The 57,671-nt window shown below is 45.9% G+C and carries 48 protein-coding genes (1 of these 48 cut by a window edge); 44 read left to right on the forward strand and 4 right to left on the reverse strand.

What is annotated here, in order from left to right:
* Positions 1-357: 357 nt before the first annotated feature.
* From GQF01_RS01495 to GQF01_RS01510, 4 genes are all read left to right on the forward strand, one after another.
* A complete protein-coding gene (locus tag GQF01_RS01495; protein ID WP_161405062.1) occupies positions 358-822 on the forward strand; it encodes a hypothetical protein in 465 nt (154 codons plus the stop codon).
* Positions 823-962: 140 nt separating this feature from the next.
* Complete coding sequence (locus GQF01_RS01500) at positions 963-1,301, forward strand: hypothetical protein (RefSeq protein ID WP_161405063.1); 339 nt, start codon at positions 963-965, stop codon at positions 1,299-1,301.
* Between the two features lie 350 nt (positions 1,302-1,651).
* Positions 1,652-2,104 (forward strand): GlcG/HbpS family heme-binding protein, encoded by a 453-nt coding sequence (locus GQF01_RS01505; RefSeq protein ID WP_407945384.1) that lies wholly within the window; start codon positions 1,652-1,654, stop codon positions 2,102-2,104.
* A 171-nt stretch (positions 2,105-2,275) separates the two neighbouring features.
* Positions 2,276-2,596 carry a helix-turn-helix domain-containing protein gene (locus tag GQF01_RS01510; RefSeq protein WP_161405065.1) on the forward strand — a complete coding sequence of 107 codons (321 nt, stop codon included), beginning with the start codon at positions 2,276-2,278 and terminating at the stop codon, positions 2,594-2,596.
* Between the two features lie 246 nt (positions 2,597-2,842).
* On the opposite strand, the gene msrA is transcribed toward GQF01_RS01510, so the two are convergent.
* Both msrA and GQF01_RS37040 read right to left on the reverse strand, forming a co-directional pair.
* On the reverse strand, positions 2,843-3,370 hold the full coding sequence (gene msrA / locus GQF01_RS01515) for a peptide-methionine (S)-S-oxide reductase MsrA (RefSeq protein ID WP_161405192.1): 528 nt from the start codon (positions 3,368-3,370) through the stop codon (positions 2,843-2,845).
* Positions 3,316-3,558: a peptide-methionine (R)-S-oxide reductase gene (locus GQF01_RS37040; RefSeq protein WP_407945385.1), complete on the reverse strand. Its 243-nt coding sequence runs from the start codon at positions 3,556-3,558 to the stop codon at positions 3,316-3,318. Before GQF01_RS37040 ends, msrA begins: the two co-directional genes overlap by 55 nt.
* A gap of 799 nt (positions 3,559-4,357) precedes the next feature.
* Between GQF01_RS37040 and GQF01_RS01525 the strand changes: the two genes are divergently transcribed.
* Together GQF01_RS01525 and GQF01_RS01530 are read left to right on the forward strand one after the other, a co-directional pair.
* Complete coding sequence (locus GQF01_RS01525; protein ID WP_161405067.1) at positions 4,358-4,528, forward strand: hypothetical protein; 171 nt, start codon at positions 4,358-4,360, stop codon at positions 4,526-4,528.
* A gap of 75 nt (positions 4,529-4,603) precedes the next feature.
* Positions 4,604-6,379 (forward strand): stalk domain-containing protein, encoded by a 1,776-nt coding sequence (locus tag GQF01_RS01530; protein WP_161405069.1) that lies wholly within the window; start codon positions 4,604-4,606, stop codon positions 6,377-6,379.
* Between the two features lie 450 nt (positions 6,380-6,829).
* Here the strand turns inward: GQF01_RS01530 and GQF01_RS01535 are convergent, their stop codons facing one another.
* Entirely contained in the window at positions 6,830-7,390 is a 561-nt protein-coding gene (locus GQF01_RS01535; RefSeq protein WP_161405071.1) for a hypothetical protein, read from the reverse strand.
* Between the two features lie 201 nt (positions 7,391-7,591).
* On the opposite strand from GQF01_RS01535, the gene GQF01_RS01540 reads away from it, so the two are divergent.
* The 19 genes from GQF01_RS01540 (at position 7,592) to GQF01_RS01630 (ending at position 30,752) form a co-directional block, all read left to right on the forward strand.
* A complete protein-coding gene (locus GQF01_RS01540; RefSeq protein WP_161405073.1) occupies positions 7,592-9,742 on the forward strand; it encodes a sensor histidine kinase in 2,151 nt (716 codons plus the stop codon).
* On the forward strand, positions 9,739-10,392 hold the full coding sequence (locus GQF01_RS01545) for a response regulator transcription factor (RefSeq protein ID WP_328803377.1): 654 nt from the start codon (positions 9,739-9,741) through the stop codon (positions 10,390-10,392). Before GQF01_RS01540 ends, GQF01_RS01545 begins: the two co-directional genes overlap by 4 nt.
* A gap of 576 nt (positions 10,393-10,968) precedes the next feature.
* The gene (locus GQF01_RS01550; RefSeq protein WP_161405075.1) at positions 10,969-11,508 is read left to right on the forward strand and encodes a hypothetical protein; all 540 of its coding nucleotides are present in this window, start codon (positions 10,969-10,971) and stop codon (positions 11,506-11,508) included.
* A gap of 129 nt (positions 11,509-11,637) precedes the next feature.
* Complete coding sequence (locus tag GQF01_RS01555) at positions 11,638-12,450, forward strand: tetratricopeptide repeat protein (protein WP_161405077.1); 813 nt, start codon at positions 11,638-11,640, stop codon at positions 12,448-12,450.
* Positions 12,451-12,618: 168 nt separating this feature from the next.
* Positions 12,619-13,566 (forward strand): ABC transporter permease, encoded by a 948-nt coding sequence (locus GQF01_RS01560; protein ID WP_161405079.1) that lies wholly within the window; start codon positions 12,619-12,621, stop codon positions 13,564-13,566.
* A gap of 12 nt (positions 13,567-13,578) precedes the next feature.
* Positions 13,579-14,448, forward strand: coding sequence for a carbohydrate ABC transporter permease (locus GQF01_RS01565; RefSeq protein ID WP_161405081.1), 870 nt, complete (start codon positions 13,579-13,581; stop codon positions 14,446-14,448).
* 77 nt (positions 14,449-14,525) lie between these two features.
* On the forward strand, positions 14,526-16,112 hold the full coding sequence (locus GQF01_RS01570; protein ID WP_161405083.1) for an extracellular solute-binding protein: 1,587 nt from the start codon (positions 14,526-14,528) through the stop codon (positions 16,110-16,112).
* Positions 16,113-16,200: 88 nt separating this feature from the next.
* Entirely contained in the window at positions 16,201-17,940 is a 1,740-nt protein-coding gene (locus GQF01_RS01575; protein ID WP_161405086.1) for a sensor histidine kinase, read from the forward strand.
* Positions 17,940-19,562 carry a response regulator gene (locus GQF01_RS01580; RefSeq protein ID WP_161405088.1) on the forward strand — a complete coding sequence of 541 codons (1,623 nt, stop codon included), beginning with the start codon at positions 17,940-17,942 and terminating at the stop codon, positions 19,560-19,562. The genes GQF01_RS01575 and GQF01_RS01580 overlap by 1 nt, the downstream gene beginning before the upstream one ends.
* Before the next feature lie 99 nt (positions 19,563-19,661).
* The gene (locus GQF01_RS01585; protein WP_161405090.1) at positions 19,662-21,899 is read left to right on the forward strand and encodes an FAD-dependent oxidoreductase; all 2,238 of its coding nucleotides are present in this window, start codon (positions 19,662-19,664) and stop codon (positions 21,897-21,899) included.
* Complete coding sequence (locus GQF01_RS01590; RefSeq protein WP_161405092.1) at positions 21,896-23,107, forward strand: SGNH/GDSL hydrolase family protein; 1,212 nt, start codon at positions 21,896-21,898, stop codon at positions 23,105-23,107. The genes GQF01_RS01585 and GQF01_RS01590 overlap by 4 nt, the downstream gene beginning before the upstream one ends.
* 107 nt (positions 23,108-23,214) lie before the next feature.
* On the forward strand, positions 23,215-23,634 hold the full coding sequence (locus GQF01_RS01595; RefSeq protein WP_161405094.1) for an HIT family protein: 420 nt from the start codon (positions 23,215-23,217) through the stop codon (positions 23,632-23,634).
* Positions 23,635-23,749: 115 nt separating this feature from the next.
* Positions 23,750-24,829 carry an acyl-CoA dehydrogenase family protein gene (locus tag GQF01_RS01600; RefSeq protein WP_161405096.1) on the forward strand — a complete coding sequence of 360 codons (1,080 nt, stop codon included), beginning with the start codon at positions 23,750-23,752 and terminating at the stop codon, positions 24,827-24,829.
* Positions 24,830-24,954: 125 nt separating this feature from the next.
* Complete coding sequence (poxB, locus tag GQF01_RS01605) at positions 24,955-26,676, forward strand: ubiquinone-dependent pyruvate dehydrogenase (protein WP_161405098.1); 1,722 nt, start codon at positions 24,955-24,957, stop codon at positions 26,674-26,676.
* Between the two features lie 180 nt (positions 26,677-26,856).
* A complete protein-coding gene (locus GQF01_RS01610; protein ID WP_161405100.1) occupies positions 26,857-27,678 on the forward strand; it encodes an oxidoreductase in 822 nt (273 codons plus the stop codon).
* Positions 27,679-27,827: 149 nt separating this feature from the next.
* Positions 27,828-28,484, forward strand: a complete 657-nt coding sequence (locus tag GQF01_RS01615; protein WP_161405102.1) for a TetR family transcriptional regulator — start codon at positions 27,828-27,830, stop codon at positions 28,482-28,484.
* A gap of 146 nt (positions 28,485-28,630) precedes the next feature.
* Complete coding sequence (locus GQF01_RS01620; RefSeq protein ID WP_161405104.1) at positions 28,631-29,116, forward strand: DinB family protein; 486 nt, start codon at positions 28,631-28,633, stop codon at positions 29,114-29,116.
* Positions 29,117-29,167: 51 nt separating this feature from the next.
* Positions 29,168-29,773: a DUF1349 domain-containing protein gene (locus GQF01_RS01625; protein WP_161405106.1), complete on the forward strand. Its 606-nt coding sequence runs from the start codon at positions 29,168-29,170 to the stop codon at positions 29,771-29,773.
* A 226-nt stretch (positions 29,774-29,999) separates the two neighbouring features.
* The gene (locus GQF01_RS01630) at positions 30,000-30,752 is read left to right on the forward strand and encodes a nucleotidyltransferase domain-containing protein (protein WP_161405108.1); all 753 of its coding nucleotides are present in this window, start codon (positions 30,000-30,002) and stop codon (positions 30,750-30,752) included.
* Between the two features lie 156 nt (positions 30,753-30,908).
* On the opposite strand, the gene GQF01_RS01635 is transcribed toward GQF01_RS01630, so the two are convergent.
* Entirely contained in the window at positions 30,909-32,210 is a 1,302-nt protein-coding gene (locus GQF01_RS01635; RefSeq protein WP_161405110.1) for a galactokinase, read from the reverse strand.
* A 269-nt stretch (positions 32,211-32,479) separates the two neighbouring features.
* Here GQF01_RS01635 and GQF01_RS01640 point away from each other — a divergent pair, with 269 nt between their 5' ends.
* From GQF01_RS01640 to GQF01_RS01730, 19 genes are all read left to right on the forward strand, one after another.
* Positions 32,480-33,766 (forward strand): Gfo/Idh/MocA family protein, encoded by a 1,287-nt coding sequence (locus GQF01_RS01640; protein ID WP_202555974.1) that lies wholly within the window; start codon positions 32,480-32,482, stop codon positions 33,764-33,766.
* A gap of 129 nt (positions 33,767-33,895) precedes the next feature.
* Positions 33,896-34,753: an ABC transporter permease gene (locus tag GQF01_RS01645; RefSeq protein WP_161405195.1), complete on the forward strand. Its 858-nt coding sequence runs from the start codon at positions 33,896-33,898 to the stop codon at positions 34,751-34,753.
* Positions 34,754-34,774: 21 nt separating this feature from the next.
* A complete protein-coding gene (locus GQF01_RS01650; RefSeq protein WP_161405111.1) occupies positions 34,775-35,653 on the forward strand; it encodes a carbohydrate ABC transporter permease in 879 nt (292 codons plus the stop codon).
* Positions 35,654-35,711: 58 nt separating this feature from the next.
* Positions 35,712-36,800, forward strand: coding sequence for a mandelate racemase/muconate lactonizing enzyme family protein (locus tag GQF01_RS01655; RefSeq protein WP_161405113.1), 1,089 nt, complete (start codon positions 35,712-35,714; stop codon positions 36,798-36,800).
* A gap of 54 nt (positions 36,801-36,854) precedes the next feature.
* Positions 36,855-38,357 (forward strand): extracellular solute-binding protein, encoded by a 1,503-nt coding sequence (locus GQF01_RS01660; protein WP_161405115.1) that lies wholly within the window; start codon positions 36,855-36,857, stop codon positions 38,355-38,357.
* A 30-nt stretch (positions 38,358-38,387) separates the two neighbouring features.
* On the forward strand, positions 38,388-40,730 hold the full coding sequence (locus GQF01_RS01665; protein WP_161405117.1) for a helix-turn-helix domain-containing protein: 2,343 nt from the start codon (positions 38,388-38,390) through the stop codon (positions 40,728-40,730).
* 481 nt (positions 40,731-41,211) lie between these two features.
* Positions 41,212-41,559: a hypothetical protein gene (locus GQF01_RS01670; protein WP_161405119.1), complete on the forward strand. Its 348-nt coding sequence runs from the start codon at positions 41,212-41,214 to the stop codon at positions 41,557-41,559.
* Between the two features lie 59 nt (positions 41,560-41,618).
* Positions 41,619-42,431, forward strand: a complete 813-nt coding sequence (locus tag GQF01_RS01675; RefSeq protein ID WP_161405121.1) for a hypothetical protein — start codon at positions 41,619-41,621, stop codon at positions 42,429-42,431.
* A 265-nt stretch (positions 42,432-42,696) separates the two neighbouring features.
* Positions 42,697-43,674, forward strand: coding sequence for an ABC transporter permease (locus GQF01_RS01680; protein ID WP_161405123.1), 978 nt, complete (start codon positions 42,697-42,699; stop codon positions 43,672-43,674).
* The gene (locus GQF01_RS01685; RefSeq protein WP_161405125.1) at positions 43,674-44,570 is read left to right on the forward strand and encodes a carbohydrate ABC transporter permease; all 897 of its coding nucleotides are present in this window, start codon (positions 43,674-43,676) and stop codon (positions 44,568-44,570) included. Before GQF01_RS01680 ends, GQF01_RS01685 begins: the two co-directional genes overlap by 1 nt.
* Positions 44,571-44,602: 32 nt before the next feature.
* Positions 44,603-46,150 (forward strand): type 2 periplasmic-binding domain-containing protein, encoded by a 1,548-nt coding sequence (locus GQF01_RS01690; RefSeq protein ID WP_161405127.1) that lies wholly within the window; start codon positions 44,603-44,605, stop codon positions 46,148-46,150.
* A gap of 169 nt (positions 46,151-46,319) precedes the next feature.
* Entirely contained in the window at positions 46,320-48,557 is a 2,238-nt protein-coding gene (locus GQF01_RS01695; RefSeq protein WP_161405129.1) for a cache domain-containing protein, read from the forward strand.
* A 16-nt stretch (positions 48,558-48,573) separates the two neighbouring features.
* Entirely contained in the window at positions 48,574-50,289 is a 1,716-nt protein-coding gene (locus GQF01_RS01700) for a glycoside hydrolase family 2 protein (RefSeq protein WP_161405131.1), read from the forward strand.
* A 231-nt stretch (positions 50,290-50,520) separates the two neighbouring features.
* On the forward strand, positions 50,521-51,936 hold the full coding sequence (locus GQF01_RS01705) for an ABC transporter substrate-binding protein (protein ID WP_161405133.1): 1,416 nt from the start codon (positions 50,521-50,523) through the stop codon (positions 51,934-51,936).
* 89 nt (positions 51,937-52,025) lie between these two features.
* A complete protein-coding gene (locus GQF01_RS01710; RefSeq protein ID WP_161405135.1) occupies positions 52,026-52,976 on the forward strand; it encodes a carbohydrate ABC transporter permease in 951 nt (316 codons plus the stop codon).
* Complete coding sequence (locus GQF01_RS01715; protein ID WP_161405137.1) at positions 52,973-53,803, forward strand: carbohydrate ABC transporter permease; 831 nt, start codon at positions 52,973-52,975, stop codon at positions 53,801-53,803. The genes GQF01_RS01710 and GQF01_RS01715 overlap by 4 nt, the downstream gene beginning before the upstream one ends.
* A gap of 64 nt (positions 53,804-53,867) precedes the next feature.
* The gene (locus GQF01_RS01720; protein WP_161405139.1) at positions 53,868-54,794 is read left to right on the forward strand and encodes a glycoside hydrolase family 43 protein; all 927 of its coding nucleotides are present in this window, start codon (positions 53,868-53,870) and stop codon (positions 54,792-54,794) included.
* Between the two features lie 208 nt (positions 54,795-55,002).
* Positions 55,003-56,625 (forward strand): response regulator transcription factor, encoded by a 1,623-nt coding sequence (locus GQF01_RS01725; RefSeq protein ID WP_161405141.1) that lies wholly within the window; start codon positions 55,003-55,005, stop codon positions 56,623-56,625.
* On the forward strand, positions 56,622-57,671 hold the 5' portion of the coding sequence (locus tag GQF01_RS01730; protein ID WP_161405143.1) for a sensor histidine kinase. 717 nt of this gene lie beyond the right edge of the window; only the first 1,050 of its 1,767 coding nucleotides appear in the window; the start codon lies at positions 56,622-56,624; the stop codon falls past the right edge of the window. Before GQF01_RS01725 ends, GQF01_RS01730 begins: the two co-directional genes overlap by 4 nt.

A 57,671-nucleotide genomic window follows, 5' to 3' on the forward strand; every position in this document is an offset into this window, starting at 1 on the left:
GCTGAATAAATTTGGAAGCAAGGAGCACGATGGGGCTGAGGAACATGAAAATTAGATGGGTAAGGGTCCATGAGAACAAAAAATATGAAAAAATTCTCGAATATACTCGTTGGCTTGCGGCGTCAACAACTGTTGGGCTGCCGGGAATAGGCAAAGAGCCCACGGGCGGGGGAGGCCACTGAAAAACGTTAAATAGAAAAGGGTGTAGCAAACTCAAAAAAATTGAGGATGTTGCACCTTTTTTCGATATGAACAACGGGTCCGTTGGTCGTTCTCAGCTAACGGGCAGGTTACTTCCAATATGTGTTAAAATTAAAATAGTGTGTAGGAGAACGAATAAAGAGGGAGGTGACTGCTATGTTACTTCTCAATGGCATCACTGGATTTAATGTCGATGCTTTGCCAGAGGTTGATTCTTTACAATTCAAAAGGCTTTGTTACTCGTTGGCAAACTATTCTAACGGGAAGATCCTGTCCTTTGAAGAACCACATGCATCGCAAAATTTCTATAAAACAGAGCTTAATTTACATAACGAAAGCATTTTCATTTTGTTAAACAGTTCATACCCCATGGTAGCGTTCGCTTCTTCAGTGCAATACTTCGAGATTGAGTTTATTGATCATACACTTTCAAATATGGTTAGTGTTTTAAATGACAGATTTAGGGTACTGTCTGCTATCGAAACAAATCAACAATTAGAACTTGATGACAGAACTAATTCCTTATTAACTGAAAACAGCCTAAACGAGGCCGAATTAAGCCAGATTTTTCATTGGAAACCTAAAACCGTTGGAGATGTCATTTTTAATTTTTGGGACTAAAAGATAAGCAAAGTATTCCGCTAACGAATAACGTTAGTTCAATAAGCTGGAGCAGATGCTCGGCTGTTGACCCAATATAAAATAATAAAGTGTTTAACTGTTGTTGAAAAAAGTGGAGGAAGTGAGGAGTGTGCAGGTCTTTGATACGTCAAATTAATAATTTATTGACGGGGATTGGACTAGCTTGTGAACTTGAGGCTAACTCTGAAATGAATCGTGCTTTTCTAAAAGTACAAGTTATAAATAAACAGAAATTCTTAACTAAGATAGAGCTTAACTCGACTAGATTCTATTTGAGAAAATATGAGGTGCCTTCAGAATATCTAGATAATGATTGGGATGTTACCGATGACGAACTATTCGACTCTGTTCATGAGGTAAACATTATCGGAATTAAAAATCTTGAGATACAACTCAGTAAGTATTTAGATGATTTCAGAAGATTGGTAAGCGAGTGGAGATATGACAATCCATTTTAAATCAGAAACGGCGTTACGCTAACGGTGAACAATATTTGAATCAATCCATGAACAGTTCAACAGCGCTATAATGTATCATAGAATTTCGCAGTACGGAGATCATGTAGGAAATGTGGAAAACCACTAAGAACACCACAAGCCCAAATGTGTGTTGCATGTGGAGAAAAGATTTAAGTTAACTACTGGAGCTTCTTCAGGGATTTGGTAAATGCCAGCTTGGCACTCACGTAGCTGGCATCCTGAACCCAAGGCTTGGGTCAAAGAAGCCGCGATTTGAAAAATAATAACGAGGGATTCGTTCCCAATTTGGGTGATGACCCATACAATATGGAAGCATCGAAACCCAAGGAGTGATTGAGTTGCTTACATTGGAAATTGCCAAACAATTGCTCGCGGTTGCGGAACAGAAAGCCCGTCAAATGGGACTCTCCTTCGATATCGCAATCGTCGACGCCGAGGCGAACTTGGTCGCCTTCCACCGGATGAACCATGCCCGGATCGCAGGGATTGAAATCTCTCAGGGGAAGGCCTGGACGAGTGTAGCCATGCAAATGCCCACGGCTAACTTAGCCCAGTCAGCGCTTCCTGGCGGTCAACACTATGGGGTCAACACAACGAACCAAGGGAGGGTCACCATCTTGGGAGGCGGCATCCCACTCGTCCGCGAAGGCATGATCGTCGGCGGTATCGGCGTCGCAGGAGGCACCATAGTGCAAGACATGGAAGTGGCCAATGCCGCCGCTCAAGCGTTCACCGCTAGTCATTACGGAACTCCCAAAATAATGGTCTCACCATTAAACTAACGAAAAACGTTAGTTCAACGCATCAAGTGGTAGTTTGCCAGTGACAGCTGCTCCATTTTTCGTTACGCTAGCAGGCAGCATTCGTAATACAATATTTAAATAATAACTACCTTGTAAAAGGAGTTTATTAGTACGTGGACGAATAAGAAAAAAATATATTGCAGGAGGAAAATGAAAAATTCTGTAAATGCATTGTCCATTGTATTTTTAGGTGTTTGTTTAATAATTGGGTGCTGGCTCATTTCAAATTCATTTAACATAAATAACGTTGAGGTTCCATCTTCTAATCGTCAGAATCAGCTTTTAACCCGTTCTGAATTAGCCCAATACCTAGGTATTAGTGAAACTGCTGTAGACAAACTGGGACCGCAATCCATGGGGGCTACAACTACAAGTCAAATCCCTTATGTGAAAATTGGGAATACAATATATTTCCCATTGAAAGCTATTGACAGTTGGCTTACAAAAACTGAAGCTGTAATTATCCAATAACAAAATGTAAGGCAAGTCCTATCTTTTGGACTTGCTGTATGGAGCTCCCTCGGAGACGTTAGTTCAACGTGTCACTGTTTTTATTAATTTGTCATCCAACAGTGTGTTGGTGGTTATGTTGGGGGACAGTTCATCAATGAGGTCCACCGGTACATTCACTTTTACAACCACAAGCGGTTTTAGAGAAGAAAGTAAACAGCCTTAGTTCGGTGGAGTACCGAACTAAGGCTGCTTAGTGCTCATATTTCATTGTTGCCTACTTGACGGAGCGCCACCGGCCTCCCGCCTGGGAAGGACCCAGTTAGGACGCGGGAAGTGGCAGGTGTAGCCGCTCGGGTAGCGATCCAGATAGTCCTGGTGCTCCGGCTCTGCTTCCCAGAAGTCGCCGACAGGCGTCACTTCGGTGACGACCTTGCCCGGCCACAGATCTGACGCGTTCACGTCGGCGATCGTTTCCTCCGCTATCTTTCTCTGCTCGTCGCTCGCATAGTAGATCGCCGAACGGTAGCTTGTGCCGATATCGTTGCCCTGGCGGTTCCGCGTCGTAGGATCGTGGATTTGAAAGAAATACTCCAGAATGCGCCGGTAGCTCGTCTCCGCTGTATCGAAGACGATTTCGATCCCCTCCGCATGAGTGCCGTGGTTGCGATAAGTCGCATTCGAAGTGTCACCGCCAGTATAGCCGACGCGAGTTGAGACGACGCCGGGAAGCTTGCGGATCAAGTCCTGCATTCCCCAGAAGCATCCTCCAGCGAGTACAGCGCGCTGATGCATGTTAAAAACCTCCTCAATCTGATCGAGATATTTGCCGTAGTCCTCGCTCTCCGTGTCGCCGCGATGGATGAATCGGAGCACGCGGAATTGATGCAGTAGCGTAGGCTATCGCGATTAGCCCAACCATCCGGAAAGACGTGACCGAGATAGCTATCGCCGTGAGTGGATCTAACCTCGGTCCTTATCATCTCATGGGACTCGAAGCTCCGTGTCTAGGATGTCTCATAACCGCATTGGAAAGGCAATGTTTTTCTAACTAACTTAGAGCTTCGTTAGATCCTCAACCATTATACCCGCGGTATGAGTGACTCAAACCTGTTGTTTTTTACTGTTGAAGAACTATCTTACCATAAAAAGGAAAACGTGTACTCTGAATTCTGAATATAAAAGATGACTTTGCATTCCCCTTAAAAAAGCGGGGATTTTTTTCTCACTCCTTATTCTAGTGATAGTATCTGACAGACATTCTACGTTGAATATCTCTCTATTATTGAATCTATATCATTTCCATCGCATTGATAAGACTGAAGATAATAGTTTGTAAGAAGTACTTCGAAACTTATTTGTAATTCAGGTTTTTTGCCCAAAAGCACCACTTCAAAACTTAATTTGTAAATCGATTTTATAAGAAAAGCTAGCAAACCCTTGAGTTTTCTGGCTTCTAGCACTTCAAAACTTATTTGTCACCCAACAGTGTGTTGGTGGCGTGCGTGCTGTGTGCGCGCGTGCTTTGATATGCATGTCATTGTGCGTGTGGTGTTACCAGTATTGCTTTACAAATAAGTCTTGAAGTGACAAATATAATTTCGATGTAATTAGGCGTTCACTTAACCGGGTGAACGCTTTTTTAGTCTATACTCCCATAAACCCTCCCAGTTATTTCCCGAGTTTTTCCCAAGCATTTCCCAGCTGTGTCTCAAGAAAAGTGAATTGCTCGTGTTGTATGATAAATCCAGAAAGCAAACTCAAAGGTTGGAGGTTATAGCGATGATTAGAGGTAACAAAGCATTGAAATGGGTTTTAGGGATTGCATTGCTTGCGTCAATTGCGGTTCCCGCAACGGTTAGTGCTAAGCCTGAAGCGAAGCCAGAGGCAATGAAAATCACAAAACCGGGACTGATTCTAGCAGCCAAACCAGAAGCCAGACCGGAAGCGTAAGTGTAAGTGTAAGTAGCAGTTAACTGGACTTATTTGAATAAAGACATTGTATTTTAAAAGGAGAGAATTGAACCTATGGCATTGAAATTCAGAAAACGAAAACAAGCTTCAGCAGTCACTCTTTTGTTGGCAGGCAGTTTGGCGTTCGGCAGCATCGCCAGCGCTTTTGGCGAGACGCCTCCTGCAGGTGTGCAGATCAAGGAGTTCGGCCTTCTTGATACGTCATCCGATATTATAGGTGCAGCTGATTTTACGCCTGAAGGAAACAAGGACGGTCACTTCAAGCTGCGGCTGAGCCTAGCTCATCATACGGTTATCAATTCCGTCGTACTACGTTCCACGGATGCTTATGGTAAGGATAATTACCAAGGGGTATGGAGAACGAACCATATAACAACCGGGTGGCTGCTTGGCATTGTACAAGATAAAACTGTTACATCGTCAAACGGTACAACACATGAGAGCATCATTATCAACCCAGGATTTCGTAAGGATATTAAAGAACCTGTCGGTGAATTCGAGGGTGAGCTTAACTTAGACCTGTACGCTAGCGATAACGGTACGATCAAGGAAACGCAATATTATGTTTTAGAAATTTCGACTCCGCAAGGTACAGTTGCGTCCAAACCGATAAAATACAAAAGCCCAATGACCACAGGGGATACTACTGGCTCGTCAAGCCCGACACCATCACCAACACCAACACCTACACCGATTCCGCAACCTGTGCCAACACCCCAGACACCAACCCCAGCTCCATCTTCAGAAAGTCCGATGATTCATGTGCTTTTCAATGGCCAAGAGCTTCAGTTTGACCAAGTAAGACCGATACTGAAAGATGGCTCAACACTCGTCCCGTTCCGTAAATTATTTGAAACGCTTGGCTTCGAGGTTCAGTGGAAGGAAACTGAATGGTCCCAAAAGGCGATTGGAATCAAGGAAGGTCTCACGATTGAATTGACAATTAATAGCACCACCGCAATCGTGAATGGAAAGAATGTGAGCTTGGATGTCCCAGCCCAAATCCTGAATGGCAGCACTTTAGTACCGCTGCGCTTTGTAGCGGAAAACAGCGGGTATCAGGTGTCTTACTCCATGAGTGGCAACGAGGCGACAGTTCGGATTGATGAAGCAGAAGTGACGCCAATACCATCACCGGTTCCTTCTCCTGCTCAAATTCCCGATTCTGTCAAAGAGGTGGCTGAACCATATGTCGTCAAAGGTTATGTGCGAGATGCAAAAGGTTACCCCATCCCTGATATTGTCGTTTTTGCCGATAACACAATGCTTTATGACAGCAATATCCTTGGCGTTACTGATGAATCGGGACACTATCGGATTGAGCTACCTCCCTTAGCTACTTCATGGCATATTGGCGCTGATATAACTAAATCATTTAACGGAATGAATTACACGTTTCATTTAGACGCTGACAAAGATCTTCCACTCTCGGGAAGCACTGGAGCCGTCCGTAATTTTACATGGAGTAAATTTAATGGACAGATTTATATTTATCCGCATTTTACATCATCGGATGATTCGCTGCCGGAGTTTGATATGAGTGATCTGGAAGTAACGCTGACACCGGTTGGTCTGCTGCTCGATGGCAGTGTAGGTCATACGATAACGAAGCGCGGAGGTCCGATTTTAGATGGAGCAGGCGTTGACCAAATACCGATTGGCCGCTACAAGGCTACTGCCAGATGGGTGCCTGAAGGGCATGCACCAATTTCCTTGCAGATAAGTGACTCTTCCGATAAATATGCAGAGTCTGTAGAGTTCGAATTCGGACCTCCTAAAGGAGTGTCCACAACCAATTATCTCAGTGAACTCCTCGTTAAGATACCTTAAAAAGAGGTGCATTCAAGCGCAAGGGCTGCCGAAAGGCGGCCTTTTTGCATGCTTGCGTGCGCATAGGCATACAGTGTCTAGACGTAAAATTACTTCGACAATAGTACTTGTGATGAGTCTCGCCTAGAAAGACGTAGGCAATAGAAGCTGTGCAGAAATGGAACAGCAGCCAAGAATTCTTTGATGTAGAGGGAGCGATATGGTGAACTTTGATTAAGACATGAAACGACTTCCCTAGGACAGCCGTTGTTATACTAATTTAAATGATAGTTCCATCGTTAATGGGTATTGTGGTGCGGAAGTGGATACTGGAGACTCCGGGAGGAGAATTAAGAATTTTCACGCTTTGCGGGGCGTAGCTTCTTCTCAAATATGAGTGGTCATATATTACATTGAGCTGAAAAAGAAAAAAAACTCTGACCACACACGGCCAGAGTTCCTTGTTTGTAATTAAGCGGTTAATTCCTTCGTATTCACCTTTGGGAAATAATTTCCTGTCCATATCATAAAGCCCATTCCTACATACACTAAGCCCCAGAAAAAGGCAAACCATTTCTCAAGCCCCGGCATTCCGAACGATATGAGCATCAGTATAAATAGGACAATCGTCCAACGAGGAAATACTTTTGCTCTGAAAGTAACAATCATCAGAATGATAGTTCCGAGCAGCATGCCCATACCGGAGACAGCACCAGTAAGATCAACGAATAACTGTCCCTTCTCGGCATATTTGCCGTATGCGAACAGACCGTAAAAGTTAGATGCAACAAGCAAATTGCCGACCATGATAAGGAATGTGGAAATAAAACCCAATACGCCAGTCTCTTTAGACTGTGCCATATACAGTGCAATGGAACTGACGGCCATGAGGATACAAGCGATAAACCCGCAGATCACTTCCGGCGCGCTGTCGTCTCCCCAGATGAGCGAGGAGGGTGTCATTCCGATTCGTACGATTCCAGCTAAAAAACAGATAAATCCGAGCAATTTCACTACTTTTTCTACAGTCATTTTGACCAACCTCCAACTGTTTATTGACTTCCTTGTAACGAATTGTACCAAATGAGCGTTCCCGTCAACGAGAGTACCTCTTACCTAGCGGAGACAGGAAGATTTATGGGTAGATTCGGGAAGTAAACCGCAAGTCATATACAGATATTGGGTCAGGGGTTATAATTTCCATATAGCAAACTTGCCCGATTAGGAGGAAATATGAGGCAGATAAGCAAGAAACTCAGCGGTCAAATGGAATGGCTATTGCAGGCGCTTATGGTTGCAATTAGCGCCATAATCGTTGTTTTTTTCATTAGCAGTATTTCTGACTATTATGAAAAGCTGCGAAATACTTGCATCCTGCAGTCGTGCGGTTCATTGGCTCCCCCGCTAACTACAACGGAGGTGCTGAATCAGAGCAGCCTAACGGTCGATTCGTATGCAGCGATTATCGTAGCGATGGACTGTGGGCTTGCTTTCCTTTTTTATACGGGTTCGGGCATCATCCTTTGGAAGAGCGGGCGAGAGAGGATGGGGAAGCTCGCCGTGCTCGCCCTCGTAGCGTATGGTACTACTTTTCCCTCGCTCGTCTATCTTGCTTCAGAAGGAAGTCAGGTGCTGCTGAGGTGGCCAGATGGCATCAGCACAGTTGGCTGGATATCGTTGTTTTTGTTTTTCTTATTGTTTCCGAGCGGAAAGCTAGCACCTTCCTGGACACTCTACGTTTGGGTTCCATTTAGCGTGGTTCAGCTTGCCAGCTTCCTATTCCCAGACACAGGTATCAATTTGCACCAATGGTCCGGTACAGAGAGGATCCTGTACTATTTGACCGCCATCGGCAGTATCATTTATTCGCAATTTTATCGATTTAGGAAAGTTTCCAATGCCGAGCAGCGGCAGCAGACGAAATGGGTCGTGTACGGCGTCACAATTTCGTTTCTTGGTTTTTTTGGAGTAGGAGCCTTTTTTGTTTCAGATGCGATGTTCAGCCCGGTTTCCTACATTTATTTAACCATCGCTTTGCATATATTTGTTGCCATTATTCCATTGACACTTGCATTTGCTATCCTTCGTCATCGCCTATGGGATATAGATCCCCTCTTCAGTCGGACAATTGTCTACGGTGTCTTGTCCCTTGCCATCGTACTCGTCTACTCCGCATCTGTCCTATATTTAAGCAGCGTGTTTCGGACGGAGAAGAGTTATATCATCTCCCTTATCGCAACCTCTATCGTCGCTATTCTCTTTGCACCGTTGAAGCAGTGGCTTCAGCGTATCGTGAATCGGTTGATGAAAGGCAGGCATGATGACCCGTTTGCCGTGCTAGTCGAATTAGGAGACAGCCTGATAAAACCGATGGCGCCCGAACGGGTGCTAGGTGCTGTCGCTCAAACGATTCAAGATGCGCTTCGGCTTCCGCATGTTGGCATCTCGATCGGAATGAACGGTCAGGAGACGATGGCGGTATCCATCGGAGAAAAGAAATATGATATGCACGTTTTCCCTCTTATCCACAGTGGTGAAGAGCTAGGAACTCTATGGCTGTCGAGTCGTTCACCAGGAGAGTCCTTCAGCACGGAAGACAACAAGTTGCTGGATATTTTGCTTCGCCAGGCAGTGCCAATCGCCAAAAATATAAATATGACAGCTGGTATGAAACTATTGGCCAAAGATTTGCAGGAATCGCGCGAACGATTGGTACTTGCTCGTGAGGAAGAGAGACGGCAAATCCGAAGAAATCTTCACGACGATCTTGCACCGCGTCTGATGTCGCTCGCGTTTAATGTAGCGGCAGCAGAACAATATATTCGAAAAAGTCCGGATACGGCGATCGAGCTACTAGGGGAACTGAGGCAGGTCATTCGAACGACAGTCAACGAAATCCGTACAATGGTACACGATTTGCGCCCGCCGACGCTGGATGAGTTTGGGCTGTTGGGCTCTATCGAGGCAAGAATTGATGAGATCTTGAAGACGTCCGGTCAAATGGCTGCTACACTGCATAATGAACCAACATGTGTGAAATTACATGTGTTGGAGGCGCTCCCAGTTTTGCCGGCAGCGGTGGAGGTAGCGGTGTATCGGATCGTAACAGAGTCATTAGTTAATGTCATAAGACATGCTGAAGCAACGGCTTGTGATGTATATATAAGGTTAACCCCGGCGCAGGAGCTGCAAGTCGAAGTCATTGATAACGGGAAAGGCATTCCTGTTCCTTTGAAGTCGTCAGGAAATGGGGGCATTGGACTGACGTCAATCCGCGAAAGAGTGGGAGAGCTTGGCGGCCAATGTATATTTGAAAGATTGGAAACAGGCGGTACGCGTGTAATGGCGCTGCTGCCGCTACTGCGTGGGGAGGAAATAAAGTGAGAATTTTGCTCGCAGACGATCATCCGCTATTTCGCGGAGGTGTGCGCAACCTAATTGGAACTACAGAAGATTTAGAGGTAGTAGGAGAAGCCTCAAACGGGGAAGAAGCGGTGCAGTTGGCCCTTTACCTGCAGCCTGATGTCATTGTCATGGACATTCGGATGCCGGGCATTAACGGTCTCGAAGCGACAAGAATGATTAGGGAAAAGCAATCTGAGCAAAAAATACTCATCGTAACGATGCTAAAAGACGACAAGTCTGTTTTTATGGCCATGCAAATGGGAGCACGAGGTTATGTACTTAAAGATGCTGGGGAGATGGAGCTGCTGCAGTCCATTCGAATAGTTGGGGGCGGTGGTGCAGTTTTCAGCTCCGATATCGCAGCACGCATGATGCATTATTTCACGATGCCTAAGCAGCCACAGCCGTTAAATCCGGCGCTCTCCGAACTAACTGGCCGAGAGACAGAGGTTCTTGAGTTGATCGCGGATGGATACTCGAACGGACAAATTGCATCCCGTCTTCAGTTAAGCGCGAAAACGATTGCCAACCATGTCACGAATATATTAAATAAGCTTCAAGTTCAAGACCGTCACGAAGCCAAAAAGGTGCTGAGGAATTTTCATGAAGCAGCAGATCTCGAAAAGTAATGTCACTGCTACAACATAAGTGCAGAAGAGCCTGAATCACTACGAGTTGAACAAGGTTTATTTTTGAAAAGAAGATCGTCAGCTCTCAGCTCTTCCTAATTGCAATTGATGTTATCCATCGTCTACAGGACGATCTCAATCGATTGAATCGGACCGATGACTTTATCGCATACAGCTGTCCCTTACTCAAGAGTATTTGAAGAACAAACTCATGCCTGATACCAAACTCATCCTTGAAAAAGTGTTGAAAGATGTGAGGGAGCATTTCTAATAGCATTAATACTAGACCTAAATACAGGTGTCGTTCGAAATTTCTTTCCTTTCTAAGAACAAACAAAGGTAATACGGATGCTTTAGAATGACCGGTTTATCAAAAAGTGAAAAGATTTTGTTCGTGGTTGCTGTTAAGCTAACGGGTAACTATATTTGAATGACGAAGATGCCGACACGAGCGGCATCTTCATTACGTTAAAGGGCAGATTTATTTAACTATACCTCGGCTTACTTATATTAACTTATGTTATTATTTAGGTTGAACGCGAGAATTAATCAAAGATACTACAAAGGAGAGTTTTTTTGGAAACAAAATTGTATTCCTATATGCAGGAGTTAATGGAGAAATACGAAGAGTTGAAAATACCATATAAATATTCCTTACAGGAAGTTGATCATATATTAAAGAAAAAGTATATGGCAATTGAACTTGATAAAAAGGATTTTGAGGATTTAAAAGGTGACATACATGTTCAATACGAAAAAATAAGTAAGTGTTATACAATTCAAAATGAAGAAGTTCTCAATAGCTTATATAGTGCTAAAGAAAAGGTAGACCACTTTATTATGATTGAATTTTTAAAAAAGCATAATTTTAATGATGATGATACAGATAGTAAAAGAATAGAAATGTCGATGGAAATGAATCAAGGAAAAAGAATAAACGTAATTCTTGAAAGCGAAAATCAGTATATAAGCGGTTTTACACTTCAAGGAAGAAGCAATAAATTATTAAATGAGCTTGTTGTATTTAAAGGAATTGATTCAGATAAATGTAATCTGGAAAATCACGAATTTCTATATTATGTCCAGGCTCTGTTAGAGTCAGGCTATATTAATTAATAAATAGTTTACTCTGCCATGCTCCGAAATCATATAGCATCAGCAATAACCTATGTAATTTTTTTAGACTACCTTTGGCTAGATCTCCGCTTACAGCTATTATAGAAAATACGAAAAGGGGATGGTTTAATGAAGCCACTTATCAAATTGGCGCTTACTGGCGCCGTACTTGTACTGATTCTGATTATCGCATTTCGCTTACATACGTTGCTCGGGTGGGGAGTAATTATCGTTATGGTTGGAGGAATGGTGTACGCCTCCAGAGCGAGCTACTATACCATTCGCGGCAGTTCGGCATTCATGGCCGACCAGTTCGAGCAAGCACTTGCTTGGTACCGGAAAGCATATGCAAGCAAGCCGTGCCCGGAGAAGCATCAGATCGGCTACGCCTATTTGCTAATGAGGACAGGCGACTCGGAGCAAGCGGAGGCTGTGCTGCAGAAGCTGCTTGGCCGCACCTCGAATCATGAGATTAAGATGCAGGCTCGCTGCAATTTGGCTACCGCATACTGGCTGCAAGGAAAGCGGAACGAAAGCGTCAAGGAACTGGAGGGCGTGTTCGAACAATACAAAAACACGCTGGTATACGGCAATCTGGGCTATTTCAAGCTGATGCACGTCGACTTGAACGAATCGCTAGAGTTCAATCTCGATGCATATGCATTCAACAACGATGACCAGACGATTCTGGACAACTGCGCATTGAACTATTACATGCTTGGCAAAATGACGGAGGCAGAGGCGATGTTCGAGAAACTGATGTCCAAATCACCGAAACGCGCCGAGCCTTACTATTACTATGCGCTGACCCTTAAAAAACTCGGGAAGAAAGAAGAGGCCGCAGAGCAAATTAAGCAGGCGCTTGGTAAAGAGTTATCTTTTCTTACAACAGTGACACGTATCGAAATTACCGAAGCAGCTAAAGAGATGAGCGTAGAATAGCTTAGTATGAACACAAAAAGGCAGCCAAATGGCTGCCTTTTCCGCGTGCGTCAATCCATTCCCAAGGCCCCATTTACTTAATATCTTATAAGAAATTCTTGAAATCACAGAAATTTATCCGATAGGGGGATGCTATGATACAAATAGAAATAAAGACGAGGTGATGATATGCAAGCGAAATTAGCAGAGGACGGCATTCTCTTCCCCAATAAGCGGAACTCATGGATAAGAACGATACAAAGGCATAAAGTGATGTATGCTCTCTTATTCCCGGCATTAGTTTACTTTGCTGTATTCAAATACATTCCTATGGCGGGAATCATGATTGCTTTCAAAAATTATAACCTGGCTTTGGGGCTATGGGATAGCCCATGGGTGGGATTGAAAAACTTTAAAGATTTTATTAACGGCGTTTATTTCTGGGACATCATGAGAAATACGATTCTCATATCGCTGTATAAGTTGTTGTTCGGTTTCTCCGCTCCCATCGTACTCGCTTTGCTGCTCAATGAAGTATATACCCAATGGTTTAAGAAGATCGTACAAACAATCACTTATTTGCCCCATTTTCTGTCATGGGTCATTGTTTATGGACTGATGGTGGCCTTATTAGCCCCTGGAGATGGTCTTTTTAATATGATTTTGAAGGAAAACGGTGCTCAGCCGATCTCCTTTCTAACGGAACCTGCCTGGGGCAGACTGCTGATCATCTTATCTGAAATATGGAAAGATATTGGATGGGGAGCGATATTGTATCTTGCCGCATTAGCAGGAATCGATCCAAGCTTATATGAAGCGGCTCGAATTGATGGCGCTTCCAAATGGAGGCAGCTATGGCATGTCACATTACCCGGCATTCGAGGTGTCATTATCCTGATGCTGATTCTTAAATTAAGTCATATTCTGGACGCTGGCTTTGACCAAATATTCATGTTTGCCAACAGCTTTAACCAAGAGAAGATCGACATTATTGACACATGGGTTTACCGTGAAGGGTTGGAACGTCTTAAGATTGGCTTGGCTACGGCTGTGGGATTGTTTAAAGCTGTCATCGGATTTATTTTAGTTGTGGCTGCAAACAAGCTCGCCAAAAAATTCGATGGTCAAATTTGGTGAGGTGGTTTTCGTATGATTAATCTGACAATCGGGGAAAAAGTATGGCAAACAGTCGTGTACATTATTCTTATTGTGCTATCCCTACTTTGCTTGCTTCCCTTTCTATATGTGGTTGCTGTTTCCGTGACGCCAGAATCGGAAGTGTTAAGAAGAGGAATTGTTATTATACCAGAAACCTTTACTTTTACAGCTTATAAAGAAGTATTCATTTCTCATGGTATCGGGCAGGCCTATAAAATTACGTTGTTTCGAACGGTCGTAGGCACTGCGCTTAATGTGTTTTTTACAATCATAGCCGCTTATCCATTATCCAAAAAATATTTACCAGGACGCAGCTCATTTTTAATCTTCATTGTGTTTACGATGATGTTTAGCGGAGGGCTGATTCCGACTTATTTGTTAATTCGCTCGCTGGGACTATTGGATAGCCCGTGGGTATTGATTATTCCGCATCTCATTAGTGCTTTTAATTTAGTGATTATTAAAGGCTTTTTCGAGCAGTTGCCTGCTGAAATCGAGGAATCAGCGAGGGTTGACGGCGCAAGTGAACTTCAGTCGCTATGGCGGATTATTTTACCCCTGTCCTTGCCCGTTCTTGCCACCGTTTCCTTATTTTACGCAGTAGGGCATTGGAACAGTTATTTCGATGCGATTGTGTACTTGAATGATTCGAACCTAATGCCGCTTCAAGTCGTCTTGCGCAACATTCTGCTTAACGTCGCAACACAAAGCGCTGATTCGATTGCCAATTCCGGGACGGTCAGCAAGTTCGCTGTGCAAATGGCGGCTGTTGTTGTGACGACGGTTCCAATTCTGATCGTTTATCCTTTCATGCAGAAGCATTTTACGAAGGGGGTGCTCATGGGATCGATTAAAGGCTAAAGGCTAAAGGCTATTCCTACCTAGGTTGTTACGGGGACACCATGATACTATATATACGAGCAAAAGGAGAGGTCAATATGCAACGTAAAAAGCTTTCATTTACTGTTCTGGCGGCTATCGTTGGGCTAGGAACGCTATTGTCAGGATGTGGGGACCAAGCAGTCGTGAAGCCGGCAGCTTCCGGCAGCCCGCAATCCGAGGGAAACAAATTTGCGAACAAAATGAAAATTTCGATGTTTAACCAAGGTACTTTCAATGCTGCCGCTCCCATACCTCCGCGGGATGAAGATATTCAGCGCCAAATGTTGGAAAAGGCGGTGAATATCGACTTGGATATGATGATTCCTCAAGCTGGGCAAGCAACGACCAAACTGAATACGCTCATTGCAGGCGGGGATATTCCAGATTTGATTTTCTTGAAGAGTCGGTCCGATCTCGCGCAATATTATGACCAAGGCGTTCTTGCGGATTTGACTCCATACCTGGATCAATTTCCCGAATTGCAGAAGCGTTTCGGTAAAGACTCCTGGGATGCGACGTCATATCTGGGGAAAACCATTGGCGTTCCAGGTTATGATAATGTAAACGGCATCAGTCGAAGCTTCTTCATCCGCAACGATTGGCTGCAAAAGCTGAACATGAAAGTGCCGACAACCCCTGACGAGCTGTTCGAAGTGATGAAAGCCTTTACAGAGAAAGATCCAGACGGAAACGGCAAAAACGATACATATGGATTCATCGGTGGTATGAATAAAGAAGGCAATTTGCAAACCTACGGCTTCGATAGCTTAATGTGGATGTTTGGCGTCAATCCGCCCTCAGCCATTGAAGTGATAGACAACAAACCGGTGTTCCTGTTTATCGATCCCAAAATGAAGGAAGCGCTTGCTTACATCAATAAAATGATGGTTGCCAAAGTTGTAGACCCCGACTGGGTGACGATGAATACGCCCGATTTGTTGGACCAAAAGTTATTTAAAGGTAAAGTTGGCTTCATGATTAGAGATGCCCGCAGACTGGAACCGGATTATCAGCAGAAAATGAAAGAAATCAGCGGAGAAGTGCCGGAATGGATCGTCATTCCTCCAATGAAAGGGCCTTATGGTGATCAAATCGTGGAGAGAAAATCGTTTCAGGGCAATTCATGGGCCATTTCTAAGAAAGCGGATAAGGATAAAATCATACGGATCTTATCTATGCTGGATTATCTCTTTACGGACAAGGAAGCCTATCCGAATTTCGCGTACGGGATCAAAGGGATTCATTGGGATATCGTGGATGGCAAGGTCAAAAACAAAACCTCTGAGTTATCGAAGGAAATGAAAGAAAAGTATCTATGGGTTGATCATTATAGAATGCCGCGCCGTGGCGATGATGCCGAGTACTTCAGCTTCCAGAATCCGAAGACGGCCGAAGCTTTCACGAACAATCAGAAATATGTGGGTCCTACCTTGCCCGGAAATCTATTGACGGCAGACCCAGGCGATACCTTGGCAACTGACCGCACACGTTTCATTAATGAGAGCTTGGTCAAGTTTATGACAGGCAAAGACCCTCTTACCAACTGGGATCATTTCCTCAATACCTTGGATACCAAGTTTGACATGCAGAAATATAAGGATACAGCCATTAAGCAGTTTAAAGAAACAGGCCTAATCAAGTAAATAAACAAAGAGAGTGGCGATGAATAGCCCTCTCTTTGTTGTCCTATGCTATTCTTAGTTTAATACAGATTTAAAAGGAAGATAACCGATGCGAAGAAGAATCAGCTTGCCTTTAAAACTATTTTTTATCGTGTTTGCATTTGTATTAAGCTGCATCATCTTGATAAGCCAACTCTCCTATCGCTATGTGCAAAAGGAAATAAGGACGAATGATATTTATTACACAAACCAAATATTAGACAAGGTTGACCAGTATTTAACGGTTAATTTTTCCTCTTTCCAGACCATCTTGTTCTCGGTCGAAACATCAGTGAAAGCAAACATTAACAATACGGAAGTGATTAAAAAGCAATTAAGAGAGCTGTATGAGCTCAATAGTAATTACGTCAGTAACATTTACTTGATCAATAGCGATTTATCCATTCTAGGCGGAAGTACGCTGACGCGAATTTTTGATGAACCCTTATCTGACAGAAAACCGTTGTTTGATGCGGCCGACAAGAACAAACGGACTACCTTTGTCAGTGATCCTTATAAATCCAAGTATTCCGGCTGGACAGTTACGATGGTGCGATATCTGAATGGCTCTTCTTCTCCTATGGCCATTGCGATCGATTTGGACCTAAATGCCATTGAAGAAACCTTGTTCAAGATTAATAAAGAGGAACAAATGAATCTGGCACTGATTACCACATCTGGCAAAATTATTGCCGGATTTTCAGAGAACAGAGGACCACTGAATATTCAAGATCATACGTTTTCAATCGGGGACATGTCGGCGGAACAAATTCTTGATACTACAGGAAAAAGCCTTCAACTGCACACCAAGGATGGCAAACCGGTCTCCATACTGAAGAAATCGACAGAGAAATTCAATTGGTCCATCATCTCGATCAACGATGAATCTCGCTTGGAAGCTGCGTTGTCCAGATTGGAGACCTATTATATGGGGCTGATGGTTGCCGGTCTTCTATTAAGCCTGTTCATTTCCTTCTTTGTTGCCAAATATATAAGGAATCCGCTTTATGCGCTCAAAATAAAAATGAAACGGGTGGAGCAAGGCGATCTGACAACGACAATGACGATGAAGCGAAATGATGAATTCGGCGACCTTTCCCGAGCCTTCGACCGTATGCTGCAACAAATAGTGGAACTGATCCGGCGAGCAGAGCTTCATAATGAACTTGAGCGGAAGCTGGAGATTCAAGTCCTGCAATCGCAAATAAATCCCCATTTTTTGTATAACACGCTTGGATCTATTAGCAATGTCATACGCCTGGGACAAATAGAGAAAGTAGATGTGGTGATTGGGTCTCTCATTTCCATATTGGAATACGGGATAGCCGACGCTTCGGAGAAGGTTTCACTACGTCAGGAATTGCAAAATGTAGCGGACTATATCGCAATCCAGAACATCCGTTATAACAGGCACTTCCAGTTGATTGAGCATATCGAAGATGGATTAATGGAGTTTCCTGTTTTTCGAATGCTGCTGCAGCCCATTGTTGAGAATAGTATCTTCCATGGTTACAACGGAGGGGAAATCGAAGGTTCGATTACGATTCACGCTTACAAGAAGGGCGACATCGTTATGTTAGAGGTTATGGATCAAGGCGAGGGAATTCCAGCGGATAAAATAAAGCATATTTTAATGGCAGAACCGACTGATCTGGAAGTAAAAAGGAAAAGAATTGGGTTAAACAATATTCATGGTCGAATAAGACTTCATTACGGCGAACAATTCGGGCTGCAAATCACTAGCATACCGAATGAAATAACCCGAGTCCGCGCAATATTCCCAGCAGGTATGCTGAAAGGAGATGCATGATGGTGAGAGACTACACCTGCTTCATCGTTGATGATGAAGATCTAATCATCCAAAGATTGGAACTGTTTTTTAGCGAGCTCTCCCATAAGGATAGGCGATTCCATTTGGTGGGTAAAGCGAATAATGGGCAGAAGGGGATCGAGGAGATCTTACGGCTTAAGCCAGATATCGTAATATCCGATATTGTTATGCCGCGAATGGATGGAATCACCATGATTGAGCAGTTAAAGCCGGAGCTGCCCCATACCCAGTATATTCTTTTGACTGCCTATTCGTCATTTGAGTACGCTCAGCGAGCTATTCATGCCAACGTATTGGAGTACATTGTTAAGGTTCCGCTGCGGGAAGCGGATTTGGAACGAGCTTTGGATAAAGCAGCCGGAATTTGGGATGAGGTTAAGAAAAAAGAAGAGGAATTTCAATCTTTAAACGTATCCGTTCTTGAAAATAAATATAGAGTTCGTAAGCAATTTTTTAACGAGCTGATTAGAGGCGAAATCCCTTCTCATCGGGCATCTGATTTCGCCCATCGTATGCAGTTCCATTTCTTTCAAGCCAACTATTGCTGCTTTATTGTTGAAATGAATCTGTACGAAAGTTTTCGCGATGAATATTCAGCGGTTGACCAGAACATCTTGAAATATGCGATTACGAATGTAATTGAAGAAACGGTAATGAATTGTGGCCGGGGTGTAGCTACGGATCTCTCCGATAATCGTTTTATTGGCTTTCTTTCCTGGGAAAATAATCGTAGTAGGATGGATACGGAATATGCTTGCCAGACACTCGGGAGTCAGATCGTCTCTCATTTGCATCAATATTTGAATCAAAGGGTATCCGTCGCTTTTGGCGGTCCGCACCGAGGCTGGGAATCCATTAAACAAGCTTATACGGAAGCTAATAATGTGAGTGAAGATTTCTATTATCATGCAGAGAAAGTAGTCAAAACACCTGCACATCGGCTTCAATACCATAATGACAAAAAGGTGGATTTTCAGCAGAAACTGGCTGATTTCCTTGCAGGGGTGCAACGAAAGGTTTCCAAGGAAGGGCTGGAGAAAGAATTTGCGAATTTAAACCAATTTGTTATGGATCATAAAATCCACAAGTCCATCATGGCACCAATGCTTCGAGACTTGTATAGAGACATTATTGCGAAATTTAAACCGGGGAACACATGGACCACAGATGTAGCAGAGTTTCCCACCCAATTCATGGCGTTTCGGGAGCAGCTGGCCTATATTGGCGATTTCACATACGAATATGTGCATGCTGGCCAACTTTTATATCGTGCAGAAATTATGAGTGCTATGCGGTTTATAGAGAAAAACCTGAAACAGCGTCTAACGTTGGAGGCTATTGCCGAGGAAGTGAATTTAGCTCCATCGTATTTTAGCAGTCTTTTCAAAAAAACAATGAACGAAGGCGTTATCAGCTACATTAACCGTAAGAAAATTCAATTGGCTCTTGAACTGTTAAACGTTCAGGATTACTCTTTATTGGCATTGTGCGAGGAAGTCGGGATTGTTAATGAAGGGTATTTTTGTAAGTTATTTAAGGAATATACAGGTGATACACCTAAACAATATCGGATAAAAATGACACGGTATGAGTCTAAATAAAGTTGCAAAAAATGTGTGAATTTTTCGCGAAATCATGTAAAAAAACAGGGTTCAAAAGGATTACCATGATAGATGTATCTAATCATGGAGGTAATCACAATGAAGCTTATTAAAGCGGATGTCACCGTGGTAGGTGGAGGTATTGCTGGGCTATGCGCCGCCATTGCTGCCGCACGTCAAGGACTGCAAGTTTCACTTATTAATGATCGACCGGTTCTTGGAGGGAATGCCAGCAGCGAGGTCAGGGTTCATATCAATGGGTCGGCTTATCTTGGAAACAGTCCATCCTATTATGCGCGTGAGGGCGGGTTGGTGGAAGAACTCAAACTAAGGATTTTTCACTATAACCCGCTATATAACAAGAAACTTATGCTTTCGCTTTCGGATACAGTCCTGTTGGATATGGTCTATGATGAGCCTAACATTTCTCTATTTCTGAATACCTGTGTGCATGAAACCGGAATGGAGAACGGAAGAATCCAATGGGTGGAAGGACTTCAATTGGCTTCCGAAAAGAAATTCCGGTTTGAAAGCCGAACCTACATCGATTGCTCTGGAGACGGGGTTGTCGGATATCAGGCAGGTGCGCTCTTCCGAAGGGGGAGAGAAGCGAGGCATGAATACAAGGAAGACTTGGCTCCCGAAGTGGCGGATCATTACACCATGGGAGATACGATCCTGTTTCAAGCCCGTGACGTCGAATATTCCGTTCCGTACAAGCGGCCTGGCTTTGCGTATGATATTACGAAGTTGGACTTTTTCGATAGTATCAGAAAAGGCTTGAACCATCGGGCTTTTCCTAGAAAAATCAACGGACTCGGCGGATTGTGGTGGCTGGAATACGGCGGACATCTGGATGTTATTGCAAACAATGAAGACATCGCATTGGAACTGCGGAAATTGGTTTATGGGATTTGGGATTATATCAAAAATAGCGGTGAGTTTGATGATGTGGACAATCTCATCTTGGATTATGTGTGCCCAATTCCAGGGAAACGGGAGTCGAGGCGTTTTATAGGTGATCACATGCTGTCTCAGAACGATCTTACCACAAAGCCGCATTTCGTAGATGCGGTATCCGTCGGGGGATGGTATATGGATTTGCATGCTGCTAAAGGCATCTATGATGAGGGGCCGGCTACAGCATGGAATTTCGTACCTGGCTTGTACAATATTCCGTTCCGCAGTCTATTTTCCCACAATATTCCTAATCTCATGTTCGCTGGCCGCAATATAAGTGCTACCCATGTTGCTTTCGGTTCTACAAGAGTAATGGCAACCTGCGGTTGTATGGGGCAGGCGGTTGGAACGGCTGCTTCGTTATGCTTGAAATATGAGATAGACCCCGCAGCCATCGTCGAATCTCATATGGGAGAGCTGCAATCGCTGCTGCTTCGAGATGGACAAACGATTGTGGGCCTACAAGAGGCATTGGATCCCTACTTCGCTGACGAATTACATATTCGTGCCTCCTCTCAACGCAGCTATGCCAATCCTCATCCAACCGAAACGATTTCCTTGGAGAAAGGGTTATGTTTGGTCTTGCCGATTCAGACATCCATGGCGGAGAGCGTACAGATCAAAATTAAAAATAGTTCCGAGCATTCGGAAACACTTCATGTGAAGCTGTTCGGTGGGGAACGAAAGGAAAATTACATACCTTCTTGCGAGTTGAAAGACTACCGACTACCTATTGCAGCTGGTCATGATGACTGGATTACGCTGATCTTGGACTGCGAGAAGCCGGCAGATGACAAAATCTACATCGTGCTGGAAGGTACGGCCAGGTTAGCCGTTTATGTCAACGAAGAGAAGATTACAGGCGCGGTTAGCTTCCATTATAAGCCGGAAGTGCCGTCCAAGCTGAGGAAATTCAATCAGAGTATTTGTTTCAAGGACCTGATGCCATCCCAGCAGATGTATAATCCCGAGAATGTCGTCAACGGCTACTCCAGACCTTACGGTCTGCCGAATGGCTGGATTTCCGAATGTACGGAAGGACGGGAATGGTTGGAATTTTCTTTTGCAAGTCCCAAAAATCTAGACGAAATCCATCTGGTTTTCAATTCGCAGCTGGACTTGGAACATTTTGATGATCCGATCGAGTCTCTTATCCAAGATTATGATGTGATCTTGACCTTAGAAGACGGAACGAAGAGAGAAATCGTAATCCGTGGCAATTACCTCACATTGAATAAACATAAGGTGGAAGCGCAATGTGTAACCCAGATTCGGATTAATTTCTACGCAACTTACGGTTCGCCTTATCATGAAGTGTTTGCTGTAAAATTGTTTGCTCCTACAACGATAAATGAGGGTCAGGTGAAGTCGCAATGAAAGAATTATTCCCTCGAAGAGGACTGCCTAATGTCATTCAGAAGTTGGAAAATGGGGAAAGCGTGACAATTGTCTATTTTGGCGGCAGCAATACGCGTTCTGAGGGATACAGGGTCATGACGGCGGATTGGCTTCGTGAGCAGTATCCCAAGGCGGATATCCGCTGTGTGAATGCAGGCATTGACGGAACGGGATCGGATTTGGGCTGCGCCCGTTTGGAGAGGGATGCGCTGCGTCATCAGCCTGATCTCGTGTTTGTTGAATTCGTGGGCAACGATGGCGGAGTGCCCGAGTCCAAGGCACGCATCGAAGGGATCGTCCGTCAAATCCGCAAGATGAGCCGGTTTACTGATATCCTGTTCGTGTATACGCTGAAGGAGCGGGATGTGGTCATATTTCAGTCTGGGGAATACCAGAAGGGAGCACTTATGCAGGAGGAAGTGGCCGATTATTACGGTATTCCTTCGATTCATTTGGGCGTAGCGGTTAGTCATTTGGTGTCGGAGGGAAAGCTCATCTTTACCTCAGGGGCAGATAAGCCCATTTCTGGTGCCATTGTTTTTACACATGATTCGATCCACCCGACAATTCCCGAAGGACACCAGATTTATACGGATACAATCACTCGGTCGTTTGAGAAAATGAGTGAGCTTCGAGATCCCTTGGGAAGCTTCGAGCATAACTTGCCGCAGGGTTCTTTGGTCCCGGCGAATCCTTGGGAGTACGCGACAATGCTGCCGTTGGATGGTCATGCCCATTTATCGGCTGGATGGTCCTACGTGACTCCCGATGATTCAGCTTTGGCCCGAGAGTACGACTGGTTGTTCGCTGGTCTATGGCGAGCGGTCGATCCGGGGGAGGCTATCACGGTGCAGTTCGAAGGCACACACATTGGACTGTTCGATATCGGGGGGCCAGATTCCGGCAGATTGAAGGTGACGGTGGATGGCGGGGATCCCTTCCTTGTGGATCGATTCACACTGTATAACGATCATAATCGGAATCAGTATGTTTTCTTGCCGGAGCTCCCGAATGGGAAACATACCGTTCGCTTCGAAATCGAAAGCGAGAAGACAGACAAAGTAGCCGTGTTCGAGGCATGTGGTAATGAACGAAGCATCGCGCATTTTCGGCAGCATCCGGATTGGTATGATCAAACAGTGATCCAGCTTGGCAAGTTGTTGTTCGTACAGCCGCCATTAGTGTAGGTTAGTGTCGTTTTGGTGTATTTCATGTCATTCGGGAGATGTTTGATATGGTATGATAGTGTAGCAATCTTCACTTATTCCATTTCAAGCGAACAGGAGTGTCAGACATGAGTACAATTTGCAATTATTGCAGTAAAAACGAAGCACTGAACAATCTCATGATCGAAATCGGCCAGTTACGTGTATCAACCTTGTATTTGTTTCGGGAGCAGACATACCGAGGGCGCTGTATTGTCGCGCTGAACGAGCATGAAACGGAGTTTTTTCATCTGTCGCAGGATAAGCAGGATGCTTATATGCGCGATGTAGCGCAAGTGGCAGCAGCCATTGAAAAAGCTTTTCAACCAGATAAAATTAACTACGGCGCATTTGGAGATACGATGCCGCATGTACATTTTCACATCGTTCCGAAATATAAAGACGGCTATACCTGGGGGAAAATGTTTGAAATGAACCCATCGGCAAATCTTCTTAGAACTGAGGAGCAATATGGGGAGCTCATTGATCAAATCAAGAGCCATCTGTAAACGTAATAAAGATCGCCTCTAAAAATATAAACTGAGACTCTTAGCCTGTTGCTAGGGGTCTCTTTTTGGCATAAACTAAATGCTAACATTAAAAAAACACGAGAGGTGTCACACAATGGAGCTTTTTCATTCTGAGTTTGTCCGATCCCTAAGAGAAGCCTCCTTTGATATGGAACAAGCTGGCGTTATTAGCGGGGAAGCATTGCAACACATATACGATCACAAACTGTTCAAGCTATTTCTGCCCGAAGAGGTCGGCGGCACAATGACGGAACTTCCGAAGGCGCTCCATATCTTCGAACAAGCCTCGTGGATCAATGGAAGCTTCGGCTGGGCCGTGACGATCGGCTCCGGCGGGAATTACTTCTATTCTTGCTTCCCCTCTTCCTTGGCAGCCGATTTATTCAAGCGGAAGGAAGCTGTAATAGCTGGAAGCGGTCACCCATCCGGTACTGCCCGAAAAGTGGAAGGGGGCTATTTGTTGAATGGTTCCTGGAAATATAACAGTGGTTCGCCATACGCAACGATCTTTACCACGACTTGTACGGTCGATGATCCTGTCAATCCAGGCGTACAAGAGATTCTTGCTTTCGTTGTTCAGCCGGAACAGGTTAGAATTAAGGAAGATTGGGATGCTTTCGGCCTACGGGCGACAGCGAGCCACACCGTAATCGTATCGGACGCTTTTGTCCCGGAGCATCTGGCTTTCAATGTGTCCTGCAGCACATTCCATGATCATCCGATCTATAGCTATCCATTCCAGTCGTTCGCCGAGGCTTCTTTCGCTGCTGTTGCAATCGGTATAGGCAGGCATTTCTTAGCTGAAACGAAGCTATTGATAGACAAGCACAAGGTAACCTGGGATCATTCGAACCCAGCACGTTCATCGTTCCTTCAAGCACAGCTAGAGGAAGCAACACGTCTCTTACAGGAGCAAAAACTGCTATTCTATCGCGCTATCGAGGATTCATGGACACGCCATGCAGCTGGCGAAAAGTTAACGGAAGAAGCGTGGAACGACATTGGAGCGCAATGCAAAGAAGCTGCAAAAACCGCATACTCGTTGGCACAGCAGCTTTTCCCTTACTTAGGCTTAGGCGCAACGATGCAGCATACGCTTATTAATCAAACATGGCGCGATTTACAGACTATTTGCCACCATGCAATCTTGGTGGATTATCCAGCAAACCTATGAGTTTGCTGGATTTTTGCATTTCAGAACCTATTGTCCTTTGGCAGAAGGGGGAAGCTCGTTCTCAAACAAGAATAGGATGCTCGTATTATGGCAAAATAAAGAAAACAAAAAAGGAGTCGATTCCCATGAGTAGAACGATAGCGGATTCCATCGTGGAATCCCTTCTGAACGCCGGCGTGAAGCGAATTTACGGTATTATCGGCGATTCGCTTAATGCCTTGCTTGATGCGATCCGTCGTTCTGGCAAAATCGAATGGATCCATGTCCGCCACGAAGAGGTTGCAGCTTTCGCGGCGGGTGCGGATGCTGCCCTGAGCGGAGGAATCGCAGTATGTGCAGGTAGCAGTGGCCCCGGTAATCTGCATCTCATTAACGGATTATACGATTGCCATCGAAACCGGGTGCCCGTACTTGCGATTGCTGCTCATATACCGAGCAGTGAAATCGGCAGCGGCTTTTTTCAAGAGACCCGTCCGGACATGTTGTTTCAGGAATGCAGCTTTTTTTGTGAAGTCGTAACAGGACCGGGGCAAATGCCGCGAGCGGTTACGATGGCCATGCAGACCGCGACGGCAAGGTCGGGTGTTTCCGTCTTAGTGCTTCCGGGTGATGTAGCTGCTTTCGAACACGACGAAAGCCCCGTACCGGAACGCACGATTCATTCCGCGCGGCCAATTGTCTGCCCTTCCGCAGACGAGTTGAAGACGCTTGCCGACTACTTAAACAAAGGCAAGAAGATCACCCTGCTGTGCGGTGCCGGTTGCGCGGGAGCACATGCTTCGCTTATGAAGCTGTGCGAGAAACTACAATCCCCGATGGTCATAGCGCTGCGAGGAAAAGAATATCTGGAATATGACAATCCGTATTCTGTTGGATTAACTGGCCTTATCGGTTTTTCTTCCGGATATCACGCCATGATGGAATGCGATGTCTTACTCATGCTGGGTACCGATTTTCCCTATCGGCAATTTTATCCACATGAAGCAACCATCCTTCAGGTTGATTTGGATTCCTCCCGTCTAGGCCGGAGAACGACGCTAGCCTATGGAGTGTGCGGGGACGTGAAGACGACGGTCGACATGTTAATCCCCTTGTTAAACGAACCACACGCTCCTGATCATCTGCAGCACTTTGCTGCACATTATGCCAAAGTCCGCAAGGAACTGGACCATCTTGCAGCTCCGGGCAGAGCACCTATTCATCCGCAATTTCTCATGAAGGCAATCAGTGATCTCGCAGATGAGGATGCCGTTTTTACATGCGATGTTGGGACGCCGACTGTTTGGGCTGCCCGATATTTGAGTATGAATGGAAAAAGAAGGCTGCTAGGCTCGTTTAACCATGGGACCATGGCGAATGCGATGCCCCAGGCGATTGGGGCGCAGGTTGCGCAGCCAGGACGTCAGGTCATATCGCTGTCGGGGGACGGGGGACTCACGATGCTGCTCGGAGATCTATTGACTCTTCGCCAGCATAAACTCCCGATCAAGATCGTTGTCTTTAATAATGGCGCGCTTGCCTTCGTAGAATTGGAGATGAAAGCGGCCGGCTTTTTAGAATTTGGCACGGAACTCGACAATCCGAATTTTGCGACCCTTGCTCAAGCGATGGGAATCGAAGGAATTCGGGTCGAGGATCCGAATGACTTGGAAAGCGCCGTTCAGCGTGCGTTCGAACACAACGGTCCGGTATTGCTGGACGTCATCGTTAATCGTCAGGAGCTGGCTATGCCGCCGAAGATCAACTTCGAGCAGGCACGCGGATTTACGATGTGGATGCTGAAAGCCGTATTGAATGGACAAGGCAACGAAATCATCGAGCTGGCGAAAACGAATCTCCTTCGGTAAAATAGCCCCCATCTGATCTGTCAGATGGGGGCTATTTTAGTGCGAGAAGCACCTGGTTTATTTCATTAGGATAAATCTCCTATTTACAATCGACTCTAAGTCATTTATTATTGACTCAAAGTCAATGACTCTAAGTCAATTAAGTTTACTTTTAAATAAATAAAGCTGGAGGAAGATGTAATGAACAAAAAAGTTATTTTAATTACAGGCGCATCATCCGGTATTGGCAAAGAAACGGCCAAGAAACTACTGTCCGAAGGTCAAATTGTATATGCTGCAGCAAGAAGGCTCGATCAGATGCGGGACCTGCAGGAAGCAGGAGCGATTATCGTGCAGTTGGATATTTCGAAAGAGGAAGAGATCCGAGCTTGTATGGACAAAATCATCCGTGAGCAGGGAAGGATTGACGTACTATTCAATAACGCCGGATTCGGCCTTTATGGGAGTGTTGAGGAAGTTAGTCTCGATGATGCGCGATACCAGTTTGAGGTAAATCTATTCGGCCTTGCTAGAATGACCCAGCTTGTCGTGCCTTATATGAGGGAGCAGCGAAACGGGAAAATTATCAATACCTCTTCTGTAGGCGGGAAAATTTATACGCCGCTTGGCGCATGGTACCATGCGAGCAAACATGCGCTGGAAGGATGGTCCGATTGCTTGAGACTCGAACTGCAGCCGTTCGGGATCGATGTCATCATCCTTGAACCGGGGATTATTGAGACCTCATTCGGCGATGTGATGAGCGAACCGATGATGAGATATTCTGGCAACGGCCCATATAGGGAACTAGCAAAAAAGATCGCGAATACAACACGGAAATCTTATCAAGCCGGAGGAGGGTCACCAGCTGACTTAGTGGCGAATATCGTCGCGGAATCCATCGCAACAAGCAATCCCAAAATTCGATATGCCGTCGGTAAAATGGCAAAACCATTGATCATGCTGAGAAAATGGATCAGTGACAGGAATTTCGATAAGCTCATTATGAGTCAGATGAAATAAAACTAGCCTTGCTTACCAACACCCTGGTTCCGGTTTGAGGAATTGCTTAACTTGAAATCAAGGTATGGGTCTGCACCCTTGACAAGCTTCCTGGTATTCCTTACGATTGACTGCAAGTCAATAAAAGGTTTATCGATGGGGGTGTTTGAATGAGAAGAGCTATGACCGATAGTGCGAAAGCAGAGAAAGCCAAGTTTATTTTAGATACTGCACGCGAAATGTATCGGAATCGCAATTTTGATGAAATCAAAATGAGCGATATCGCGAAGGCGGCGAACGTTTCAAACGGGACTTTATTTTACTATTACAAGACGAAGGAAATCCTGTTTATGGAATTGTTGTTTCAAGAATACGTGAAGCGTTTTCAAAATTTTGCGAATATCCTTCTTCCCCATGAAGCAATGACATATGATGAATTCAAAACCTTTTTTCTGGACGAAATGGCAAGCATCCTTGATCAGAATTCCTACTTGATTCGGTTGAGTGCGATTAAGAATACGATCTTGGAAAAGAATATCGATCTGGAAACTGCGGTTAAAGATAGCACTGGGTTGTACGCGATATTGGAGAATATCGTAAGCTTATTGTCTGAACGAGTAAGTGTTTTGAACGCGGAAGCCTTCTATGAGCTGCTGTTGGCACAGAATGCCTTAATTGTAGGCTATGCCAATATGGCGAGTATGCCTGATGTGCTGCTTCAAGCGATTGATCAGCATGGTCTGGAAGGTTTCCAGATTAATTTCAAGAATCATGCATTGACTGCCATGGAATATTACCTTGTTGGTTTCTATGAAAGATTTAAATGACGGAAAATAAGGCTGCCGACGATTCGGTGGCCTTTTCTCGGCGGTTGTGAGTTATACGCAACTACCATGTATTTGCAGCGTCTATTTGTAGGGGAATATTTGTCCTGATTGCTCTTATTAGACGTAAACAAGGAGGCTGTACGACCATGTTGAAACTTTTTGAATATAACTGGCTAGTACGCAAAGATTGGTTTGACTGGTGTGATTCGGTAGCGGAAATAGAATTGCTGGAGAGACGCACAGGGGGACCTGGCAGTATTCTCTATACGTTGTTTCACATCATAGATGTCGAGCACAGTTGGATAAGCGTATTGCAAGGAAAGCCGGAGCCACAAGAGCCTCCTTTCCAGGACTATGCCAATGTGAAGAAGTTAAGAGAATATTCCGCACGCTGCCATGAGGAAATCGCTCCCTTCATCTACGCTTGGAACAGCAGTATGGAGACTCGTATTTTAGAGGACGGAAACCCAACAATCCAATCAGAGGGCTTCAAATTCGGGGAGATTATGCGACATGTCCTTGCCCATGAGATCCATCACGTCGGCCAATTGTCCGTATGGTCGCGAGAAATTGGCAAGCAGCCGATTAGTGCAAACGTAATTCGAAGAGGATTGTTCGATCATCACCAATAAGGCGAGATTTCCCGATTTATACACGATATGGATGGGTGGAGATGGTTAGGTATGAATCTTTTTAATAACTGCGTGGGGAAGAGACTAAATGCTTCTCTTCAATGGATGAATGAACCAGATGAATGGGCATTTTCTGAACAAAATTCACTTAGGATTACCGCGCCGCCTCGTGCAGACTTCTTTCATAACCCAACACTGGGAAGTAGAAAAAGTTCTGCTCCATTCCTGTATACGACAACAAATACAAATTTTATTATAACCACACGGGTTAGCGTAGACATACGTGACCGGAATGACTCCGGATGCCTTATGGTAATGGCAGATGAGAATAACTGGGCCAAGTTATGTTATGAGGATTTTAGAGGTCGACCCTCCATTATTAGTGTTGTAACGAAAGATATTTCAGATGATTCTATCGGTGACGATGTCGGGAATACAAACCCTTACTTAAGAGTATCTCGCTTTGAGAATTGTATAGCTTTTCATTATTCTCTTGATGGTAATGAATGGGCGTTAGTACGGTATTTTGGATTGAATAATATCCCTAGTTTGAAAGTCGGTGTAGTTGCCCAGAGTCCAGTTGGTGATGGATGTGTAGTGCAATTCGATTTCTTACACCTAATTCCTAATACAAATGTAGATGTAAGAAATATATAATAAATTAAACTTGAAAGTCGCATGTTATGCATGCGGCTTTTTGATTCTTTTCCGATCATTCAGAACACTCCCTCGTTTCTTCGTGCCTGAGAGTGTGGGAGCATATTACGCGGCAACGGCTCCCTATTCTCATTTAAGGGCAGCATAGATTAGTAACAGTTGTTATAATTACTTTTACAAAACCGGAAGGTGCAACCCTAATCTCATGTTAAAGGAGCTATTCTTGATGTATACACATCACCAAACGGCTATTGAAATGGTTACAAACAAACTCAAGGTTAAGGAAGAAATCCTGGCAATCATTGTAGGCGGCTCTGTTGCGCATGGTTTTGCAAAAGAAGATTCGGATATAGACCTTATGTTGGTCGTTTCGGATGAGAGTTATCGTTCGGCATTAGAAAGCGGGGATATTCATTATCATGAAACGGAGTCAACGCCTTATACTGGCGGCTATGTGGATGGAAAATATACCTCAGTTTCGTACATAAAAAAAGTAGCCGAATTTGGCAGCGAACCAGCTCGGTTTGCCTTCAAGGATGCAATAGTGAGTTATAGCGAAATAGTTGGCCTAGAAGAGTTGGTACAATCGGCATCATGCTATCCTATTGAGCGGAAAAACGAAACGATGGAAAAATTTCATGCTCAATTTGAAGGTTGGAGATGGATGTTCTATGAAGGTTTAAAAAAGAACGAGCCCTATGTGATAGAATTCTCAGTGACTAATTTCGTTTTATTTGCGGGGCGGCTCATTTTGGCCTATAACGAGGTTGTCTATCCTTATCATAAATGGTTTATGAGAGTGCTGGAAGGTGTTCATGACAAACCGAATGATCTTATTCTGATTATGAATAACGTGCTGACAAATAAATCGAAGGAAAGCGTCGAAGTGTTATATGAGTGTGTCGCACAATTCCATCAATGGCCTAAGTCAGAGAAGGGATGGCATGTTAGATTTATGCTTGATAGCGAACTGAACTAGATGACGGGACATGTACCCGTAGCTGATCTCTAATACCTTCATGCTCTTATAAGTATTTTGAAAAGCGTACTTCCCGAAGCTGTTCGCCCAGGGAGTACGCGATTTGTTATTTTTGGCGGGGACAATAAGCAGGGCTGCTCCATCCGAAAGGCTAGTTTAAGGATGTTGCCGCGCTTCCCCATTTAAGCAGACTGCTCCAATTTCGCGTATGCGGATCACGAACAGTTCCGTCCCAGTCGTACGCCCGATTAGTTCCCGGTATTCCGCTACTGCCGCATGTGGCAGAACCGCGAGAATGACGCCGGCGAAACCACCCCCGTGTACTCTGCAGGCACCATCGCCCAATTGGTTGATGAAACGTTCGGTAATGGCGAGTGTAAGCGCAATCCCCTGTTCACGTGACACCGATTCTTGGTAGATGTTCTGCAGCCATTTCCACGAGGAATTACCTGAAGCGGTAATATACTTCAGCACGGTCTGCCACTCGCCCGCCTTAATCGCCTCTGCCTGCTGCTCGACGCGGTCATTTTCATCCAGATAATGGAGCGCCCGCAGCACCGCACGATCTCCGGTAGTTTCGCGGAGTTCCGCAAGCCGGCCGTAGATCATCTCTGCCGTCAAATCACGGCATACCTCTACACCAAAGGCGTGTGCCACCGCCCGCATCTCGTTCGGAATCGATGCATAATCCTTCGTCAGGTCTGCATGGTTACCGCCGGTGCTGACGATGACAAGGCTGTAACCTGCTGCTTCAAAGGTGCCTGTAATACGTTCGATTTGAGGCTCGGCTGGATCCTTAAAGTCGATTGTGATCATACCACCGTGCGAACAAGCCATCTGGTCTAGCATGCCTGATGGCTTGTTCCAATACCTATTTTCTGCATACTTCCCAATGCGCGACATCATGACCGCATCCATCTCTCCATTGTTGTAGAAAGTACTTAGCATCTGGCAGATCAGAACTTCAAAAGATGCAGAGGAGCTGAGTCCTGACGCTGGAAGCACGTTACTGCTGACGTAAGCATGGAATCCGCCGATTCGGTACCCGTGCTGCTGGAAACCGCGTGCAATACCACGGATCAAAGCAGCCGTCCCTCCCTCGCCTGATTGAGGTTCTAGATCATCTAGATGGATGACTGACATACCTGGATATCCTTCGGAAATTACGGAAATCACTCCGGTGTCCACCGCTGCTGCAGCTGCAATCGTATCTAACTGAATACTAGCCGCAAGCACCTTTCCATTGTTATGGTCCGTATGATTGCCGCCTATCTCTGTGCGACCCGGAGCACTGAAGTATTTCAACGCCTCTATATGTCCATATTGCGCAAGGTATCCTCCCATACACCTCCGGTATCTGTCGATCTGTCCTTCTCGGTCTTGGCTGCTGCCGTACATCTGGTCTAGCATCTGTTGTGTCTGAGCCGAATTGAAAAGCTGTTCGAATTGATCGTTCATCTTGAATGTTCCTCCTGGTTCTAACTGTTTGAGTAGTAGTAGTTATCATGTCCAATGTACGTCGTAAATCCGTGTATCTATAAAGATTATATAAGATGATTCTAATGATTATAAGCTGCTAAATACCGACTCCTGGCACACTGAAAGCACGCTGTTAAGCGATCTTGGAAACTGTCTCTTTAAAGATTGTATCCATTTATGCGGTTGTAAGAAATAATGAAATCAGTTTTACCGCATGATGAAAACATAATCACATAAAGAGGTGCATCATGAAACGAAGATACGCAATATGCGGCGTCAGCAATCGAAGTGTGAAAATGTATATCGGTCCGATGTTACAAACCTTTTCGAAACACGCTGAAATTGTTGGATTGCTCGATGTCGACGCAAGACGGTTTGACGTATGTAAGTCCAAATATCCAGAGCTTTCCGACGTCCTGGAATACGGTGCGGATGAATTCGATAAGATGGTTGAACAAACGAAACCTGATGTGATTATTGTAACAGGGCGTGATGATACGCACGTGACGTATATCATTAGAGCGCTGGAACATGACCTGGATGTGTTGTCGGAAAAACCGATGGCGACGACAGGGGCGGATTGCCGGAGAATTATCGAAGCAGAGAAAAAAAGCAAAGGGAAAGTAACGGTTACTTTTAATTACCGATACGCCCCCATTCACAGTCGGATTAAAGAAATGGTATTGGAAGGAAAGGTTGGCAGAGTGACTTCCGTTGATTTGAACTGGTACATTGATACCTACCACGGAGCTAGCTATTTTAAACGATGGAACCGCTTACGCAAGCATTCCGGCGGGCTTTCTATTCATAAAAGCTCTCATCACTTCGATTTAGTCAATTGGTGGACAGGTCAGAAACCCTTGGAAGTGTTTGCTTATGGTGCGCTTAATTACTACGGCCAGGAGGGAGAGATGAACCCGAAGAAGGAGGACGGACGTTATTGCGGAACCTGTGTGGATAAACAGGATTGCCGTTATTTCATGCGCTGGTCTTCACGGAGTAAGCAAGTCCATGTGAAAGATGACCATGTTGACGTGGGTTCAGCAGATGTACAGCTGCCGTATAGCGGTTACCGGGCCGATGCTTGCATATTCGATTCGGAAATCAATATCGAGGATACGTATTCCGCTACCGTTAAATATGACGGCGGTGCACTGCTCTCGTACTCCGTTAATTTTTCCCTTCCTTACGAGGGATATAGGCTTGCCATTAATGGCACAAAAGGCCGCATCGAAACGATGGAATACCATTCTGCCAGCAGAGTGCCGTTCCCGGTTCCCACACAGACGATCGACTACTTCCCACTATTCGGCTCCAAGGAAACGATACATGTTGTTCATCGAGAGGGTGGACACGGTGGCGGCGACCCCGCGCTTTTGGAAGACATTTTTCTCGGTCCGGACCCGACTCGGTCCTATGACATATTGTCTGGTTCGATGGACGGGGCTTATTCCGTTGGGACTGGCGAAGCCGTTTGGATCTCCGTTAAGGAGAACCGCCCTGTTCGTATCGAGGATGTACTTACTTCGACTTAATACATGTGCAGCAGAAAGGAGGCGTTAGGCTTGAAGACAGATGTGACACTGAGGAAGACAACGGTTGGCAGGGGTCGCAGTGCAAGTCTTTTCTGGAGAAGAATTGTTAAAAGCCGTTATTTGTATATCATGGTTACACCGGGACTCCTCTATTTTGCTCTTTTTAAATATTGGCCCATGTGGGGGGTACTGATTGCTTTTAAGGACTACCTGCCCTTTCGCGGCTTTTGGAACAGCCCTTGGGTTGGCTTCAAGCACTTTGATCGCTTTTTCCACGATCCTGTGTTTTGGCTGCTGTTTAAAAACACCTTCGTGCTGGCGATCTACAATATTGTCTTTTTCTTTCCAATCCCGATTCTAATCGCGCTGATGCTCAACGAGCTGCGTTTGGAATGGTTTAAGCGCACCATACAGACGGCCATCTATATTCCGCATTTTGTATCCTGGGTCGTCGTAGTTGGAATGGCCTACACCTTTTTCTCATTGGAGAACGGGATCTTTACGAATATGCTCGTCCAAGCAGGAATGGAAAAGACCAATTTTCTAATGTCTAACACGTGGTTCCGTCCGATGATCATTCTGGAAGTGATTTGGAAGGAATCTGGTTGGGGGACGATCATCTTTCTGGCAGCGTTGTCAGGCGTTGATCCTACGCTATACGAAGCGGCTAAAATCGATGGGGCAGGACGCTTCAGACAAATGTGGCACATCACTGTGCCAGCAATTCGCAGTACAATCGTGATTTTGTTCATATTGAGGTTGGGTAATTTTCTGGATACTGGCTTTGAGCAAATCTTTCTCATGCTCAATTCGACCAATCGTGAGGTAGGGGAAGTGTTCGATACCTATGTCTACGTTAACGGCATTCAGCAGGGACAATTCAGTTTCAGTACAGCTGTTGGCTTATTCAAATCAATAGTAGGTTTATGTTTGGTGCTTGCGGCTAACCAAATTTCGAAGAAGTTCGGTGAGCAAGGTGTTTATTAAATTGGAAAGGAAGCTGCTGTCATGATTCGTCAATCACTGGGATCACGTATATTTGATACGGTCAATGTCGTCGTGTTACTTGCAATCGCTTTAATTACTTTGATTCCGTTCGTGTTTGTATTATCAGGCTCGCTAACGGCTTCTGAAGAACTGGTGCGTCGCGGTGTCGTCTTGATTCCAACCCAATTATCTCTCGATGGTTACAAATACATTTTTTCGACGAAAACGATCTTGTGGAGCTTGGGAGTAACGGTGTTTATTACGATTGCAGGCACGTTGATCAACTTATTTTTTACAACGCTAACCGCTTATCCGCTCGCGAGAAGTGAGTTTGTTGGAAGACGTCCGATCATGCTGCTCATTTTGTTCACCATGCTGTTCAGTGGAGGGATGATTCCAACGTTTCTGGTTGTGAAATCGCTTGGACTGCTAAACAGTTACGGGTCATTGCTTATTCCAGGCGCAATCAGTGCATTTAACCTGATCATTCTAAGGAATTTCTTTCAGCAACTGCCTGATGGGCTTGAGGAAGCGGCGAAAATCGACGGATGCAACGATTTTCAAATTTTGATCCGTATCGTGCTGCCACTCTCGCTTCCCGCAATGGCCACCTTTGCATTATTCTATGCTGTGGGCCACTGGAACACGTTTTTCAATGCGATTCTTTACATCAATGATACGACGAAATGGCCGATTCAAGTATGGCTTCGTCAAATCGTCATTTTATCGCAAGGAGGGATTGGGGACTCACAACAGATGGGAAGCGATTATGTAGCGCCTCCCGGTGAAGTGATTAAGATGGCGGTTATCGTCGTATCGACCGTGCCGATCCTGCTCGTTTATCCGTTTCTGCAAAAGCATTTTGCCAAAGGGGTTTTGCTCGGTTCTGTGAAAGGTTAGGCGCACATTAGGCTGCTGATTACGGACCGTCTATCTATGTTATAACTAGGAGGCCATCATGAAAATTAAGAATATCACTTGTTACAAGCAAACGATGGGATTGTTTTATGTAAAGGTAGAAACAGATGAAGGCGTTTACGGTTTCGGAGAATCGAGCCCAATGCGTCCGGATGTGCTCATGCAGATCATGAACACGGTGATCAAGCCGCTGGTCATTGGTATGGACCCGTTTCAAACGGAGCTGATCGAAGAGGTGGTTCTGCGGAGAAATTACAAAATTTCAGGTCAACTGCTGGCCTCGGCATACAGCGGTCTCGAAATTGCCCTATGGGATCTCAAGGGTCGCTATTTGAACCAGCCCGTGTATAATTTAATCGGAGGTCTTTATCGTGACCACATTCCGCTTTATGCATCCAGTATGAGCCGCGATCTAACCCATGCGGAAGAAGCGGATAAAATTCGCGATGCGATCAACCGTCTTAAGGTCAAAGCTGTCAAAATCAAGGTAGGACCTCGTTTCGGAACAGGGCTCCCGGTTGATTTAAACGATGATGTGCTCAAGGTCAAGGCCGCTAGAGAAGCGATCGGTCCAGATTGCAAGCTGATGATCGACGGTAACAGCTCTTACACTTACATTCAGGCTGTACAGTTATTCGACCGTATTAAGGAATACAACATACATCATTTCGAAGAGCCTTGTCCATATTACGATGTGGACACTTATGTGAAGCTGGCTAATACCTTACCGGTTCCCATTCATGTTGGGGAGCAGGATTGGAATATCTTCACTTTCCGTGATTTTATTAGCAAGGGTGCTTGTCATTTGTATGCAGCCGATCCTGTCAAATGCGGGGGGATATCCAGCGCGAAGCGTGCTGCTGCTTTATGTCGCGCATTCGGTATTCACTATGTGCCGCACAATACCACCAAGGGCATCGGCTTCGCTGCAGCCATTCATTTGGCAGCCAGTTCGCCGGAATGCAGCAGCTTTTATGAATACAATATCGAATCAAACAGTACCAGAGAGCGTTATTTGAAACAGCCTTTCGAAGTGAAAGATGGACATGTTCTGGTACCGCATGGACCAGGATTAGGCATTGAATTAGATGAAGAGCTTATGGAAGCAACGCTTGAGGTTATTCGTTAATTGTTTAATAGGTTTTGGCTATTCATAGTTCGTCATTAGGGGGCTAACGTATCCATGAAAACGAATCTTTTACTTAAGCAGGGACTGCTCGTTACAGCAGCATTATCGATGATTCTCGCTTCGGCATGCTCCAATGGCCAGGAATCCAAACCAGGTACGGCGGAAACCACGAAACCCGTGGAACTTACAATGATGAACCTGTATTTGACACCAGAGCCTCCAAAAATGGACAGCGAGGCGATGAAACTACTTCAGGAGTACACGAATACGAAATTGAACATCACTTGGGTGCCCAGCGCAAGCTACAGTGAGAAGGTTACAGCCTCAATCGCTGTTGCCGGAGATCTGCCAAAGCTTCTTCTCGTGAAGGATGACCGGAACCCTGCAATTATCGAAGCTGCACGAGCAGGCCTATTCTGGGAACTGGGGCCTTATCTGAAAGACTATCCGAATCTGAAAACGATGGATGCTACACGTCTAACCAATACGTCAATTGACGGTAAAGTGTACAGCATTTTCCGATGGAGACCAATAGCGCGCAACGGTGTTATTATTCGCAAAGACTGGTTGGATAATTTGGGCCTTCAGGAACCAAAAACTCTCAACGACCTGGTGAATGTTCTCAAAGCTTTTACCTATAATGACCCAGATAAAAATGGTAAAAATGACACGTACGGCATCTCATTTGATTCCAGCAGCGCGCAAATTTTTCACCTCCTGGCTATGATGGGCGCTCCGAATACGTGGGAATACAAAGATGGTAAAATGTCGCCGGACTTCATGACGGCGCCTTATATGGATACGATGAAATTACTGCAACAGATGTTCAAGGACAAATTGTTTAACAGTGACTTCCCGGTAGTCAAAGACCGAACTGTCTTGGTGAATCAAGGCAAAGCCGGCGTATATATTGGGGCCTATGATGATTTGAACTCCCGGTTCACCGACTTGTTCAAATCGAATCCAAATGCTAAATTGGATACCGTTGCTAGTTTGAGCGGCCCCGGCGGTATGAAAGTGCAGGGAGGTACCGGCTACAACAGTGTATTTATGATCCCGAAAACTAGCGTAAAAACCGAAGCTGAACTCAAACAAGTTCTTACTTATATCGATAAACTCGGTGACGAGAAGGTACAGAACCTCATGACGTGGGGGATTGAAGGCAAGCACTACAAGGTGGAGAATGGCCAAGCGGTTCGAATTGATGAGAAAGTATTCACCGATGAAGTCTATAATAATCTATTCCAGTTATCGGTATTCGATGGAAGTAAAGCGCTTCCGGGCAAGCTGGACCCGAGCGTCGATAAGTATAACAAGCTTATTCAGAACAATGAGAAATTAGCTGTTGCGAACCCGGCCTTGCCGCTTCTGTCCAAAACCTATATGGAAAAAGGAAAACAGTTGGATCAGGTCATTACAGACGCCAGAACGAAATTCATCTTGGGTGAATTGGACGAAAAGGGCTTTCAACAAGCCGTTGTGAACTGGCAAAAGCTAGGCGGAGACCAAGTCATGTCCGAGTACAAAACCGAGTATGAAAAAACAGTAAAAAATTAAAGAGTGCGATGGTATCAACTTCATGCGATAATGTACGCAGTCGAATCTTTGAATTGGCATAAAGAAAGTGAGATTGTCATGAAGCTGAATTTGCCCCGTTATCAAATGAAACTGTTCGCATTATGTCTACTGCTTGGCGCCATACCTGTTATGGCGCTGGGCATTTTTTCGTATATGAAATCATCGAGCATCATTGAAAGCAAGGTGCTCAAAGGAAATGAGCAGCTTCTTCAGCAAACGCAAATCCAAATTGAAAACACGCTAAAAATCATCGATTTCTCTATCTTTCAACTTGGAAATTCACAGGTGGTTACTGATATTTTGCCAATACCGATAAAGGCTAATGATTTCCCGCTAGTTGACAGATTGCTGGAAACGATGCAGCGTATTCAAATTTACGAACTGGGAATACGCGATATTCGACTGATTAATATTGATCAGCAGTGGGTGATTAGTGATAAGGGTTACAGCAAACTCGAAGAATCGGAGGACCTCGAGCTGTTTCGTTCTTCTTCTCCTCTAGACAGGCAGTTCAAATGGATCACACAAACGGTGGCAGGAAAAGCAGGAAAACCTCCACAAACGAATGTGTTTTTGTTCAAGCAATTTCCGAATCTATCAGCGAACCCTAGTGCTTTTCTGGTGACCCAAATGTCAAATCTGGAGCTGTTCAAAGTACTTCCCAAAAGCAGTGATCTGGGGTCGTTGATCATTTTAGACGATAAGGGCAATATTATCGCAACCGATATGGCGTCTTCATTGGATACGAATGTTCGAAATACACCGCTGTTGAAAGAGATGACCGAAGCTTCAGATCCTACTGGATACCGTATTCAACAAATGGGTAAGGAAGAATACGGCTTCACATACCGCAAATCGTCCTATAACGGATGGACCTACCTATCTGTGGTTTCGCTAGACAGCCTCACAAGGGAATCGCAATCGATCGGTTGGGCTACGATATGGGCTTGTTTCATCATCATTGCTCTAATTTCCATACTTTCGCTGAAAGGGGCAAATAAACTGTATTTGCCTGTCCGAAGTTTATATCAAAGGTCTGCACAACCGGGCGAAGTTTCTGATTCTCAAACTCCGAAGGATGAGTTCAAGGTCATCGAAAGCCGAATGGAAAAAATGTCGCAAAATTATATGAATATGACCAACTATGTACAAAGTTTAAGGAACCAACTGAAACCGTTTATGATTTATAAATTAGTGCAGGGGGAGCTGTCGACCAAAGAGATTGAAGAGCAGATCGAGCTTTTCGGTCATACCCCTGAATTCCGATGGCTTGCTGTCGTGGTGATTCTAATTGATACACTTGAGCCTACCCGCTACCAAGAAAGCGACCGTGACCTGTTACTGTTTGCGGTCAGCAATATTGTCGAGGAGCTAGTGCCGATCAAGTACCGCATAAATCCGGTAGTCATTGAGCAATCGCAGGTAACCATCATCCGTGGTAATCACGATTCACCAGAGGCATTTAAGGAGTTTCTCTATGAAACGATCAAGCAGGTTCAGGCCAGCGTGCTAACATTTCTAGACCTTCACGTCAGCGCAGGAATTAGCCGCCCTTTCCAAATGTATAAAGATACTCCCAAGGCATATGAAGAGGGACTGGATGCGCTTAAGTATCGGATTACGAAAGATACGGAGACGATCCTCTTTATCGAAAATGAAGAGCCAGAGAAGCAAATGGTATTTTTCCCTGATCATTTGGAGAAGCAGCTAGTGGAAGCAGTGAAGTTCGCGGATGAGAAGCGGGCCAATGTGCTATTAAAGGAATTTCTACAAATATTGTCTAATCGGGAGCTAACACATAACCAGATGTATAACTGGCTGATGAAGCTTCTGCTAGATTTGCTGTACATCCCGGAGCGGCAGGATCGGGCTCTCTTCTCACTGGATACCGATGCGATTCCGTTGTATGAACAATTGAAACGATTCAACACGATTCAGGAGATTGAGCATTGGTTCATGGTGCAAATTATTGAGCCGATTATCCATACGGAGGATCAGAACAAGGAAGCGCCGCACCACAAAATATCGAATGAGGTCATCCGGATTATTCAAAGTGAATATGACCGTGAGTTAACGCTGGAGGAATGCGCCTCTCGACTTAATTATCATTCCAGCTACATCCGACGTGCGTTGAAAAAAAGCTTGAATAGTAATTTTACTGACTATTTGCTATCCTACCGGATGGAAATCGCCAAGAAGTGGCTGTCGGAAACAGAAATGAAAATAGCCGATATGTCGCAAAAGCTTCAATATAATAACTCGCAAAATTTTATACGCTATTTCAAGAAAACGACAGGTTTGACACCGGGGCAATACCGGGAAATGATTTTAAATGAAAATCGTGAGAAGTAACTTTGTTGGCAGAGGGTACAACTGGAGATTCTCCTGTTAATGATGGTGCTGAAACACGCGGATAGAATAACTGGAGTTTCTCCAGTTAAATCAGCTCCTGCGCCCGATTTTAAGTGAAACTTGAGGAATTAGCTGGAGAATTTCCATCTATTCGCCTGGAATCAACTGATTTAATACAAATTAGCTCCAGTATTTCCAGTTAAAATGGGGAGCAGGCACTGAAGCAGGACCGCATGAAGGAATCAGCGATTTGATCGCTGATTCCTTTTTTGTGTTATGGCATGTAGGTTGACTGCATACTTTCTTGGCATCAGATGTATGATCTATTCGTGGCTGGACAGTCCATGGGAGAGAACTATTCACAGGAGGCTCTGTTTGTTCCAATGCATGCACAAAATCAATCCATTCAACACGAAAACAAGAAATCGGAGTAAAGCTGATGATCGAGAGAGGGAAGGGACAGGAAAAAATAGATTGATCAATGAACGCAATCGGTAACCGCAAAGCCTTAATAAGCTTGATAAGCGAGGTAGCCAAAGAGTTGCAGCAAGCTAATGATTATGCGAGTAGTAAGAAGCTAGACCTAGCCCATCTGAAGAAATTTACCATAGACCTCTGTAAGGGAGGGGAGTACGTGAACTTTCAAGGTAATTTGGCAGAACTTCGACATGCCAACCGTGAGGCGGAGAAGTTGGATACTGAGGACTGGGATATGGATAGACTGGAGGGCAAGAAGCAAGAGGTCGACATAAATCTGATTTTCACGAGGGCGATGGGGAGATATTCATCGCTTTTTTTGTTTCATATAATTGATGATCTTGTCCCCTAGCATTCGTCCATACCAATTGAGACTATTAATCATTACCTAATAGGAGATTCATAATTCTTTTGAGAGTGGTGGTAGTGATGTCCTATACGGTTCCTGTAGTTTCAATCTTCACAGCTGGATCAGCCTCTGGCGGTACTTCGCAAGAGCGGCAAGCCCGGCAAGGAAATGACATTTCGAGCTCGAACCTCGCATGGGGTAGCGGTTTCTCCCCTGGTGTAAGGTGCGGTATGACGTTTACTGCGTTAGCTCGTTATAACACACCTACTACAATTGACAGCAGATCTGTAACTAGTTTAGATGATCCTAGACTCATCGCCTTATTCGATATGGCCAAAAGACAAACGAACAATGCCACTGCGCTCTATGTCATCTATGTAAGCGGGGAATTTCTCACCAGTTCCGGCAACGTCATTGGCATGGGTGGACCGCGCTTCAAATTTTACAACAGCACAACGGATTATGGTCTGTATGGACATATCGTCATGAGCGATGGAGCGCTAAATTCGTACGGGCTTGCACATGAAGCTGGGCACTGCTTATTCGGCAGGTTTTTGAATAGTAACCAGAACAGCTTTACGATTAACGATCCATCGAATCCTGGCAGTGATCACAGCAACAATCCACAAAATCTCATGTTTCCAACGATTCCGAACCAAAATCCAGAAATCGTAGCATCTCAGTGCAGCACCGCTAGACTAAGCAAAATCGTGTCGCAGAACGCTACGAACAGCCGTGGCAAAATTATTAAAAACAATTTGACGACGATGAAAAAGCTAAACGCCAGAATCATTGCAAAAATGAGATATATGAAGAAGGATACGTTACGTCGTCGCCCTGCAAAAGCGATAATGAGAAGAAGTAAAGTGAGATAATAGTTGAATGAACAAGCTTGCTATTAATAAAGCTGTTCCGGATCCGTCTTAGCGGACGATCCGGAACAGCTTTTTGCGTTTACAAGTATGCGGTGGTACATAATGTACATAAAACCGGCAACCGATGTCTCCTCGTCATGAATTTTCTAGTATGAACAAGCTTTTCGCAAGAATTTGTTAATGTATTCAAGAATGTTGGAGGCTATAGTAAAGCGTATGTTCGACGGAATGCAGGTAACCACCAAAGAGAAACGGAGGCAGAACAATGAAGCTTGTCAAAAACATCGATAGGAGACAAATCGGGGAGGATCGCAGCACTAAGACAGAAGTGAGTAGGACAGCCTCCATCAGGAGTGCGATCACGAAAGATTTGTTTTTATATGCGCTGATTGCCCCTGGACTGTTGTATTTTCTGATATTCAAATATGTCCCGATGTGGGGAGTGTTAATTTCGTTTCAAAACTATTCCCCTTTCTTAGGTTTCTTTAAGAGTGAATGGGTTGGATTTGAACATTTCGCTAGGCTATTCTCGAATGCAGACTTTTATATGCTGTTTCGCAATACGATGGCGATTAATGTGCTCAGTCTAGTTTTCTTCTTTCCGCTTCCAATTGCAGTGGCACTATTACTGAACGAGCTGCAGAAAGAGTGGTTTAAGAAATCGCTGCAGTCTGTCGTCTACTTGCCACACTTTCTATCATGGGTTGTTATCGTCGGGCTGAGTCTGCTGCTGTTATCGAAGGAACACGGTGTACTCAATCAGTTGCTAGAGCTAGTAGGTTGGGGACCAATCGAATTCTTAACGGAGCCGAAATACTTCTGGGCACTGCTAACAGCACAAACAATATGGAAGGAATTGGGGTGGGGAACAGTCATTTTCCTAGCTGCAATCGCAGGTGTAGACCCACAGCTGTATGAAGCTGCGAAGATGGATGGTGCTGGTCGAATTCGGATGATGTGGAACGTAACATTGCCCTCGATCCGGAATGTCATTGTCATTCTATTAATTCTGCGGATTGGCCACATGATGGATGTCGGGTTCGAGCAGGTGTTTCTGATGATGAACGGAGCTGTAGCGGATGTAGCAGAAGTATTTGATACTTACGTATTCAGAGTAGGGATTAAACAAGGCGATTTCAGTTACAGTACGGCTGTCGGTTTATTTAAATCTATTGTGGGTCTTGTGCTAGTCATCGGAGCTAACAAGCTTTCCAAAAAATTCGGGGAGGAAGGGGTGTATTAATGACATCCATCAACAATCGGATTCGAATCTCACTCTCCGATCGGGTGTTTCGGGTGAGCAATATCGCATTTTTAATCATACTGGGGCTTGTGTGTCTGTTTCCTTTCTATTATGTACTCGTCGTTTCATTCGCTACTCCGGTTGAATATCGTCAGGGAGGGTTGATGCTCTGGCCTCATGACTGGACGCTGGTTTCGTATCGATACATCTTGGCGACACCATCCTTCATCCGGGCGGCCGGAGTCTCGCTATTCCTAGCTGTTGTCGGTACGGTTGCCAGTTTGGTCGTTACATCTTCGCTCGCTTACGGTCTGTCACGCAAACGGCTTAAGGGAAGAAAGCTGGTACTCCTGCTTATTCTGATAACGACTTTATTCAATCCGGGTATCATTCCGGGCTATCTGGTGGTCAAGGAGCTTGGTATGATCAACAGCTTAACATCGCTCATTCTGCCAGTTCTTACGAGCGGTTGGTACGTGCTGCTGATGAAGGGGTTTTTCGATTCAATCCCTGCAAGCCTGGAAGAATCTGCACGAATTGACGGCTGTAACGATGTAAGCGTCTGGTTTCGTATCATTTTGCCGCTTTCACTCTCATCGTTGGCTGCTTTCGGGCTGTTTTACGCCGTTGCTTACTGGAATACTTTCTTCTCCGCTGTATTGTTCATTAATGATGCAGAGAAATGGCCACTGCAAATTTTCTTGCAGAATCTGCTCATTGATTCGTCAACGGCGCTCGGTGTCGATTCACTAGTTGATATGGACATGCAGAACATCCCTGCGGATACGAAGAAGATGGCAGCAATTGTACTGTCCACACTACCTATTCTCATGGTATATCCGTTTCTTCAGAAGCACTTTGCCAAAGGGACCATGGTTGGTTCCGTGAAGGAATGATATCATAAACAACATCAAAGGGAGGATTTACAATGAAAGGCACAAAGAGAGGGATGCTGGCGTTGATCGTGATGGTTGCGGCAACGCTGACGCTTTCCGCCTGTTCGGGCGGAGGAACCAAGGGCAATGGGAGCGGTGCTCAGCAGGCACCAGGAAATGCGGCCGAAACAAAGCCGCTTGATGTAAGCGTTCTTTCAATTTATTACCAGAAGGAACCGCCGTCCAAAGATAATACAGTGCTGAAGGAAGTCGAGAAGCGGACAAATACCAATCTGAATATTACATGGGTTGCTCCTAATAATTTCTCGGAAAAGGTCAATGTGACGCTGGCTTCCGGTGATCTTCCCGACCTGATGCTGGTTACCGACATCGCCAATGCTTCTTTCCGGACGATGGCCAAGCAAGGAGCATTCTGGGATTTGACGGAAATGATCAAGGGCTATCCGAATCTAATGAAGTTCCCCGACATTACATTCGCCAATACGAAAATTGAGGGCAAACTCTACGGTGTACCTCGGGTACGGCCGACAGAGGGCAACGCCCAGCCGCTTATCCGTGCCGATTGGCTCTCCAAGCTGAACCTGAAGATGCCGGAAACGACAGAAGATCTGTATCAGGTAATGAAGGCTTTCAAAGAGAGCGCGCCAGACGGGCAAAAGGATACGATCGGACTATCAGGTTACGTCAATCAGAATGATATGGGGCAATTCGGTTTCATTGAGAACAGCTTCATTGGTAACAGTGGCAAGTACAAAGTCGTCGACGGCAAAATCACGGATATGACGTTTAGTCCCGAAATGAGGCAGTCGCTGGAATGGTTCCGACGTGCGTATAAAGAAGGATTAATTCCTCAAGATTTCGCACTCCTTAAGCACAATCAGGCCAAAGATCTCGCCTTTGCGGGGAAAGCGGGTATCTTCCCGGATAAGCCGAATCAGGAGCCGGCGATGGTGCAGGGCGTTGCCTCGGCAGTTCCCGGTTCGAAGCCTGATTTTGCCTGGATGCCTTCTCTAACCGGGCCAACCGGTACGAAGTATGCCGCCAAGGGCAACGGCCATTTCGGCATGTTCGTCATCTCGAAGAAGGTGCCGGAGGACAAGGTGAAGAAGCTGCTGGCATTCCTGGATTACGGTGCTTCGGATGAAGGCTCGGAGTTAGCAAACTATGGGATGAAGGATGTACATTTCAATCTACAGGGCGACAATCGCGTGCTTACGGATGCGGCCAAGAATGATCCGAGCTTCCAGTTCATGCAAAATATTTTCATGATGTTCGATAAATATGCGAACGTGGCTCTAGGGATGACACCGGAACTGACAAAGAGGGACAAGGCGTATATCGATGCAGCTGAGAAAGTAAGCATCGCAAGTCCTCTTGATGGCGTTACATCGCCAACTGCTCAGAAGCTGGGCAGCGACTACGACAAGAAGATTCAAGATATGAAGACGAAGGTTATCATGGAGAAAGTTACACTCGGCGATTGGGACCAGTTCGTCGCGGGGCTTAAGACCGACACCAATTACATGAAAATGCAAGAGGAGTACAATACCGAATATCAGAAGAAGGTTGGCTCCAAATAATAGAAGTCCCTCATGGGTTCGTCTCGAACTCACGGGGGCTTGCTTAATGATCGGGTGCTATACTGGGCATACGGGGTGATGTTGTGTGATCAACTGGAGAACAAAATTCATAAGGAGACTCGGAAAGTCCGGCAAGGGTGAATACTTCCGCAGAAGCTTAATCCTTGTTTTGCTGATAACGAGTGTTCCTTCAGCCTTGATCGCGGTTAGCAATTACCTGATTGGGACCAGCCAGATCGAGAAGCAAGTCAATAAGCTGCATAAAGTTAAGATTGAGCAGTTCTCTCAGGCAATGAACGAACAGATTTCACAGATGGAATTGGTGTTGAGTCGATGGTCGACTAACCCCATGTTCGGTGATCGATTGGATCGCATTGAATTTATAGAACAGATTTCGCAAACACATGATTTGATGCAAAATATGCTGGTTGTCGGTGGATCCAATTTGTTAATCGGCGACGCTCAACTGTACCTATCCCGACAAAATGCCATGATCGGGTCGGATGGTATTCACTATCTCAACGATGCGCAAACGGCTTCGTTTCAAGCTATTTTGCGCGATCACGCCGGTCTGCTCTGGGCTTACGGTCTTCCGGACTTCGCCAGCAAGACATCCGTTTCACCGGTATCGCTGATTTTTAAGCTTCCATGGGCGTCGGATTCGCCTTTCGGAGCTTTTGTCGTCCATTTGAGCCGTACGGAAATGTTAACGATGCTCGAACATTACGTCGCCGATGGACAAGGCGCAGCTCTGCTTATTCGACCCGATGGCGAATGGGTAGTCAAGCCTGAAGAGCACAATTTGGCGTTCCAAGAACAGCTAAGAAGTGAGATTAAGCGGCATCAGGGAGAAAGCGGGGAATTCTCGTTTCATTGGCAGAAGGAGTCATTCGTTGTTACGTACGGTAAGGTTTCCAAAACGGGATGGCTATATGCCATCGCGAGTCCAGTCACGGAGTTGACTGGACCTGTCGTTCTGACTTCCAAGCTTATACTCATAACGAGCATGATTGGCATTCTCGTGTCCATTGCGCTTGGATGGTTTGCTTCCAACCAATTGTACAGACCGATTGGTAAATTGGTTGCTCTGTTCCGCTCGGGGCGAGAGGACTCTGCAGGTCCGATTCCGCGAGAAATTCAATTTATTGAAGATGAATGGATGAAGTTGTCGAGTGAGAGTGTCAGTATGCGAGATCGAATCCGGCAGTCACTTCCCTTCCTGAGGGAGGGTTTCTTTCTTCAGCTAGTACAGGGACATCTGTATGCGCTGCGGGAGCAAGAGCTGCAAACTAGGATGGGAGAGCTCGGACTAGACGCTACGAACCGCAAGATCTCTTTATTATATGTTCAATTATCAGGTCTTAGCGAGTCAAAACGCTTTCGAGAGCACGATCAACAATTGGTTACTTTCGCAGCAGCTAACATTGTGGGGGAAATCTCGGCGGCACGCGCCGATTCCACGCATATCATTAACTTTCAGGATTTATCAGTCGGCGTTCTATTACTGTATCCAGAAGATGCCGTATTGGAAGGGATTCGCAACGAATTATTCGTATGGTCACAGGAGATGGCGATAACGATCAGCAACGTACTTGGTTTGCAAGTTACCGTTGTACTGGGCAGGCTTACTCATCAAATCGGGCACATTCCTGAGATGCTGGAACAAGCACGGCAAGCTGCGAGATTCCGGGATATGCAGGAGAACTGTCAGGTTATCGATATGGAGGAAGTGACGTTAAGTTCGCGCCCAGCAGCTCCCTTTCCTTTTGCCGTCGAGAAAGAGCTGCTTCAGGTCATGCGACTCGGGATGGAGGAAGAGGCTTATAGGCTGCTCGACCGTTTCGTCGAAGAGGTGGAAGCTGCAGCAGAATGGGAGTTGACGGTATGCCAGTCTCTGATGCAGCTCGTATACGGGATGCGCCACATGTTTATTGAGACTGGATTCCAGCAGCATCCTCTCCTAATCGACAGCCATCTAATAGAGGAGCTATTCGCCGTTAAAGAGGCGGTACTGCTCAAGAAGGTCGTCAAGACGAGAATTATGGCACCTTACCTGGAGCAATTCCAAGTTCTCCAGAACGGTCGTATGCGGCATATCATCGAACAGGTGATTCGCCTCATGGAGGAGCGATATCGTGAGGACTTATCTTTGGACGAATGTGCGCGGGCTGTTGCATCGAATCCGTATACACTCAGCAGATCGTTCAAACAGGTAACCGGTTTTACTTTCGTCGATTATTTAACACGCTTGCGAATCAGGAAAGCGAAGGAGCTGCTGCTTACGACGGGGCTTAAAGTGAACGAAATCGCGGAACACGTAGGCTACCAGCACTCCTATTTTAATAAAATATTCAAAGGAAGCGAAGGCATGACGCCTACACAATTCCGGGACCAATACAAATCATAGCAAAAGGCGGGATAGCATGATCAGGCTGTTTCAGACGCATTATGTTCGACAAGTGACCGAATTGGAGGGTTTGTGGGATTTCATCCCGTTAGCTCCTGATGAGGAGATTCCTGCTCCCGGTACTGTGGGATACACGTATAGGCTTGTTGTGCCCGGCTGCTGGGAGCAGCACCCAGAGCTTGCCTCCTATCGGGGGCGAGGAGCTTATCGACGAATGATCCAGATTGACGCAATAACCTCATTGCGGTTCGAGTTTAAGGGCGTCAGCCACACAGCTAGAGTGTTCTTCGACGGTGCTTTGATAGCTGAACATTACAATGCATATACAGCCTTTACGGCGAAAGTGCACGATGTCCAGCCGGGGCTGCATGAGCTGATCGTCGAGGTGGACAATTCGTTCAGTGCAGCTTCTTCCTTGCACATCCCCAATGACTACTATACTTATGGTGGATTGATTCGACCTGTGGCTATGGAAAATATAGGGGACTGTACGATTGAAGCTATTAAGTTCATACCTCACTCGGATCAAGATGGCTGGAAGGCACATATTACTGCCATCATTCAGAACGAATTGGAACAAAAGCAAACGGTTCGGTTGATAGGGCAGCTTGCGTCCACTAAGCTTGATTTTGGCCTAATTGAAGTGCAGCCGGGGGTGGGCTCTTTGACGAGTGTGACTCAATCATTCCGCTTCCCTGATGTCCGCCCATGGTCAGCTCATGATCCTCAACTGTATGAGCTTCGACTTGATTTGTATGATGTTAAGAAGGAATTACCGGTCGATGATTTGGTAGAAAGGGTCGGATTCCGCGTCGTCGAGGTGAGAAACGGAAGCATAACGGTGAACAATGATCCTATCTACTTGAAAGGATTTAATCGCCATGAAGATCATGCTATTGCCGGCCCCTCGCTTCCGCTGTCATTGATGGTAGCTGATTTGGAGTTAATGGTCGGAACTGGAGCGAATGCTGTCCGAACGAGCCACTATCCGAATGACGAGCGGTTTCTTGATCTTTGCGATGAACGGGGCTTATTCGTCTGGGAGGAGAACCATGCGCGGGGGCTCAGCTTGGAGCAGATGAGTAATCCTCATTTTATCCGCCAATGCGAAGCGGTGAACCGGGAAATGGTGGAGCAGCACATCAACCACCCATCTATTATTTTGTGGGCCGTTCTCAACGAGTGCGCAAGCGATTCAGCGGGTGGACGCGAGCATTACCAGCGGCAAATGCAGCAAATCCGCGAGTTGGATGCAAGCCGACCACTGACTTTCGCTTCACACCATAGGGAAAAGGAGATGTGCTTCGATCTGGCAGATATGGTTTCCGTCAATTTGTATCCACAGTGGTACACCGATGAAGATCCAGGGGAGTTATGCGACCGGATCCGGGCGTTTGCCGAAGAGAATGGAGGCAGAGGAAAGCCGATGATCATAAGCGAGTTCGGGGCGGACGGATATTATGGTTTCCGGTCCCCGATTCGGGTTAAGGGTTCTGAGGAGCGCCAAGGAGACATTCTAGAACTGAATTTGGCTGCTTATGCTTCTCGACCTTATGTATCAGGCACATTTATCTGGCAGTTCTGCGACTGCAGGGTTACTGAAGCGACAGGCTGGCTGTTGACACGAGCCATGGTTAAGAATAGTAAAGGGATCGTCGATGAGTACAGACGGCCGAAACTGGCTTATGATGTTGTAAAGAAATATTATGGGTGTCCGTCGAGCCGAGTTTAATAAATAAAGTAAAAACCATTGTAAAACCAAAGATGATTCCTGTATTGTACAGGGGTCATCTTTTTTTATAGAATTCCAACCTATTATAGGCTCCACAACGTAACAAGCAATAAAAGTCCACCATTCTAGAAATGATCGGGTTTCGTAAGCGCTCTCTATCTTTTACAATGAAGGAAGTCATAGACTGCAGCTATGAGCACATGAGAAGGAAGTAGAGAGGGGCTCGAATTGATGTCAATTAATCGCTGGAAACTTATCCCTATATGTTTGGTTTTCATTCTGACGACTGTTCTCGTGTTATCTGGTTGTACGAAATCGGATAGCGGAAGTTCAAATACGAATAGCTCTACAGGCGCTGCAACTAGTACGGCTAACAATGGTGAGCGCATTACCCTTCGGTTTACGGGCTGGGGTTCTCCAGATGATCTGGCCGCATACAAGGTTGCTATTACGAAGTTCGAAAAGACGCATCCGAATATTAAAGTAGATTTCCAAGCCATCTCAGCGGATTACGATACTAAGCTGACTACAATGGTTGCCGGCAATGATGTACCGGATGTAGCGATGATGGAATCAGGGAGCATTGCTTTCCCTCTTGCCGAACAAGGCAAGTTCCTTAATTTACAGGATTTTCTAGCAAAAGATAAGGAAATTAATAAGGATGTACTGGTACCGAACATCACGTATTCGCTTGAACCCGGGAATGTGATCGGGATCGCATCGGGGCCGGAAACATTCAGTCTTTTCTACAATGAAGATGTATTTAAGGAAGCGGGAATTGAACCTCCGCCTTCGGACGCCTCCAAAGCGTGGAATTGGGATCAATTCGTAGATATTGCCAAGCGGCTGACGATTGACAGTAAAGGGAAGAACGCGACGGAGGAAGGGTTCGATCCGAAGAACATTCGGCAGTTCGGCATCAACCTTCCGACTTGGTGGGGGGCTTACAGCAACTTTATTTACTCAAACGGCGGAGACTTTCTGTCGGCAGATGGCAAGACGCTAGCGATTAATGAGCCGGCAGCAGCGGAGGCCATACAGAAATTAGCTGATCTGATCAACGTGCATCATGTTGCCCCGTCAGCGCTGCAAGCCAAAAATATTCCTGGTACAAACGTAGCACTTCAAACCAAGAAAGTAGCCATGGCTATTGACGGACAATGGGCGAGTACAGCGCTCGCGCAGTCCAAGTTCAACTTTAATGTGGGTGTTCTGCCTGTTATGAAAGAGCCGGTTACGACGGTTGTCTGCGCGATGTTCTCCATCTTCAAGACGACTAAACATCCGCAGGAATCATGGGAGCTGCTCAAGGCACTGCTTGATCCGGAAGCATCCTTGGATTTGCTGACGGCTGGCACATTGATGCCTGCTCACAAAGACTGGTATACAAATGATGAGAAGTTAGCGAAATGGACGAAAAATCTACCTTCGCGTCCGTCTGGTTACCAAGGAGCCGTTATTGATATGCTGCTTAATCATAGCCATGCTACACCAACGGCTTATGTTAAAAACTTCAGCAAAATCATGGATGATATTAATCCGGCACTGGATAAAGTTTGGCTTGGCAAGCAATCAGCCAAGGAGGCACTAGACGCGGTTGCTGTGAAAGCGCAGGAACATGTACAGGGGCGACGCGACGTTAAGTAGCAAATCGGAAATAGCAGATGACCAATTGAGGACAACGGCCCTTTCTTCCCAAAGGCGTTGTCCTCTGCCATAGATAGGAGGAATACGGCATGGAAATTTCGGCACTAGACAATCAGAAGGCCATTGTTGCGTCACGGAGCACAAGCACTAAGCGGGAACGGAAGGCACTGTTCTATGGCCTGCTGTTCACATCGCCGGCGATAGTGGGCTTCCTTATTTTTACGCTGGGACCCATGATTGCGAGTTTATATCTTAGTTTAACGGACTACAACGTCTTCAAGGATACGACAAACTTTATTGGACTGGCCAATTACATCAAGCTGTTTTCGGGTGAAGATGAACTGTTCTACCAGTCGCTTGGCACAACTTTTTATTTCGTTGTACTGCGTGTGCCGACGGTTATTATCTTTTCGTTTTTCTTGGCTATTCTGCTAAATATGAATGTGAAAGGCCGCTCCGCATTCCGGACGATCATCTACTTGCCGAGCATTGTGCCGGCGGTCGCTTCTTCGATGATTTGGTTGTGGCTGCTGAATCCGGATCTGGGCTTAGTTAATACCGTGTTGGAAAAATTGCATCTGCCTACCAGCGCTTGGTTGTTCAGCGAAAGCAGTGTAATTCCCTCCATTGTGCTTACGACTTTATGGGGGATAGGCGGAACCGTCATCATATTTTTGGCAGGATTATCTGGCATTCCTTCAAGCTATTACGAAGCTATTGATGTAGACGGTGGAGGCTGGTATCAGAAGCTGAGGCATATTACGATTCCGATGATGACGCCAACGATTTTCTTTAATACGATCATGACAATTATTGGTTCTTTCCAAGTATTCAGTGAGGCCTATATTTTGACGCAAGGGGGACCGAATAACAAAAGCTTGTTCTTCGTGTTCTACCTGTGGCGCACGGCATTCCGCGATTCGGAGATGGGTTACGCCTCAGCACTAGCGTGGGTGCTCTTCGTCATCATTATGATCTTTTCGTTTCTGATCTTCAAAACCTCGAAATCCTGGGTTCATTATGAGGGGGATCGCGCATGAGAGAGTCCAGACTTAAGCTTCTAGGAGGGTTTACGGCCCTTGTCATCGTTTCCGTCATGTTTATCGTGCCGTTCATTTGGCTGCTGCGCAGCTCGGTTATGGATTTATCCCAAATCTTCATTATGCCGCCGCAGTGGATTCCCAAGCCGTTTCATTTCGAAAATTTCAAAAATGCCCTTACGGTCGTTCCATTTGGCGCTTTTTTCAAAAATACGCTGATTATTGTTGCCGCAGTTTTACTGGGCACCGTTGTTTCCAGCACGGTTGCAGCCTTTGGCTTCTCACGCATCCGTTGGAAGGGGCGCGAGGTGGTGTTCGCCATCTTGATGTCCGCCATGATGCTGCCGGGAGCAGTTACCCTTATTCCAAGCTTTATCGGCTGGAAGACGCTCGGCTTTTACGACACCTTCTATCCGCTCATTGCTCCTGCTTATTTCGGTGGAGGTATCTTTAATATTTTCCTGCTTCGTCAATTTTATATGACGATTCCACAGGATTTCGATGAGGCGGCGTTTGTGGACGGGGCAAATTATACTCAAATCTATTGGCGAATCATTCTGCCACTCAGCCGTTCTGCTGTTATTGTCGTTGCTCTGTTTACATTTCTGGGTTCATGGAATGACTTTATGGGACCGCTTATTTATTTGAAAAGCGATAGCCGGTTCACACTTGCACTTGGCTTGCAGATGTTTCAAGGCAGCTATACAGCGCAGTGGGACTTGCTTATGGCAGCATCAACGGTCGTCGTATTGCCATGCATCCTTGTTTTTTTGGTAGGGCAGCGCTATTTCCTCGAAGGAATTACGCTTACGGGGTTGAAAGGATAAGGTATGATTGTTTGCCGCTGCCGAGCAGTGGCTTACGATAATCGATAATCAGGAGGCTCGCAAAATGAATGAAATAAAGCGATCGGGGAATCCGATCTTTCCGGGTTGGTATGCGGATCCAGAAGCCAGAATTTTCGAAGGAAAGTATTGGATCTACCCGACCTATTCAGCACCCTATGATGAGCAAACATACTTCGATGCCTTCTATTCGGAAGACTTGGTGGCGTGGACGAAGGTAGAGCGCATACTGAAAATGAACAATATATCATGGGCAAAGAGAGCCTTATGGGCTCCATCTCCAATCGAAAAGAATGGAAAATATTATTACTATTTCGCTGCGAATGATATCCAGAGCAATGATGAGCTCGGTGGCATTGGCGTGGCTGTCTCCGACAGACCTGAAGGCCCATTCGTGGATGCAATAGGCAAGCCTCTGATCGATCAATTCTATCACGGCGCCCAACCCATCGATCCGCATGTTTATATCGACGATGACGGCAGCGTGTATTTATACTACGGCGGATGGGGTCATTGTAATGTCGTGAGATTAAATGAGGATATGATCAGCATTAGAGCCTTCGATGATGGAGAGACGTTCAAGGAAATTACACCTGAACTTTTCGTTGAGGGACCGTGCATGATTAAGAGAAACGGACTCTATTATTTCATGTGGGCAGAGGGTGGCTGGGGCGGCCCGGATTATTCCGTTGCTTATGCGATAGCGGAATCGCCCGTAGGTCCGTTCAATCGAGTAGGGAAAATACTGCAGCAGAACAAGGATGTCGCAACTAGCGCAGGACATCACGGGATTATTCAGGTGCCGGACACTGACGAATGGTACATCGTGTATCACCGGAGACCGTTATCGGAAACGGATGCGAACCATCGGGTTGTGTGTATCGATCGCATGTACATCGAGGAAGATGGCCGTATTCGACCGGTGCAGTTAACTTTTGAGGGAGTAGCTGCGCGTCCGTTAAAAGAGGGATAAGAGCCGTAAAAAGCTATTCATAGACAAGTTTTTGTCGTTGATGAACGACAAGAGCTTGTCTATTTTGCAGGCTAGAATTTGGTAAATAGCGTAATTGCAGCTGGAAAAGTAGGCAGCGGAGTTTGTGCCCCCTCTATCCAAGGCTTGGATTACGTAGTACTGTAGTAGAAATTGATCGGACAGATTGTGGAGAGGAGGAGGGTGCAGGGTGAAAATTCTCATTGTGGACGATGAACCACGGCATTTGAGAGGCATGGCTGCGATGGTTCAGGCGATGCGTCCGCATGCGCATGTATCGGTGGCGAAGGACGGGGAAGTCGCGCTCGCAAGCATTCGCTCAGAGCTGCCGGACGTCATTCTCAGCGATATTCAGATGCCGAACATGGATGGGCTTTCCTTGTTGAAGTGGTTGGAAGTGGAGGCAATACAGACGAAGGTTGTCATCGTTTCGGCCTTCAATCTGTTCGATTATGCCCAGACCGCGATGCGTTATGGCGCCAGCGATTATTTGCTGAAGCCGGTTGACGCGGACAAGGTGGAAGATCTGCTTCAGCGGATCGAGCAGAAGCTGGCAGCGGAAATTGTGGAACAGGGTGAGACCGCCGACCTCAAGCAAAGATTGCAGCTGACCTCCTCTGCATATAGAAGCCAATTGCTTCATCAGTGGCTGAGTGGCGAGTTGTCCCCGGGCGAAGGCGAACGGTTGGACGATTGGGCGGTGCTGCAGGAAGTCGATCTGATGATTCTGTCCGAAATCGGCACTGGCAGCAACACTGGGGACTACCCGGTCATGTCTCTGGAGTTGTTGGCGGACCAGTTGAACCAGCTGGGAGCGGGCTTCGGTCAAGTTTGTGCTTTCCCACTTCAAACCGTACCGAATCAGGGAGCCCGGGTTGTCACCGCGATCAAGTTGAACGAACCGGCACGACTGCCCATGTTGATACCGAAGATTCGTGCTTTATTGCAAGCGATATCTCAGCACGGTGAAGCGGATGGCCGTTTGTTCCACGGAATTGGGTGCAGACCACTGGAAGCAGATAAGTCAACGGATATTCCGCAGCTATATCAGCATGCGCAAACAGCGCTCTCACATACATTCCACGCGGACTGGCAAGGGGTTACGAGCAGCGTGGAGCTTGTCCTGTCAGTGACGACGTCATTTCGGCTGGACGGGGAGCAGCTGTTCGAAGCACTGCAAGATCCGACGATGGATGCTGCCGAAGTCATGTGCCGCACAGCCTTCCGTGAGCTCGCAAGCGATGGGAACACCGATCCGAAGCTCATGAAGGATTACGCGTCGTTGACGCTGATGAAGATAAAGAGCCGGACCAAGGAAATCGTCGATCGGGATGTCGGGATTGCCATTACGGAAGCTGTCGTTTCGGACATCCCGATGTGCCGTGGCAGCGAGGAGCTCATGGCGCTGCTGCTCCAGAGCTTGGAGAAGGTGCAGCGTTCGATGATGATAAGGAAGCAAGATCGCAATGAGCTGATCATGGAAGATTGCACCGGTTGGATTGAGCAGAATTTCCATGAGGATCTAACGCTCGAAATGGCGGCTGAGCGGTTTCATTTTAACCCCTCCTATTTCAGCACGTTAATTAAGAGCAGGACGGGGAGATCCTTCTCTGACCACCTTACGGAAGCTCGCATGCGTCGTGCCAAGGAGCTCCTTAGCACGGGGCAGCTCAAGATTTACGAGATCGCGGAGCAATGTGGTTACCGGGACACGAAATATTTTACACGGATGTTCAAGAAACAGGTGGGATTGTCTCCCGAAGCATATAAGCGAATCCCCTCTCCATCGGCTGGAAGTGAGGAGAACGCATGACATTCAAAGCGAGACTGCTGCTGAGTTACTTAATTCTCATCGCGCTGCCGCTCCTCGTCCTGAGTACGATCTTCTACCGAACGAGCCTGAACGTTGTCACAGAGCAAGCCCAAAAGAACGTTTATGCTGTCGTACAGAAGAATAACGACGTGATCAATACGAAGCTTGGAATTGCAGATCAGAATAGCCGATCCTTGTTTGTGGACAAGGATTTGTTCGAAATCTTTAACAATCTCAACCCGGAAGCCGAAGAGGAACTTGTCGCTGCCGACCGCAAAGTCACGGCGATTCTGAGCAAATATTTCTCCCAGAACGAAGATGTGTACGCTGCGCAGCTATGGACGAGCTACTACAGCTTTGGCCTATTAGCGATGCCCCAAGGAGACCCCGCAAAGTCGCAGATCTATAAGGCGGCCGAGCAGGCTGCAGGGAAAATGGTTTGGTACCCGACCTACGATTTTATCAAGATGTTCGACCAGCCCTGGCTTAAGAACGGAACGTTCGACTACCGCTACTTATTCACAGCCACTCGGCTGCTGAACTTCTCTCACCTGCAGGACAGTTCCTTGGTGAAGCTTAAACCTAACGTGGAGCGTCCGGTGCTGACGATCAGCTACAAATCTACGGTACTCGATGATCTCTTCGAGAAGAGCATTCCCGCAGGATCGACATACATGGTGCTGGACCCAGACGATGTTGTGGTGGCATCAAGTGACAAGTCGCAAGTCACCGGAACGTATAAGCAAGACTGGGTCGGCGCCTTCCGTGCGCAAGGCAGCGGGACGACGAGACTTAAGCTGAACGGGGCCAATCAGATCGTCGTCTTTGACCGTTCGGCGGTGACGGGCTGGTTGTCGATCGTCATTACGCCGGAGTCCGCGCTCGTCGGAAGTCTGGTTCCCGTCATCCGCACATCGACACTTGTCAGCGCGCTGGCGCTCGGGGGTGTTGCGCTGTTGTTCGCGTATTTCATCCTTGGGCATGTCACAGTGCCGATTAAGAAGCTGATTAGTGCGATGCGTTCTGTGGGGGAAGGCGATTTCCAG

This window comes from Paenibacillus silvestris, from assembly GCF_009882985.1.
Classification (GTDB): Bacteria; Bacillota; Bacilli; order Paenibacillales; family NBRC-103111; genus Paenibacillus_E; species Paenibacillus_E silvestris.

Bases quoted from the DNA above. Each gene is read 5' to 3' on its own strand.
- GQF01_RS01670 (WP_161405119.1), top strand. From the start codon at position 41,212: ATGAACGCAATCGGTAACCGCAAAGCCTTAATAAGCTTGATAAGCGAG.
- GQF01_RS01595 (WP_161405094.1), top strand. From the start codon at position 23,215: ATGAGTACAATTTGCAATTATTGCAGTAAAAACGAAGCACTGAACAAT.
- GQF01_RS01600 (WP_161405096.1), top strand. From the start codon at position 23,750: ATGGAGCTTTTTCATTCTGAGTTTGTCCGATCCCTAAGAGAAGCCTCC.
- GQF01_RS01635 (WP_161405110.1), bottom strand. From the start codon at position 32,210: ATGAACGATCAATTCGAACAGCTTTTCAATTCGGCTCAGACACAACAG.
- GQF01_RS01590 (WP_161405092.1), top strand. From the start codon at position 21,896: ATGAAAGAATTATTCCCTCGAAGAGGACTGCCTAATGTCATTCAGAAG.
- GQF01_RS01650 (WP_161405111.1), top strand. From the start codon at position 34,775: ATGATTCGTCAATCACTGGGATCACGTATATTTGATACGGTCAATGTC.
- GQF01_RS01640 (WP_202555974.1), top strand. From the start codon at position 32,480: ATGAAACGAAGATACGCAATATGCGGCGTCAGCAATCGAAGTGTGAAA.
- GQF01_RS01565 (WP_161405081.1), top strand. From the start codon at position 13,579: ATGATTAATCTGACAATCGGGGAAAAAGTATGGCAAACAGTCGTGTAC.
- GQF01_RS01645 (WP_161405195.1), top strand. From the start codon at position 33,896: ATGGTTACACCGGGACTCCTCTATTTTGCTCTTTTTAAATATTGGCCC.
- GQF01_RS01720 (WP_161405139.1), top strand. From the start codon at position 53,868: ATGAATGAAATAAAGCGATCGGGGAATCCGATCTTTCCGGGTTGGTAT.
- GQF01_RS37040 (WP_407945385.1), bottom strand. From the start codon at position 3,558: ATGATAAGGACCGAGGTTAGATCCACTCACGGCGATAGCTATCTCGGT.
- GQF01_RS01560 (WP_161405079.1), top strand. From the start codon at position 12,619: ATGCAAGCGAAATTAGCAGAGGACGGCATTCTCTTCCCCAATAAGCGG.
- GQF01_RS01680 (WP_161405123.1), top strand. From the start codon at position 42,697: ATGAAGCTTGTCAAAAACATCGATAGGAGACAAATCGGGGAGGATCGC.
- GQF01_RS01610 (WP_161405100.1), top strand. From the start codon at position 26,857: ATGAACAAAAAAGTTATTTTAATTACAGGCGCATCATCCGGTATTGGC.
- GQF01_RS01700 (WP_161405131.1), top strand. From the start codon at position 48,574: ATGATCAGGCTGTTTCAGACGCATTATGTTCGACAAGTGACCGAATTG.
- GQF01_RS01510 (WP_161405065.1), top strand. From the start codon at position 2,276: ATGAAAAATTCTGTAAATGCATTGTCCATTGTATTTTTAGGTGTTTGT.
- GQF01_RS01585 (WP_161405090.1), top strand. From the start codon at position 19,662: ATGAAGCTTATTAAAGCGGATGTCACCGTGGTAGGTGGAGGTATTGCT.
- msrA (WP_161405192.1), bottom strand. From the start codon at position 3,370: ATGCATCAGCGCGCTGTACTCGCTGGAGGATGCTTCTGGGGAATGCAG.
- GQF01_RS01625 (WP_161405106.1), top strand. From the start codon at position 29,168: ATGAATCTTTTTAATAACTGCGTGGGGAAGAGACTAAATGCTTCTCTT.
- GQF01_RS01535 (WP_161405071.1), bottom strand. From the start codon at position 7,390: ATGACTGTAGAAAAAGTAGTGAAATTGCTCGGATTTATCTGTTTTTTA.
- GQF01_RS01685 (WP_161405125.1), top strand. From the start codon at position 43,674: ATGACATCCATCAACAATCGGATTCGAATCTCACTCTCCGATCGGGTG.
- GQF01_RS01705 (WP_161405133.1), top strand. From the start codon at position 50,521: ATGTCAATTAATCGCTGGAAACTTATCCCTATATGTTTGGTTTTCATT.
- GQF01_RS01580 (WP_161405088.1), top strand. From the start codon at position 17,940: ATGGTGAGAGACTACACCTGCTTCATCGTTGATGATGAAGATCTAATC.
- GQF01_RS01620 (WP_161405104.1), top strand. From the start codon at position 28,631: ATGTTGAAACTTTTTGAATATAACTGGCTAGTACGCAAAGATTGGTTT.
- GQF01_RS01615 (WP_161405102.1), top strand. From the start codon at position 27,828: ATGAGAAGAGCTATGACCGATAGTGCGAAAGCAGAGAAAGCCAAGTTT.
- GQF01_RS01715 (WP_161405137.1), top strand. From the start codon at position 52,973: ATGAGAGAGTCCAGACTTAAGCTTCTAGGAGGGTTTACGGCCCTTGTC.
- GQF01_RS01710 (WP_161405135.1), top strand. From the start codon at position 52,026: ATGGAAATTTCGGCACTAGACAATCAGAAGGCCATTGTTGCGTCACGG.
- GQF01_RS01575 (WP_161405086.1), top strand. From the start codon at position 16,201: ATGCGAAGAAGAATCAGCTTGCCTTTAAAACTATTTTTTATCGTGTTT.
- GQF01_RS01690 (WP_161405127.1), top strand. From the start codon at position 44,603: ATGAAAGGCACAAAGAGAGGGATGCTGGCGTTGATCGTGATGGTTGCG.
- GQF01_RS01495 (WP_161405062.1), top strand. From the start codon at position 358: ATGTTACTTCTCAATGGCATCACTGGATTTAATGTCGATGCTTTGCCA.
- GQF01_RS01540 (WP_161405073.1), top strand. From the start codon at position 7,592: ATGAGGCAGATAAGCAAGAAACTCAGCGGTCAAATGGAATGGCTATTG.
- GQF01_RS01530 (WP_161405069.1), top strand. From the start codon at position 4,604: ATGGCATTGAAATTCAGAAAACGAAAACAAGCTTCAGCAGTCACTCTT.
- GQF01_RS01570 (WP_161405083.1), top strand. From the start codon at position 14,526: ATGCAACGTAAAAAGCTTTCATTTACTGTTCTGGCGGCTATCGTTGGG.
- GQF01_RS01630 (WP_161405108.1), top strand. From the start codon at position 30,000: ATGTATACACATCACCAAACGGCTATTGAAATGGTTACAAACAAACTC.
- GQF01_RS01555 (WP_161405077.1), top strand. From the start codon at position 11,638: ATGAAGCCACTTATCAAATTGGCGCTTACTGGCGCCGTACTTGTACTG.
- GQF01_RS01660 (WP_161405115.1), top strand. From the start codon at position 36,855: ATGAAAACGAATCTTTTACTTAAGCAGGGACTGCTCGTTACAGCAGCA.
- GQF01_RS01655 (WP_161405113.1), top strand. From the start codon at position 35,712: ATGAAAATTAAGAATATCACTTGTTACAAGCAAACGATGGGATTGTTT.
- GQF01_RS01525 (WP_161405067.1), top strand. From the start codon at position 4,358: ATGATTAGAGGTAACAAAGCATTGAAATGGGTTTTAGGGATTGCATTG.
- GQF01_RS01665 (WP_161405117.1), top strand. From the start codon at position 38,388: ATGTACGCAGTCGAATCTTTGAATTGGCATAAAGAAAGTGAGATTGTC.
- poxB (WP_161405098.1), top strand. From the start codon at position 24,955: ATGAGTAGAACGATAGCGGATTCCATCGTGGAATCCCTTCTGAACGCC.